Consider the following 57,671-nt stretch of genomic DNA (forward strand, 5'->3'; position numbering starts at 1 on the left):
TCGCTTATCCCTAAATCCGGCCGGAGATGGATCGTCATTCTACCAAATCGACGCAGGAGCTTTCTTCATGCTCGCAGCGCTAAAAGCCCGACCGGCAAGGAGAACATCATGGATTTCGACGCCGCCAAACAAAGGCGCGCTTTGCAGTCGCGCAGCTACATCAGCCTTGCACCCAATCTCATTCACCTCAAGACCGCCTACGGCCACCACGAAGCCGCATTCGAGGTCGAGGCCGGCATAGCGTCGGTGACCTTCTATCATGGGGATCCGGTGCAATCGCCGGAGCTTCTGATGGCGGCCGCCGAAGCGGTGACGGCACAAGATCGCTCGATTACATCAGTCGTCTTCGAAGGGCATCAGACAAGCCTTCCCAGACACATTGCCGGCACAGGCGGAAGGCTCGATTCGGCGATCCTATGGCAATGGCCATCGCTCTGGCTGCCGCAGCTGTCCTATCCGCTGCCGCCCGTGCAGGAGATGACCGCGGGCCGGTATCATCCGCGCCGACCTGCAAAGCCGAAGGGCACGGTCTACCAGCGTTTCATCCCCTGGCTGGAACGGGAAATAGCCTTCACCGTGGCCGATGCCGAGACCGATCTTGCAGCATTTCATCGCTGGATGAACGACGAACAGGTCAACACGATCTGGGAGGATGCAGGCTCGATCGGCAAACATCGGGAGATTCTGGAGGAGAGGATCGCCGATCCGCATGTCCTGCCGCTGATCGGCAGTTTCGCGGATATCCCTTTCGGCTATTTCGAAGTCTACTGGGCAAAGGAGAACCGTCTCGGTCCCTTTTACGACGCCGACGACTATGATCGTGGATGGCATGTGGCGATCGGCGAGCCCGATTATCGCGGCAAGAAATGGATCAGCGCATGGCTTCCTTCGCTGATGCATTTCATCTTCCTCGACGATCCGCGCACGAAGCGCATCGTCGGCGAGCCGCGCGCCAGTCACGAACAGCAGATCCGCAACCTCGACCGCTCGGGTTTTGCCAAGGTCAAGCATTTCGATTTTCCGCACAAGCGGGCGCTCCTCGTGATGCTCGGCCGCGAGCGCTTCTTCGGTGATCGTCTCTGGGTGCCCGCGTCATGAACGACATGAGCGACGCAAGCGGCAGCTTTCGGAGACGGCAGCGCCTCGCACCGGAGGACCTTGCCAGTCCCCAGCTTTTCAGACTGCTGCTTCGGCTTGGACTGCCGGCAATGTTCGGCCTGTCGATCAACGCCGCCCATCACACGATCAACATGATCTTCATCGGAATGATCGGTGAGGACCAGATCGCGGCGATCATGATCGTCCTGCCGGTCCTCATGCTCGTCGCCGCCTTCGGCGAAGGGATCGGCGTCGGTGTCGCAACCGAGGTCGGGCGGACGCTCGGAGCCGGCAACCGATCCCGGGCTGGCGCCATTGCCTCCGTTAGCCTTGCTGCCGGCGTCGCCTTCGGCGCGGCAAGCGCCATCGCAATCCTCGCATTTCCAGATTTGCTGCTGTTCGGCGCCACGCCTGCCCTTCAGCCGCTCGCGCAGCAATATCTGATGATCATTGCGGTCTCGGTGCCGCTGACGATGGCGCAGATCATTCTCGATTTCCTGGCGATCGCAGAGGGCAATGCCCGCTTCAGCATGTGGACGCTGGTCGCCTGCTTTGCGCTGAACATGATCCTCGATCCGATCATGATCTTTGGCTTCGGCCTCGGCCTGCAGGGCGTTGCGATCGCAACCATCCTGTCCCAACTCGTCGCACTTTGCATTTATGCTGCTTACCACGCCAGACGACTTGGGACGGTCCGGCTGGCGTTTGGCTGGCGGTGGAGAGATATCGGTTATCTCAGGCCTGTCCTTGCTGTGGGCGCGCCGACGACGCTGACCAGTCTCGCAACCGCAGGCGCGATTGCGGCAATGGTGTCGCTCGCCGGCACCTATCACGGAGAAGCCGGCATTGCCGGTGTCGGGATTGCCTTGCGGCTGCTTGCTATGGGAACACTCCCCGTCATCGGTATTTCACTCGGGGCCCAGTCCATCCTGAGCTTTGCCTGGGGTCGAGGCGATACAGTCCGAGTGCTGTCGGCAGCCCGCATCCTGACAGCGGTCACTACTGCGGTGAGTGGCACTTACGGGCTGGCCGCGCTCGCCTTCTCCGAACAGCTTGCCTCGTTTTTCACCGACGATGCGACGGTGATCGGGATCGCGGGGCAGGTGATCATAGCAACCCATCTTCCCCTTCTGCTGTTCGGCCTGCGGCAAACGGTGCTGATCCTCTTCCAGGCTCAGGGCAGACCGAAAGCGGCGGTTGCCATCGGCCTGGCGCAGAATGGCTATCTTCTCTTTCCGCTGCTGGCTCTCCTGCCGCCGTACTTCGGCTTTTCAGGCTTGCTGGCAGCAACGTTCCTGGCTTCTACCCTGACCGGCCTGCTGTCGGCCGTCTGCCTGATGAGGACGTTCAGCGCGCTCCGGCAGCGCGCTGCCGATCATCTGACCTCCATCCGTCCATATCCCAGCTTTTGTCCATGAGAGGATGACCATGAACCAGTCGATCAACCCGCACGACCTTGGCGCCCATGCGGCCGCTGACGATCTCTTTACGCCTGTCGATCCGGCGGCATTCAACGCCGTGTCTCCGCCGATCTTCCAGACGTCGCTCTTCACCTACGACAGTTACGAGGCGATGGAGGATGTCTTCGCCGGCCGCACTCGCAACTACATCTATTCGCGCGGCGACAATCCGACCGTCCGAGAATTCGAACTCCTGGTCGCCCGCCTCGAGGGCGCAGAGGATGGACGCGCTTTCTCGAGCGGAACGGCCGCCATTACTTCGACAATTCTCAGTCTCGTTGAGGCGGGAGACCGGGTCGTTGCGGTTCGCCATCTCTACAACGATGTCTACCGCCTTCTGGTGAAGCTGCTCGGCAGGCTCGGTGTCGCGGTGGACTTCGTCGATCCTGCCGACCACGACGAGGTCCGCAAGGCCCTGTCGGGCGCCAAGCTGCTCTACCTCGAAAACCCCACATCCTTCGTCTTCGAGCTTCAGGACATTGCGGCGCTGTCGGCCATGGCAAAGGAGGCCGGTGTTACCACAATCATCGACAATTCCTGGGCAACGCCGCTCTTTCAAAAACCGATCCAGCATGGCGTCGATATCGTCATTCACGCCGCCTCGAAATATCTCGGCGGTCACAGCGATACGGTCGCCGGCGTCGTCGTCGGCTCGAAGGAGGCCATCGCCAGGATCAATTCAATATCCTACCCCTATGTCGGCGCCAAACTGTCACCGTTCGAGGCCTGGCTGCTGCTGCGCGGCATGCGCACGCTTCGTGTCCGTCTCAAGGAGCACGAGCGCAGCGGGCTATTGTTGGCCGGGCGGCTGAAGGAACATTCTGCGATCGCACGCGTTCGTCACCCGGCATTCCAGGAGCATCCCGGACGGGCAACGCTCACGGGTTATGCCGGGCTGTTCGCCTTCGACCTCAATCCCGATATCGATGTCGCCCGTTTTGTGAATAGCCTTCGCGATATCCGCCTCGGTGTCAGCTGGGGGGGACCAGAAACGCTGGTGGTCCCCGCCAAGGTCGCGTTGCAGATCCCCGACCGGATGACCTCCTTCATCCGGTTCGGTGTGAGCGAGCAGACGGTTCGTTTCGCCGTTGGCCTGGAAGAGCCGGAACTGTTGTGGAGTGATTTGCAGCAGGCGCTGCACGCCGCGAAGCGGTAGGGTCCTGTCGGTGCGCATGGTCGGGGCGGGAAGCAGGCTCAGTAATTGCCAGATGGCAATGCTCCTCTGCCGCCTTGATCATGAAGTTGACGAGGGTCCTTGAGACGCCGAGTTCGGCTGCAATATCCTTCTGCGGCACGCCGTTGAGGCGATGGCGAATGAAGGCATCGTTGGTTCGCTTCGGCAGCGCCTCTAGCGAAGCAAGCACATTGCGCAAAGTCTCGGCGGCGACAAGCTGGTCGAGCACGGTGGGGATGGGAGCCGTGATCTCCTGAACCTGGTCGATCGACCTATAGTTGTTCATCTGCTGACGTCGCCGGCGGCTCTCGTCGAGTGCGAGATTATAGACCATCCGGAAGGCGTAACCGATCGGGCAACGAATGCCGTCGGTTTTGACTCCATAGGCTTTAATGACTCCATCCTGAAATATATCCTCGGAATATGACTTTGATTTGACAACGCTTTCAATCGTTTTGAGGAGTTTTTCCTTGTTTTCGATCATGGCGTTGACCACGGCATTTCCGTTCACATCACGATGCAATGTGTGCATTGTCCTGTACCCTTTTTACAAATGGAAAATCAGGCTCTGTCGGTGCTGGTCGATGCGGTCTTGGCGTTCCTTTTTCGAGGAAAGTACACGATTTGATTGCAGTGTCTATTTTAAGGTGATAACAAGAGTCAAGTTTAAATCGACCTGATGAAAGCGAGAAAAAATGGGAAGGACAGTGGAGATCCTGACGGGCAAGGCGGAGCTCTGCCGATCGATCATGGGGGCTTTGCCCGACTGGTTTTCAGAACCTGAGGTCATCGAAGCGAGCGCTCAGGCGATCGAAGACCTACCGGTGTTCGGCTATGTCGAAGCCGACGTCGTGACTGCGTTGATGGCCTTGAAGCCGCACCCGCCCGGCGCCGTCGAGATCGCGCTGATTGCGACACGACCCGAACATCACGGTCGCGGCGCCGGACGCCATCTCATCGATGCGGCCGAACGTTTCGGCCATGAATCGGGTGCCCGACTGCTGACCGTCAAGACTCTCGCCCCGCGCGACCGCGACGAACCGCAGTTCGAGGCGACGCGGCGCTTCTATGACCGGAACGGCTTTGTGCGGGCGGAGGTCTTTGCAAAGCTCTGGCACGAGGATCATCCATGCCTGTTCATGGTCAAGCCGCTCGCCGACGTTGAGGCAGGTGAAGCCGTGTTTTGAGGCGACAGGACTTTCTGCCTGGCGCGTTGGCAATGAGCAGCGCGGTACATCGGAGCGGCCCTTCTCGTCATCGCCGACTGCCATCCATCGTCTCTTCAGGACCTTGGCGAGCCGATAGGAGCTAATGGCGCCCTTCCGGCAGCGGACACGCTTCGCCGCAGCCACCCACGCCCGGCAGATTGTAGCGCAGGCAGCAGACCTTTCGGCGAGCGAACTCCAGTCCGCATTGCTGGCGCGCTATGCGGATCATGCCCAACATCGGATTACGCCCGCCGCATGGCCATGCAGCTTCTTCAAGCAGCGCCAGGCCGCCTTCGACGAGGCCGGGCTCGTGACGATGGGCGAGCTCCTTGAGAATCCAGGAGAGATACGCCGCGACATTGTTCCAGAGAAGCTTCGGAGCGACGCCGGCATTGGCGGCGATCGCCGCGATCACCGGTTCGGCGTGGCGGCGCATCAGCCGGTGAAGCTCGTCGGCGGGATCGGTGGTAACGTCTGGTCTTTCGGACATCACGAATGCTTCCGGCTCGCCCGTATGCTCGTTGCAGACGAGCGAAAGCCGGTCGATCTCCAACGGCAGCCCGATCCGGTGCACGAACATGTGGAGGCTGGGGGCGATCGTCAGCATGCTGAAATAGTAGAGCGTCCACATGGAGACGATCGCACGACGGTCGCTGCCTGGAAACTTTTGCGCATATCGGCCAATGATTTCGTCAAAGATTGCCCGGTCGCAAAGATCCCTGCAGGGAATGACGATGCCCGTCTGCGGTGGAGAACTGAGCAGCTTGCCGCGGCAATAGGAGAACGGGCCGTCGCCCACCAGGCCGTCGAGGTCGACGGCCTGGTGGGCGACGGGATGATCAGCGACCAACGTCGCGGGCTGGAGCGCTCGGGTCGTCTCCGGCGCCATCTATTACCACCGATACTTCAGGGTCGCCGTCATGTTGCGGCCTTGGCCGAGATAGCAGAAGCCCTCGTTGCACACGGTGTCGCGCTGATCGGCAATGTTGCGGATATTGAAGGCAGCCGTCAGGCCCTCGTAGTTCTTGTCGATCGCGCCGAAATCATAAGCGGCAGATGCATCGACATAGAAGCTCGACGGGTTCTTCGAGGTATTGGCGGTATCCGTCCAATTCTCGCTGACATAACGGACGCCCGCGCCGACCGACAGGCCGTTGAACGGATTGGTTTCCTGGAAAGTATAGTTGGCCCAGAGGCTTGCGACATGCGCGGGCGTGAAGGCCGGCGTGTTGCCCTCATTGTCGCCTGCGGTCACCTCGGAATGGTTGTAGGTGTAGGCCGCAATGATATCGAGGCCGTCGGCGATTGCCGCGCGCGCTTCAAGCTCGATGCCCTTTCCCGTCACTTCGCCAAGCGAGTCGTAGGCAAGGGTCAGCGGATTGACCAGCACCGGCTTGTTCTTTTCGACGATGTGATAGGCGACCGCCGACAGCAGGATGTCGGTGCCCGGCGGCTGGTACTTCACGCCGAGTTCGTACTGTTCGCCCTCGGTCGGCTCCAGGATCTTGCCGGATGCCGACCGGTTGGTGACCGGGTCGAACGAGGTCGCATAGGAGACGAAGGGTGCAATGCCGTTGTCGAAGAGGTAAAGCGCACCGGCTTGCCAGGAGAAGGCGTTCTTGTTGACGTCTTCCGAGTCGTTCAAGCCGAAGGAGGGATAGGTCGTGTCACGCGTCTGGTTCACCCAGGTCTGGCGACCGCCGAGGTTGAAACGCCAGTTTCCAGCCTCGATCTGGTCAAGGGCGTAAACGCCGACTTGGCGCATATCGGCATCGGCAACGATGAAGTTATAGTCCGGCGTGGCGCCCGAAACACCATAGGTCGGATTGGCGATATCGAAATCGAAGGCCGAGTTCACCGCCCCGATGCCGTAGCCCCAGTTCGACTGGAGATTGGTGTAATCGAGGCCGAACAGCATCGTATGGGCAAGCGGGCCCGTATCGAACTTCGCCTCGAGCTGGTTGTCGACCTGGAAGACGTTCATCTCGTCGCGGATCGAACTCGCGTTACGATGAGCGACAGTCCCGGTCCAGCTGGAAACGCCGAGGTAACGCGCCCTGAGATCGAGATGCGAATAGCGCAGGTTCTGGCGGAACGTCAGGCCGTTGTCGAATTCGTGCTCGAACTGATAGCCGATCTGCTGCTGCTTGACCTTCTGGTAGTCATAGTCGGGATCGCTCTGCCTTATGTCGAGAATTTTGCCGTCGACGGTCGTGATCGCGCCGACATTGGCATCGGTCTCGTCGGACTGCGCCAGGCCGTACAGCGTGAAGGACGTGCCTTCGTCGGGCTTCCAGGTGAAGGATGGTGCCAGGAAATAGCGATCGTCGGCAATATCGAAATTGTTGTCGCCGTGGCGCGCAAGGCCGACGATGCGATAAAGGAAGTCGTCGTTCCCCTCGCTGATCGGTCCGCCGAAATCGAACATCGCCTGAGCCCGATCCTTGGTGCTGTAGGAGATGCCGACTTCGTGGATCGGCTCTTCGGTCGGAAGCTTCGATATCTTGTTGACGAGGCCGCCCGGCGATCCCGAGCCGTAGAGAACGGATACCGGTCCCTTGATCACCTCGACGCGTTGCAGCTGATAGGGATCGGTGCGGAACATGCCGTAATTGATATAGGGCTGCCGCAGGCTGTCCCGATAGTCGCCGACCGTCGTGATGTTGAAGCCGCGAATGAAGATCTGATCGAAGCGCGGGTCGAAGCCGTTCGGTCCGGTCGTCACGCCGGCCGAATAGCGCACGGCCTCGATGATGCTCTGGGCGCCACGCTGCTCGATTTCCTTTTCGGTGGTGACAGAGATCGAACGTGGCGTCTCGACGAGCGGCGTGTTGATCTTGGTCGCAGCCGAGCTGTTCTTAGCGGCAACGGACGTCCGGTCAGCCTTGCTATCAGAGGCTGCGCCGCCTTGAATGACGATCGGCTCCAGCGCTGTCGCACTGGCATCGGTGGCGCTTTGGGCCGCAGCCGGCGATGCCGCAATGCCGATCAGGACGATCGCTGTCGTGACAAATAGGCTATCTCTATAAATTCGCGATACATTATTAGAAACATTCAAAAAAACACGTGCCATTGCTTGGTCCCTACGCCACGGATGCGGGCGGAACCTATGGAGCGAAATTGGCCTTGTCAACATAAGATGATTATTTTAGTCATCTTTAAATCTATAAATCCACGTCTTCAACACTCCCGAACAGGTTGCAGGTAGAATCGAGGCCTCGTAACGTTCTGTGCGGCTGCCAAACAGAGGCGGTTCTGCCGCGCGCGAGACCAAGTGCGCACCGAGACGACGGCCTACCTGCCGGTCTTGACGGGGATGGACCCGACGATCCCGTATTGCTGCTGATTTTGAACCACGCCCGCGGCCAGCAGTATCAACTGACTGAGTAGGAGGGGTATTTCGACCGCAGATGCCGCTGAAGTGTGGTATTTTGCTCAAGTCCGCCGGCCGACCTATCCGGCGCGCCACATCGCCCTCACTTGAGCAACTTCCACTCCCATTGGAGCCGCCGGCCAATTACGGGAAGAGATCTGTCGCTCGGTAAGCCCGGATCGTCCGGTCATAGATGCCGATGTCCTGGCAGCCCCGCGCGACCAGCTGGGCCCCCTCGATGGCTGCGAAGATCGCCATCGCGTGCTCCTGCAGGTCTTGGTCGCTTGCGGAAGGCTTGGCCCGCGAAAGCACCTTGGATAGCCACCCGACATTCATAGCGGCGAATTTATCGACCTCGGTCCGAACCTCCGTGGGAAGGTCGTCAAGTTCGGCACTCATGATTCCGCACAGGCACATGCGATTGTCGTTTGCCAGAGCTGAGCGAAAGATCTCAGTATATCTGTCCATGCACCAGGTCGCGTTTTCGGACGTCGCCAGCAGCTCCGTCAGATAGGCTGCTCCGTCCTCGGTGTAGCGGCGCGCCAATGCAGCGCCGAGGGCGCCCTTGGTCGGGAAGTGGTAGTGCACGCTGGCACTCTTGATCCCCACTTCTTTCGCGAGCTCACGAAAGCTAAGCGCATTATAGCCGTGCGCTTGCACCGTCGCTCTTGCGGCGCTCATGACCGCCTCGCGCATATCCGTTTTGGTTTTGGCCATCATCGATCCTTACCTATCACTCGATAGATAGTTGTTGACGCCGGAAAAGGGAAGGGATAAACGACGACTGTAATCTATCTATCGATAGACAGATAAAGGAGTCTCCCATGAAAATCTTCGATCGCCCCGGGTTTCCCAATCCGGCCCGCATCCGCATCGTGCTCGCCGAGAAGGATCTCGAACCGCAGGTCGAGTTTGTTTCCGTCGATCTTATCGGTGCCGAACACAAGCAACCCGCCTTCCTCCAAAAGAACCCCTCGGGCGTGCTGCCGGTGCTCCAGCTCGAGGACGGCACCTACATCGCGGAGGCCACTGCCATCACCGAATACCTCGACAATCTCGACGGCGATCCGCGGCTCACCGGCAAGACGCCAAAGGAAAAGGCCGTCATCCACATGATGCAGAAGCGGGCCGAGACCGAGCTGCTCGATGCGGTCGGCAACTATTTCCACCACGCGACGCCCGGCCTCGGCGCCGAGCTACAAGTGTTCAAGAGCCCGGAATGGGCTGGCCGCCAGGACTGGGGTAACCGCCAGCGCGACAAGGCGCTCGCCGGCATGACATATTTCGACAGATTGTTGCAGGACCAGTCGTTCGTCGCCGGCGATGCATTCTCGATGGCCGACATCACGGTGTTTGCCGGGCTGATGTTTGCCGACGCCGCCGGCATTGCCATCCCTGAAGATCATTCCGCGCTGAAGTCCTGGCGCGCAAAAGTCTCCGAGCTGCCGAGCGTCAAGAATCGCAGCGGCCAGATGTTCGTCGCGGAGGATCTGCGCAGGCTCGGCTTCTGATCCCCGCACCCGGCCTGAACATCGCGCCGATACGTCCAACCACATTACCCACTCGCGCCGCCCAGGCGGCATAATCTCACGGAGTTTCCTCATGTCTACGATCTCAACACCCGACAGCGCTTCCCGGCGCAACCTGCTGAAAGGGGCTGCCATCGCCGGCGTCGGACTGGCGGCGGCCGGTGCCAGTGCGAACTTGGCGGCAGCAAAAACGCCCGCGTCAGTCCATGCCGGGAAGCTCACAGGCGACCGCCTGGTCACGAAAGACGGCACCGACCTCTACTTCAAGGACTGGGGCACCGGTCCGGCCGTGGTATTTAGCCATGGCTATCCGCTCTCGTCCGACGCCTGGGAGGACCAGATGTTCTTCCTGTTGCAGAACGGCTATCGCGTCATCGCCCATGACCGTCGGGGCTTTGGCCGGTCGAGCCAGCCGTCCGGCGGTTACGACTACGACACCTTCGCCGACGACCTGGCGCAACTGGTCGAAGCGCTCGATCTGCGCGAGGCAACGTTCGTCGGCCACTCGATGGGCGGTGGCGAGGTCGCGCGTTATGTCGCGCGTCACGGCCAGAGCCGCGTCGCCAAGGTCGCCTTCGTCTCCTCGGTGACACCCTTCCTGCTCAAGACCGCGACCAATCCAAACGGAGCGCCAAAGGAGCTGTTCGATACGTTCCGCGCCGCTGTGCAGGCAAACCGGTCGCAGTGGAATCTCGACGTCACCATGCCGTACTACAGCTTCAACCGTCCGGGCTCGCACGTCTCGGAAGGTCTTAGGGAGAGCTACTGGCGTCAGGGACAGGCAACCGGGTTTCTTGCCGCCTATCACGCGCTTGGCGCCTTCTCCGAAACCGATTTCCGCGACGACCTCAAGAAGATCACCGTTCCCGCGCTGGTGGTCCACGGCAGCGACGACCAGATCGTCCCGCTGGAAATCTCCGCGAAACTGACCGCCGGGCTCGTTCCACATGCCAAGCTCATTGTCTACGAAGGCGGCTCCCATGGGCTGCTGCATGTCGACAAGGACCGATTGAACGCCGATCTGCTGGCGTTCCTTCGCGGCTGATGGCGTGGAAAAGGCCGGGGGCTGGCTGTAGCCCAGCCTCCGGCGCCATTGCGCGCGATCGTATGCGAGTCTGGCAATCAGGACGCCGTGATCTCGTTGACCGACGCGTCGTAAAAGAGATCGTCACCAAACTCCTCCCCGACAATGCCGCCCAGTCCTGCCGACAGCGACAGCGCAGCGTCCAAAGGCAAAAACGTCATCGTCACGCGCCGAACGAGCCCGGTCTCGTCGCGCTCGATGACACCTACCGCTTCCAGATCGAGGCCGGTGCGAAGTGTTGCCTTGTATTGCAGGAAATGGCGCTGATCGATCGCCCCATAGAAGGTCGGCGTCTGCGAGGCATAGAGCGTGCCGACGGCCTCGACCAGGCGCTTGATATTGTCACGGCCGGAAACCGGACGGCGCAGGACCGTCCCTCTCAGTTCGGCGTCATCGGCAAGATCATCGAGGAATGGGTGCTTTTCTCCGTTGCTGCCCGTCATGACGTTTCTCCGGAAGGCGTGATTTCTGGGGTGGCCGCGTGAGCGCGATCCAAACTCAACATCGACCTTGCGGGATATAGTGTGTAATTGCACGTCAAGCAATGAGCCTTGGAATCGGGATGTGGCGAGCATTCTACTTTGTCCGTCGAACGCCGAGATTCGCGCTTGACACTGTGCAATTGCACATTTAGATGTGCCCCATGCCGACACCCACTGGTCCCCATCTCTGTTACGCCCTCGCCGCCCGCCAGAACGCGCGCCATCTGAGCCGTCTTTACGACAATCATCTGGCGCCTGCCGGACTGTCGGTCTCGCAGTTCTCCATCCTGTCGCTGCTAGAAGCCTACCAGAGCCTCAAGATCACCAGTCTGGCCCATATGCTGAGCATGGAGCGTACGACGCTCGTCCGCGCGCTGAAGCCGCTGCAGGCAGCCGGATGGGTTGTCGCCGGGAGAGCCGACAGCGGCCGCGCCTTCGATGTCACCCTCTCCCCCTCCGGCGTCGCAAAGGTGGCGGAGGCTGTCCCCCTTTGGGAAAACGCCCAGGCCGCGTTTGAGCGGGAGGTCGGACAGGACCGCGCCGTGCGCATGCGCGATGAAATCCTGGAGCTGAACCTCGGCGGGTAGCTCCCCTTTTTACCCAAAACTGTGTAATTACACACTTTATGATGCAGCCAAACACAAGGAGATAGAAATGACTGACAAGTTCCTCGTTACCGGCGCAACCGGTGAGACCGGCCGCTACACCGTCCAACGCCTGCTCGAAAAAGGCCACTCCGTCCGCGCAATGGTCCACAGGCAAGACGAGCGCGCCGACGCGCTTCGCAGCGAAGGCGCCGAGGTCGTGGTTGGCGACCTCTTCGAGCATGACGACGTTATCCGCGCTGCCGCCGGCACCACTGCCGCCTATTTCTGCTATCCGGTCCGTCCCGGCATCATCCAGACGACGGCATATTTCGCCGATGCGGCCAGGCGCGCCGGGCTGAAGGCCGTAATCAACATGTCGCAGATCTCCGCGCGCGAGGACTCCAAGAGCCATGCGGCGCGCGATCACTGGATCGCCGAGCGGGTCTTCGACTGGTCGGGTGTTCCCACCATCCACCTGCGGCCGACCTTCTTCTCGCAATGGCTGCTCTACCCGTTTGCACGCAAGACGATCGTCGAGCAGAGCATCATTGATCTGCCCTACGGCGCTGGCCGTCATGCGCCGATCGCCGCCGAGGACCAGGCCCGCCTGATCGCCTCGCTGCTGGCCGATCCGGCCGCCCATATCGGCAAGACCTACACGCTTCATGGGTCGACCGAGCTTGACCAGCCGGGCATCGCCGCGGCCATCAGCGAGGTGCTCGGCCGCAAGATCAGCTACCAGCCGCTGACCATCCCCGCCTATCGCGATCGCCTGGAAAAGTTCGGCCTGCCGGAATTTCTGATCCAGCATTTCTGCGCGATCGCCCTCGATTACCAGAATGGCATCTTCTCGGGCGCCGACAAGATCATCGCCGAAGTGACAGGCGTGCCGCCGATGACCGTTCAGGACTTCGTCACCTCGCACCGGGCCGCCTTCAATACCCTGAACGCGGCGGCGTAAGCCGCTCCGGCGCGGCCCGACGAGCATCGGCATCACCGGGTCTGAAACGCCGGCTCCGTCCACAAGCTGATGGCGGCGCGATGAATGCGCCGCCCGGCCAACCTTCCAGGAGAAGCAAGTTGAACATCAACCTTTCAGGTAAAGTCGCCCTCGTTACAGGATCTACCGAAGGCATTTTCCAGAATTTGCTTCTTATTTGATCCATGGCCGGCGGAGATTAAGGTGGCCGTAAAACGTCCAAATTCCAAACTATTTTCTACGAAATCAGTAGAAAGAGAACGACCTGTCTTTCTTCGGCCCATTTACATGCCTATGTTTCAAACGTGGGCTTGTCGACCTTCTCGCTGACGCCACACGCTAGTCCGCCTTGGTCATAAATCAGATTTGGGAAGAGAGATGACACGATACGTTATCGTGGGGGCAGGCGCGGTTGGTGCGAGCCTCGCTGCGCAGTTCGAACTTTCCGGCATCACATATGCGCTCGTCGGACGTGGCGCACAGATCGGCCATATAAAGAGGTATGGTTTGAGCTACCAACGTCCCTCTGGCAAGCGACAGACCGGGCTTAACGCTTTCGACCTCAGCGACCCGCCCAAATTGACCCTCGATGATATCCTGATGTTGACGGTCAAAACTCAGGACGCGGCAAGCTCCCTGGCCTCCTGGTCATGGCGTCCTGTGTCGGATTCGGGAGGTGCAACGGCTGCCAGTCTCCCCGTCGTCACCTTTCAAAATGGCTTGGCGACAGAAGCGATTGCGCTCAGAACTTTCGCCAGGGTTTACGGAGCTAGTATTCTGACGCCAGCACGGTTTACCGAAACCGGCTCCGTTGCAGTGGCGGGTGATCCGCAGGTCGGCGTGGTCACCATAGGGCGTTTCCCGTCGGGTTCTGATGAAACAGCCGAGCAGATTGCGGCGGACCTCACCCGCGCTAATTATCTGGCGGAAACCAGCAATGATATCCGCCGTTGGAAATCAGCCAAACTTCTTCACAACGTCAGAAACGTCTTGGAATTGTTCGTTGGGGCCGAGGATCTCCGCGTCTCCATCGCCGAGGCGCTGGTCAATGAAGCTCGCCAGGCTCTCGAGGCTGCCGGTTATAACCTCGCCTCACCCTCTGAACGGACCACAGATCTTTCAGGGTGGCGTATAGCTCAGGACAGTGGCATCCATCCCGGTCAACAATCGACCTGGCAGAGTTTTACCAGAGGCGCTTCGAGTGAAGTCGATTTTCTCAACGGCGAAATCGTCTTGCTGGGTCGTTTGCACAATATTCCGACACCCTACAATGAGGTTGTCCAGAATCTTGCTGGCAGATTGGAGCATCAAGGCGGCTTCACCAAAGCACTGGCGCTTGACGCGATTCAATCACTTGTCGACAGGCCCTATCGGGCGAGCAACACCGATCTCGCCGCAACGAACTGATTGTCGCCGTCTAATTGTTCAACGATGCAACCACCAACCTGAAGCGATCCAATGAGAGAACCCATATCAGATCAGATCCTCGCCGCAGCCGGCGGGCTATTTTATAGCGAAGGTATTCGGGCTGTTGGGATAGATCGCATTATCGAAGAAGCGAAAGTTGCAAAGGCAACGCTATATCGACACTTCCCGTCCAAGGATCATCTTGTTGCGGCCTATCTCCAGGATCGCCACGAACGTGTTGTTCGCTCCTTGCAGGAGGCCCTGGACGCGACGGCTGCTCCGAGAGACCAGGTGAGAGTTATTTTCGAGCGCCTGTATGAAAAGGCCGACAGCCCGGAGTTCCGGGGCTGCGCATTTGCTCTTGCGGTGGCCGAGCATGGCGACTCAGAACGCGTCGTGTCCGTCGCCCGAACGCATAAGAAGGCCGTGAGCGACATCTTCCGTGCCATTATCTCCAAAGCCGAATTAGGGCCCGACCAGACGGCTGCTCATCTATCGCTTCTCTATGAAGGCGCGCTTGCGACGGTGGCAGTCGGACGTGATCCAACAGCGGTTCTCGTCGCCCGAGACTGCGCACTTTCTGTATTCGACGCCGCAATCCTACGCGACCGGACATCTTGAGAGCACTATAATATGACAAAGATCATCGACTATTTCTTCGGCATTGGCTCGCCATGGGCTTTCATCGGTCTGGACGCGTTCGCGGCACTGGCTTCCGAACAAAACGCTACGATCCGCCCCTATGTCATCCCCCTGATTGAGGATAACGGCGCCATCTATTCTCGTAACCGGCCGGAGGCCCGTCGAGCTTATTGGACGAAGGATCTCAAGCGTTGGGCGGCCGTCCGGGGCAAAACGCTGAACTTCGAAAATCGCGCGGCCTTGTCGGATCCAACGCCGGCGGGTTTCATGATCCTTGCCGCCATCGATGCGGGCAAAGACTGGCTCAAGCTGACGAAAGCGCTGCAGGAGGCCTTCTGGTTGCGCGGAGAAAATATCGGTGACGCACAGGTGCGTCGCGCAATCGCGGATGCCGCGGGCTTCGATGGCGCAGCGCTGGATGAGCGTGCCCAGAGCGACGCCGTGTTGTCGATATGGAAGGCCAATTACAAGACCGCCAAGGACGCCGGTGTGTTTGGGCTGCCGACATTCCGTTATGAGGACGAGCTTTACTGGGGGCAGGACAGCCTGCCCTTCCTCGAACGTCATCTCAAGGGCGCAAAACTGGTCGCCTGATCCTGTCGTAAAGTCGAGGTGCGCGCCCGCGCGAACGCAGCCGGGCCGCAAACCTCAGATCGCAATTCCGGGGTTTCTCATGTCTCTTTGCTCGCCGGGTTCCCTGGTCTTCACCGAATGGCTGGCGGCGCATCTCGATCATCCTGGCCACGTCATTCTTGACGGCTCTTTCACGACACCGATGTCGCGCGGAGCGGACAAGTGAGCGCGCTCTCCCCTGCTCTTATCGAGGCGCTATACGACCGTTTCGGTGACCGCTTCTCCACATCGCAGCCCTTGCGGGAGCAGCATGGCCGCGGTGAATCCCACCACATCGCCGCGATTCCGGATGCAATCGTCTTTGCGGAAAACACGGAGGACGTAGCGGAAACCGTGCGGCTCTGCGCGGCCGAAGGCGTGCCGGTCATCGCATTCGGCGCCGGTACCTCCCTCGAGGGCCATCTGAGCGCGGTACGGGGTGGTGTTTCCATCGATCTCTCCCGCATGTCGCAGATCGTCCGCATCAGCGCCGAGGATTTGGATTGCACGGTTGAGGCCGGCGTGACCCGCGAGCAGTTGAACGCTCATCTGCGTGACATGGGCCTGTTCTTCCCGATCGATCCGGGCGCCAATGCCTCGATCGGCGGTATGGCATCGACCCGCGCATCAGGCACGAATGCCGTGCGCTACGGAACCATGCGCGAAAACGTCTTGTCTCTAACCGTCGTTCTGCCGAGCGGTCAGATCATCCGAACCGGTGGGCGGGCACGAAAGTCGTCGGCCGGATACGATCTGACGCGGCTGTTCGTGGGCTCCGAAGGGACCCTCGGCATCATCACCGAGGTGACGCTTCGGCTTTATGGCATTCCGGAAACGACCTCGGCCGCGCTTTGCTCGTTCGAGAATGTCGAACAGGCGGTTGCTGCGGCCATCGCAGTCGTGCAGCTCGGCATTCCGGTCGCGCGGATGGAGTTGATGGACCGCGGTCTGATTGAAGCCGTCAACGCTTATTCGAACCTGTCCTTGAAGATCGAGGACACACTGGCCTTCGAGTTCCACGGCTCTCCGGCCAGCGTGCAGGAACAGGTCGAGATGGTCGCCGGCATCGTCGGGGACAACGGCGGCAAGGACTTCGAATGGGCCAATACGCCGGAAGAACGCAACCGCCTGTGGAAGGCGCGTCACAATGCGTTTTATGCCGTCGTTTCCCAGCGTGCGAATGCCAAGGGCTGGTCTTCCGACGTCTGCGTGCCGGTATCGCAGCTCAGTGCCTGCATTCTCGACACGCGCGACCTGCTGCGTAGCTGCAGCGTGCCGGCCGCCATTCTCGGCCATGTCGGCGACGGCAACTACCATGTTGTCTTCGCCGTCGATCCGACGAGCCAGGCAGAACTCGACGAGGTCGCCGCCATCAACAAGAAGATGGTGGAATACGCGATTTCGGTCGATGGCACATCGACGGGCGAACATGGGGTGGGCACAGGCAAGATCAAATATTTGCGTCAGGAACACGGAGATGCCGTGGATCTCATGGCGGTCATCAAAAATGCCATCGATCCGAAAGGCATCATGAATCCCGGCAAAGTCCTTCCAGACCATGTTTCGCCGGCTACTGCATAATTCCTTAAATCGGAATCGATTTAAGGAATTATGCAGCATTTCAAAGCGTTACAGCGTCCTTGGCGCGTCTTAAAAAGACGCGCGGCGCTGTACTCTGAAAACGGCTTGATCGCCGAGGATACTGTCAAATGAATAGCTTCAAGACCCACAGTTCCCATTGGGGGGCATTTTCAGGCCGATACGAAAACGGAGGTCTTGAGGTCCGGCCTCATCCGGGCGATCCGCATCCGTCGCCATTGCTGGGCAACATTCCGGCGATCGCCCATAGCCCTATGCGCATCAGGCGGCCGGCGATCAGGCGCGGCTGGCTCGAAGGCGCGCCGGATCACGCGCAGAATCGCGGGTCGGACGACTATGTCGAGGTCAGTTGGCCGCGCGCAGCCGACCTCGTCGCAAAAGAGCTGCAGCGCGTTTACGGAAACTTTGGCCCGGAAGCCGTGTTCGGGGGATCCTACGGCTGGTCGAGTGCCGGACGCTTCCACCATGCACAAAGCCAGATCCACCGGTTTCTCAACGTGCTGGGTGGTTACGTCGGTTCCGTCAACACCTACAGCTCCGGTGCGGCAATGGTCATCCTCCCGCACGTGTTGGGACCATACGATCATTTCGACCGCAAGAGCGTCACCTGGGATGCCATCGAACGGAGCAGCGAGCTGGTCGTCGCCTTCGGCGGGATGGCGATCAAGAACACCGATGTGCATGGCGGCGGCATCAGCGCGCATATCGTGCCCCGGACGCTGAACGGCGCGCACGCGCGAGGTGCGCGTTTTGTCCTCGTGAGCCCCCTGAAAGACGATTTTCCTGCTGAGGTGAATGCCGAATGGCTGCCCATCTTACCCGGCACCGACATCGCGCTGATGCTCGGCCTCGCGCATGTGCTCGTCAGCGAGGGATTGCACGATCGCCAATTTCTCGACCGATATACGGTCGGCTACGAACGTTTTGAAGACTACCTGCTTGGCCGGATCGATGGTGTCGAAAAGGGCCCGGATTGGGCGTCCCACATCTGCGGCATCGGCGTCGACACCATCAAGACCCTCGCGCTCTCCATGGCGCGCGCCAGGACGTTGATCACCGTCAGCCATTCCTTGCAGCGTGCCGACCATGGCGAGCAGCCGGTCTGGATGGGCATCGTGCTCGCCGCAATGCTCGGGCAGATTGGGCTGGATGGCGGCGGCTATTCCTATTCCCTTGGAGCGTTGGGCAACATCGGCAAACACCAGCTCGCCGTCCCGCTGCCGACGTTCAGCCAATTCAAGAATGCCGTGTCGGATTTCATTCCCGTCGCGCGCATCGCCGACATGCTCCTCAATCCGGGCCACGAGTACAACTACAACGGCCACGCGATGCGTTATCCCGATATCCGCCTCGTCTATTGGGCGGGAGGCAACCCGTTCCATCACCATCAGGATCTCAACAGGCTGCGGGCGGCATTCAAGAAACCGGAGACCATCATCGTGCATGAGACGGCCTGGACGTCGTCTGCGCGCCACGCCGATATCGTGCTGCCGGCGACGACCACGCTCGAGCGTGACGATATCGGTGCGGCGGACCGCGATCCGCTGATGGTCGCCATGAAGAAGCTGATCGAGCCGGTCGGCGAAGCACGGGACGATTATGAGATCTTCTCTGAGATCGCGCGCCGTCTCGGCAAATTCGAAGAGTTCACCGAAAACCGCACCAGCCGGGAATGGCTAACCTTCCTCTTCGAAACAACGCGCAAGGCGCTCGTAGCCGGTGGACACGAAGCTCCCGACTTCGAGACGTTCTGGGAACGTGGAGAGATACGCCTGCCGCTCAAACCCGACGATGGCGGACCGGCGCGTGCCTTTCGCCATGATCCGTTTGCATCTCCGCTGCAAACGCCATCCGGAAAAATCGAGATCTTTTCGCAGACGATCGAGAGCTTCGGCTACGACGACTGCCGCGGCCATCCGCGATGGTATCCGCCAAGGGCGGAGGCGGAGGACGATAAAAGCCGCTTCCCGCTCCATCTGGTCTGCAACCAGCCGCATCAGCGGCTGCACAGTCAGCTGGACTACGGCGATTTCAGCCGCTCCACCAAGATAAAGGGGCGGGAACCGGTTCGTATAAACCCGGCTGACGCGGCTGAACGCGGCATTTCCGATGGCGACATTGTGAGGCTGTTCAACGCCCGCGGCAGTTGCCTTGCAGCCGCGGTGATCAGCGAGGACGTCCGAAAGAGCGTGATGCAGCTTGCGACGGGTGCGTGGTTCGAACCCGACAATGCGGCCTCCGACAAAGCCATGTGCATCCACGGCAATCCGAACATCCTCACCCGCGATGTCGGAACCTCGCAATTGGCCCAGGGCTCGACCGGACAGCTTACCAGGGTGGAGGTAGAGCGGTTCGTCGGCGAACTGCCTCCGGTGCGGATATTCGAGGGGATGACGTTCTTAGACGAGGCTGAGAGGTCCAGCACGAAGGCCAGCAACCAGTAGATCGGCTTCATCAACCACGGCGAAGGATGCACTGCGCCCGGAAAAGCTGATCCTCACACACCCAGAAACCGAACAAAATAATCCATAAAATTAGTAGAAAAAGAACAACTGGTCTTTCTCCCTCCTGTTGCCCTGCTTAGGCTATGCGTCGTGATCTACTTGGCAAACAATACAGGACCGCATTATGATCGAACGCTCTTCCCCGTTCTCCCTTTCCCGGCGTCTGCTGATCGCCACCTCTGCGTTGGCAATCGCCGCCTTGGTGGTAACGGCTGAGTTCAATCCGGCTCTGAGTGCCGATAGCCCACACAACGGCGGTGACATCACCTTCCTGATTGACTCGCTGGGTGATACCTGGATCCCGAACAACAGCGCCATTTCCAGCTTCCAGGGCCACATCTGGGGCCATGTGACCGATAAGCTCCTTTACGTCGATGCTGACGGCAAGGTCAGCCCCTGGATCGCCGAACGCTGGGAGCAGAACGACAAGGCCACCGAGTTCACCCTGCACCTGAAGAGCGGCGTCACTTTCTCCGACGGCACGGCGCTCGATGCGTCGGCCGTCGTCGCCAACCTCGACATCTGGTACGCCGGCCGCAAGAGCGAAGGCATCAACCCGATTGGTCTCTTCCCGAAGACCTACGACCACGCCGAGGCGGTGAACGCGACCACAGTGAAGGTCTTCTTCAAGGCGCCGACGCTCGGTTTCATCCCGACCCTCGGCTATCACGGCTCGATCCTCATTTCCCCGAAGACCCTCGCTCAGCCCGCCGCCCAGCAGGCCGACCTCAGTAAGACCTCCGGCAGCGGCCCCTACGTGGTCGACTCCTGGAAGGAGGGCGACTTCGTCAAGCTGGTCAAGCGCAAGGACTACAACTGGGGGCCCGCGGCAGTCGGTCATACCGGTCCGGCCTATCTCGACACGATCACCTACAAGCTGGTGTCCGAGCCCTCGCTGCGCGTGGCCGCTGTCCAGTCCGGCCAGGCCGACGTAGCCTACAACGCCTCGCCGCAGGAGCTGGAGTCTTTGAAGGCAGAGGGATTCACCACCGCGACACCGCGCTACCTCGGCTTCGTGAACGGTTGGGCAATCAACACCAAGCTTGCACCATATGACGACGTGAAAGTCCGCCAGGCCCTGCAGGCCGGCATCAACCGCCAGGAGATCATCGACACCGTCTACACACCCGACTGGAAGCTCGCGACGTCCTTCATCCAGAGCAACGTGCCGGGAGCGACCGATCAAAGCGCGCTTTTGGCCTACAACCCCGACAAGGCCGAGAAGCTTCTCGACGAGGCGGGTTGGGTCAAGGGCGCAGACGGCATCCGCACCAAGAACGGCCAGCCGCTCGTGCTGACGCTGCATTCCAACCCCTACCTCGCAACCTCGAAATCGGTCGACGAACTCATCGCCCAGCAACTCGGCAAGATCGGCTGGAAAGTCGCTATCCGTGCCTACGATGTCGTCACCTTCGGCCAAAAGGTCAAATACGGCGGTCCGGCAGTGCCGGCCTATGAGGTGACGCGCAGCTTCATCGACGCCGGCACCGTCGCCAGTATCCTGACGAACGCCAACAACGGCGAGAACTGGTTCGCCCTCGACGAGAGCGACAAGACGCTCAACGAACTCCGCGACAAGATCGCCAGCGCCGGTTCCATCGAAGGCCGCAAGCCGCTCCTCGACGAACTGCAGAAGTACATTCTCGATCAGGGCTACTTCATCCCGCGCACGCAAATCGTCCAGCGGATCTACGTCCAATCCCCGAAGCTCAAGGGCGAAGTCTATAACGGCGTCGCCTATGCCAGCTACTACACGGCGGCGAAAAGCGAATAACCCGCAATTCAACCGAGCAACGTAAGAAGGTGACGGCATGAGCAAAGCCTACCTAAACTACGCCGCAAAACGCCTCGTACAGGCGATCGTCGTGATCCTATTGGCCTATGTCTTCACCTTCGTCGTCGTCAGCATCCTGCCCGGCGACCCGATCACCAATGTCCTGAACAACCCCCAGAATGGGTTCACACCGGATGAGATCAAGGAGATCATCGCTGCCCAGGGCCTGGATAAGCCGATCCCGGTCCAGTTGTGGACATCCTTTTCCGGCTTCGTGACCGGCGATCTCGGCCTGTCGATGCGGACCAACCGGCCCGTCACGACGCTGATCGCCGAGGTGCTCCCATCGACGTTGGTCCTTGCTTCTGCAGGCCTCGTCGTCGCGCTGCTGCTCGCGGCGGTGATCGCCTATGGCACGCAGTTTCTTCCAAAACACTTTGGCCAAGGCTTGCTGCGGGGCTTCCCGTCATTGTTCCTGTCGGTGCCCAACTTCGTGATCGGCCTGGTGCTGATCCACCTCTTCGGTTTCCAGCTCGGCGTCTTCCGCGTGATCGAGCCCGACAGCTTCTGGGCGACCCTTTTCGCGGCCATCGCGCTCGGCATCCCCATCTCCGCGCAAATCGCCGAAGTGCTCATCGCCAATCTCGATCATGAGTCCGGGCAGGAATACGCTGCCGTCGCGCGGGGCCGCGGCCTCGGGCAAATGCGCCTGTTCGCCAAGCACCTGCTCAAGCCGTCTTCGCTGCCGGTCATTACCGTCATTGCGCTTACCATCGGCGAACTGCTCGGCGGCTCGCTGATCACCGAGACGGTATTCGGACGCACCGGTCTCGGCAGCCTGGTACAGCGGTCGGTGAGCACTCAGGACCTGCCGGTGCTTCAGGCGGTCGTCTCTCTGGCAGCGGTGGTCTTCGTGGTCGTCAACCTGATCGCCGATCTTGCCTACCCGCTGCTCGACCCGCGCGTGAAGCTGCTTGGCACTCCCCAGCGTCGTCCAACTACAGCCGACGAAGGTTCCGTCGGCATTTCCAAGGTGGTGACCTCATGACCCTCGCCTCCACCTACTCTACCTCGCGCATCACCGCGATCGGGTGGCTGACGGCTCTGCGCGTGCCGCCAGTCGTCGCGCTCTCTTTCGCTATCGTCGCGCTGGCGATCGCCTGGTCGCTCGCCCCGAACCTGTTCACGAGCTATGACCCGGTCAACGGCGTTCCCGCTCAAAAGCTGCTGGGCCCCAGTGCGGCGCACTGGTTCGGCACCGATCACCTCGGCCGCGACCTTTATACCCGTGTCGTCTATGGCACATCTTCCTCGGTCGCCAGCGCGCTGATCGCCGTCGTCATCGGCGTTTTCGCCGGTGGCTTCATCGGCCTGCTGGCCGGCTTCTTCGGCGGGTGGGTGGATACCCTGTTTGCCCGCCTGGTCGACGTGCTGCTTGCAATTCCAAAATTCCTGCTGGCCGTCATCGTCGTCACCGCGATCGGCTTCGACACCACGAACGCCGCCATCGCAACCGGCGTCTCGGCGGTGGCCCTCTTCGCCCGGGTGATGCGCTCGGAGGTCATCAAGACCCGGCAAGCGACATTCGTCGAATCTTCCTTTCTACTGGGTGGATCGCGCTGGCACATCCTTTGGCGCCACGTGCTGCCGAACGCCTCGCGCTCGGTGCTGCCGCTTGCGGTGCTGCAGTTCGGCGACTCGATCCTGGTGATCGCCAGTCTCGCTTTTCTCGGCTACGGCGACCCTCCACCGGCCTCCGACTGGGGCCTGCTGATCTCGATCGGCAAGGACTACCTCAAATGGCCGTGGCTGGTTTACGCTCCCGCATTCGTCACGATCGCAACCGTCCTCTCCGTGAACAGGATCAGCCGATGGCTTCGCAAGACAGACTGACTGAGCTTTTCGCCCGTACTGACGTCACCGGGTCGGCGCTCCGGCGATCGTCCCCCCTGCTCCGGATCGACGGGCTGTCGGTTTCCTACGGACCGCAGCAAGTCGTCAGTGACGTTGGCTTTGAACTCGGCCGCGGTAAGAGCCTCGCCCTCATCGGAGAGTCGGGCTCGGGCAAGTCGACCATCGCTCGCGCGGTGTTGCGACTGCTCGCCACTGGTGGACGCGCTAACGGCCGCGTCGAGTTCGACGGCCAGGAGGTATTGGGCCTCTCGGAGCGTCGTTTCCGGCCCTTGCGGGGACGTGCGATCGGGTTTGTCCCGCAGGACCCCGGCAACTCGCTCAACCCGGTGCGGACGATCGGCGCCCAGGCGATGGAGGCGGCAGCACTCGTCGACGAGCCCAATAAGGCAATCCGCAAGGCGCTCATCCTGGAGACCTTCGCCCAGGTCGGCCTCGACAACCCCCAGCGGGTCTATGACTCTTACCCGCACCAGCTGTCCGGCGGCATGCTGCAGCGCGTGCTGATCGGCCTTGCTGTCCTCCCCCGGCCGTTGCTGCTGGTCGCAGACGAGCCGACGTCAGCGCTCGACGTCACGATCCAGAAGCGCATCCTCGACTTGCTTTCCAAGTTGCAGCACGAACTGGATATCAGCCTGCTCCTCATCACCCACGATCTGGCGATCGCCGCCGAGCGGGCGGACTCTCTGGTGGTGCTCAAGGACGGCATCGTCCAGGAAGCCGGCAGCACTACGGCTGTCTTCTCCGCGCCCGCTTCGGCATACGCTAGGAAGTTGCATGCCGACGTCCCAGCCCTCAACCCCGATCGTTACCGTAAGCTACGAGACCCCGCCTTCCGTCTCCTCGGGACCAAGACCGACAAGGCACCGAAGATCGAGGTTAGCGGCGTCACGAAGACTTTCACGGTCGACGGCAAGGTTCTGACGGCCGTCAACGACGTGTCGTTTGCCGTCCAGGCTGGCACCACACACGCGCTGGTCGGCGAATCCGGTTCGGGCAAGACGACGGCAATCCGGCTGCTGCTTGGGCTCGAACAACCCGACATCGGGAACATTGCGGTCGCCGGCGAGCAGCTCAACGGTCGCTCGCCCGAGTCGCTGCGCGCGGTATGGCGCCACCTGCAGCTCGTCTACCAGAACCCGTTCACGTCGCTGGACCCGACCTGGAAAGTCGAGCAGCTCGTACGAGAACCGCTCGACCGGTTCAAGATCGGAACCCGCGAGGAGCGCTCCGCGCGGGTCCGCGAAGCGCTGGCCAACGTCGGGCTCGGCGAGCACCTGCTCTTGCGTAAGCCGGAAGCCTTGTCAGGTGGACAGCGCCAGCGCGTGGCCATCGCTCGGTCTCTGGTCCTCAAGCCTGATGTGATCGTGCTCGACGAGCCGACTTCCGCGCTCGACGTCAGCGTTCAGGCCGACATCGTCGAGGTGCTGCTTTCGCTACAAGCCAGGCTTGGCCTGACCTATGTATTCGTCTCCCACGATCTGGCTCTGGTGCGCCAACTCGCGCACACCGTCTCGGTGATGCAGCGCGGGCGCATCGTCGAACATGGGAGCGTCACCGACATCTTCGGAAACCCCCAGCAGCCCTATACGCGGTCGCTGCTGGAATCGATCCCATCGGGCGGCGCTGGTATCGCCCGTGCACCACACCCGCAACCTCGGCGGATCTTCAACGAGGAAAAGATCGCATGACCATCGCTGCGCCTGTAAATCCTCAGCCCGCGTCGTTCCGACCAAAGCAGCGGCTTGGCTTCAACACCCGGGTATCGTTCAATGACGAGGCCGGACCGGCGCAAGGTCTGCGCGACGGGATCGAACTATTCAAGGAAGCCGAGCGGCTGGGTTACCAGTCGGGATGGGCCTATCAGCGACACTTCGACCATTACCTCTCCTCGCCGCTTCCGTTCTTTGCCGCGGCCGGTCAGCACACCAAGCGCATCAACCTGGGATCGGCGGTCATCCCAATGCGCTATCAGGACCCGATCCTGCTCGCCGAAGCGGCCGGTACGACAGACTTGCTCATCGATGGCCGGCTGGAGCTGGCCATCTCGACTGGTGCCAACGCGGCCTTCGACGCTGTGTTCGGTGCAGTCGACACCGACGCTCGCACGGAAGCGAAACGGCGCCAGGCGCGCTTCCTCTCAGCGATCGCAGGCGAAGTCCTCCATACGGTCGTTTCGCCGGGCCAGGGTGCACCGCAAGGCGCCGAATTGCGCGTAACGCCGCATAGCCCGACCCTGCGCTCGCGCATTCGACAAGGGTCAGCCAGCCTGAACTCGGCGGTGCAGGCGGCCGAGCTCGGGATCGGGCTTATCTCGGGAACCGTGCAGCACGACCATGCCGAGGGCGAGACTTTCGGGCAGTATCAGGCTCGCATTATCGAGGCGTTCCGCGCCACCTGGCGCACGACCTGGGGAACGGAGCCGCCATCGGTCGCAGTCGCCGCCTCCATCCTGGTCGGGACCACCGCCGAACTTCGAGAGAAATATGCTGCCTATGACCTCGAGCGTCGCACCATCGGAATTGCCGCGTCGCGTCCCAAAGGTGCCCTCGCGCCCGCCAGCCAACCAGCCGGCGCTCAGATTTCACCTGTCTTCCAAGGCACGCCCGATCAAGTGATTGAGGCAGTGCTCAACGACCCGGGCCTCGCAGCCGCAGACGAGGTCGTGCTCTTCCTGCCTCCCGCCTTCGGCCTCGCCGAGAATATACGGTTGCTGACCGATCTGGCCGAGACAGTCGCTCCAGGACTTGGCTGGTCACCTGCCTCGTAACCCATGCACAGGCTACACGGCTCGATGCCAGGACAGTTGAAGACATCAAGTGTCAACGCCATGGCCGGGAGCGGGTCCTACTCCATCCGCCGCGATAGCGAATATTTTCTATAAAATCGATAGAAAGAGAATGACCTGTCTTCCTCGCGGCGCTGCCGCGCCTTAACGTCAATGCAATGGTCTGCAACCTGAAGGAGCTCACATGTCCGCGGAATTCATTAGCGTAAGCTTTCCCAACGCGTCGAACGACCTCAACCCCATTCCCGACGCGCCTGTGGATCCTCGTTTCCTGGAGCGGTACGCACGCGCCCTCGATGACTATGGTTTCAACTACACGCTGATCCCCTACTCCTCCGCCTCCTTCGATCCCTTCACGCTCGGCGCCACGGTCCTGGCACACACGAAGCACATCAAGATCATCGTCGCCTTGCGCCCGAACACCGTCTATCCGACGGTCGCAGCCAAATCGCTTGCAACCCTCGATCAATTGAGCGGCGGGCGTGTTGTCGTTCACTTCATTGCAGGCGGCAGCGACGAAGAGCAGGCCCGCGAAGGCGACTTCCTCAACAAAGAGGAGCGCTACGAGCGCCAGGAAGAATATATCCGGATCCTTCGTCTGGCCTGGACGTCCAAGGAACCCTTCGACTTCGATGGGAAATACTACCAGTTCAAGCAATTCCGCAGCGCGGTGCGCCCAACCAGTGGCGTGATCCCGATTTCGGTCGGTGGTTCGTCGGATGCCGCGTATCGCATCGGGGGTTCGCTGGGCGACATTTTCGGGCTCTGGGGCGAGCCGCTTGCAGAAACAAAGCAGCAGATCGAACGGATCTACGCGGAAGCGGCAAGGGCAGGCCGGACGGATCGCCCTCGCATATGGGTTACCTTCCGGCCGATCGTGGCGGAAACTGACGAGTTGGCATGGGAAAAGGCGCATAGAGTTCTCGACCAGCTGAACGAAAACCGCCAGAAAGGCTTGGCCCGTGCGCCGCTCAATGCTGCACGCCCGGCCAATGTCGGCTCGCAGCGGCTTCTGGACATCGCAGCACGCGGCGATGTCCATGACCGCGCTCTATGGTATCCGACGGTGACCGCGACCAATGCTGGCGGCGCCACCACTGCGCTTGTCGGTTCGCCGCGCACCATTGCAGATTCCATCCTCGACTACATCGATCTCGGCTGCGATCTGATCTCGATCCGCGGCTATGACAATTACAATGATGCGGTCGACTACGGCCGCTACATCCTGCCGCTCGTGCGTGAAGGCATTCGCGAACGGGAAGAGGCGAACAAGAAGAAGAGTGCTGCGTGATGCGTGCAGTCTGGCCCGAGCGCCGGACTGCACGTCCCCTTTTTCTCAACGCAGCCGGATCTGCTCGTCCTTTGCCTAGGGATAGGACTGCCTTAACAGCCAGAAAGCGTCGACCCGCATGTCCCATGATACAATCGTTCCAGATGAAACCGTGCGCGTTATCGCGGACGCCGCACCGGATGCGGATCGAACCGGTCAATTTCCCTGGATCGGTATCCGGGCCGTTCATCAGAGCGGTCTCCTAGAGAGCACCGTTGCGACCCGCTATGGCGGTCAAGGCGCGACGCTCGCTGATGCGGCCCACATTCTGGCGGCGTTGGGGCGGGGTGATCCCTCGGTAGCGCTGATCAGCGCCATGACGATCTTCAATCATCTCGGCCAAGCCGCAAAGAACCATTGGCCTGATGATCTGTACCGGCGCCTGCTGGCAGAGGCTAAGCAGAGACCGCTATTGCTCAACGCCGCACGCGTCGAGCCGGAACTGGGGTCTCCGGCCCGCGGCGGCCTGCCCGCGACTGTCGCCCGCCGCACGGCAAGCGGCTGGTCGATCACCGGTCGCAAGCGCTTCGTGACCGGCGCATACGGTCTGACGCATTTCCTTGTCTGGGCGCATACCGACGAAACGCCCGCGCGCGTCGGAACGTTCGTCGTGCCGAATGGATTGCCCGGCATCCACGTGATCGAGAACTGGAACAGCCTGGGCATGCGCGCCACAGGTTCGCACGACGTCGAATATACCGACGTCGAGATCCCAACGGAAAACGTGTTGGAACTCGTTGATCCGTCGGTGGCTCAGCAGGACAATCGCGCCCATGCGGCGATCACGCTGGCGCTGACCGCGATCTATCTCGGCGCGGCTGAGGCTGCCCAGGCTGCCTTCATCCGCTTCGCCCATGAGCGCGTGCCCGCCAATCTGGGCCATCCCATCGCCCGCACGGAGCGGTTCGTGACGCTCTCAGGTGAGATCGACCTGCTTGTCTCCGGCGCCCGGCAGATCATTTTCGGCGCGCTCGAAGCCAACCATGGCGACGCGGAAAAGATGATAAGGGCTAGGCTGATCGCAGGCCGGCAACTGCGCGAAGCCGTGCAGATCGCGGTACGTGGCATCGGCAATCCGGGTCTTAGTGCCGACCTGGGACTTGAACGACATTTCAGGGATATCCAATCCGTGCTCGTCCACGCGCCGCAGGAAGATACTTCTATTTCGATATTGGGCCGCGCTGCCTTTGATCGATGGAATAGAGAGGAAAGTGTCCGCTCGAGCTATCCGGCTGGGCTGACGGTCCTCAAAACAGCATAGCAACAGAGCGCCTCGTCCGGTGGCCTCCCTCCTCCCTCGCATGATCGAGGCGAATTCGCGAAAGGAATTTAGATGAGCAACGATCTGATCGTCGGCTTTTCGGGCAATCTCTCCCGCCCGTCCAGCACCAGGCGCTTCGTGGAGAGCGTCACGGAATCGCTAGCGAAGCAGGCCGGCCTGCAGCACGCCGTCTTCGACATCGAAGACCTCGGTATCTCACTGGCGGCCGCAAGATCGGTCGCGGACCTCGATCCGGCAGCAAGGGCGGTGATCCAAACAATCATCGACGCAGAAGCGCTCGTCATCGGTTCGCCAACCTACAAGGGGAGCTACACGGGCCTGTTCAAGCACGTCTTCGATCTACTCGATCCGGCAGACTTGCGCGGCAAACCCGTCATCCTGACGGCAACCGGCGGGGGCGATCGACACTCCCTCGTTGTCGAGCATCAACTTCGCCCGCTATTTGCTTTTTTCGAGGCTTTTGTGCTGCCGACGGCAATCTATGCCTCGAGCCGCGATTTCACTGATGGCATTCCGTCAACGGCTATTCTCGGTCGGGTAAACCAGGCGCTGGCAGAGGCCTCCGTCTTAGTGAAGGCCCGTTCGACGGCAGACGCAATTGCCGCGGAATAATTAGTCGACTGGCAAAATGACAGCACAAAAGAAATATGTCGTCGGCATCACCGATCACATGTTCGTCACCCCTGATCTCGAGGCCGAGGTGCTCGGTGACGATGTCGAGATCGATTTCTTCGCCACCACTGACGAAACGCTTTTCTCCCCCGAGCGCTTGGCTCGGCTTGATGCCCTGATGGTCTGGGGCGCACGGCTCGGGCCGAAAAGTATCGCCCATCTTTCACGCTGCAGGGGCGTCGTGCGTTATGGTGTCGGCTACGAGAAGATCGATCTTTCGGCTCTGGCTGATGCAGGCATCCCGTTCGCCAACAATCCCGATTACGGCACGGAGGAAGTCGCCGACCATGCGCTCGCGATGATGCTGTCGCTGCACCGGCGACTCTGGGAGCATGATGCCCGCGCCCGTGGCTATACGACAGGATGGCAGGTCCATAGCCTCAAGCCACTTGCCCGCTCGAACCGGACCACGGTGGGCGTGATAGGTGTCGGACGGATTGGGACGGCTGTGGTCAACCGGCTGAAGCCCTTCGGCTTCCGCATCCTGGGCTATGATCCCGGCCAGCCGCGCGGCCATGAGAAGGCGGTCGGCTATGAACGCACCGACCGGCTAGATGACCTCTTCGCCCAGGCGGATATCGTCACCCTGCATTGCCCGGCAAACGACGAGACGCGCGGTATTCTTGGCGCGGATGGACTTTCCCGGCTGAAGCCCGGAGCCATCCTGGTCAATACCGCGCGCGGAGAATTGCTCGACGATCTCGATGCCCTCGAAGCCTCACTGCGACATGGCCATCTCGCGGCGGCGGCAATCGACACACTGGCGCAGGAACCGCCGCGCGATCATCCGCTGCTGACAGCATGGCGCGATAGGAGTGACTGGCTTGAGGGGCGGCTGGTGATAACGCCGCACAATGCCTTCTACTCCGATCATGCAGCCATCGAGATGCGCCACAACGCAGCGCAGACCATCAAGATCCTGCTCGAGGAGGGCCGACTGCGAAATCAGATCACGGCGTGAGCGGCGGTCATTCGGAAACGAGACGTCAAGTCGAGCGCTTGCTATCCCGCTCTGATCGGAAGGCAAATCACGTGTAGGTCTACCGACTGAAAGGTGATCGCCTTGACTGGAATCGAACCGCTGACTTCTCAGACTTTTGCGACAGAGAGCCTTGCATCTTCACCCCATCCTTCGGTCAAATCCGACGGCCATCCTGGAAACACCCCGACCATCCGCTTAGACGGTGGGCCCGCCTTCGAAAAACGGTCCCTGTGCCGCAGTCGCGGGAGATCATTCTGGCCGGCTGCTCAATGACCTCGTCAATCAATTGGCTTGAGAATAATCATCGAAGACGGCCCCATTTGCCAACCTTCTTTCGATTGCAAGTGCTCGGTAGCAGATGCTGAAGGCGGCTCTTCAGATGGAGAGCTCATACTCGCGGCTTGCGGACCAAAGACGAGCCGGCCTTGATGATGAAAGATGTGCAGATCATTGTAGAGAAATAGCAACCGCTGTTTTTTTGACAGCCCGCCGTTCGCTCGTCATGACTGTCGGCATATGCTGAATTGCGGCAACGGAGCCTTATGCCTGCCGACAGAGCTGAGTTTGTTATTGCGCTGCTCATCGGATGGTCGCTAAGTCATGCTGCCATAGCAGTGCGTCTTTGTGTCGGACGAGCTACTTCGGCCAGATAGAATTCGAGACTCCAAGGCAATTCAATGACCGAACAACTTTCTCTTCCTCGCGATCGAATTTCCGTGCTTCTGATGGAAGGGATCAGTCAGAGCGCGGTGGACTACTTCGCTTTATCCGGCTACGTCAACCTGACCCATTTGCCGAAGGCTCTGGATGACAAAGATCTCAAAAGTCATATAGCCGAGGCCCATATTGTCGGAATTCGTTCACGCACGCAGCTGACTGAGGAGATTTTCAGCTCCGCCAAGAAGCTGATGGCCGTCGGTTGTTTCTCTGTGGGGACAAATCAGGTCGACCTGGATGCGGCCCGTCGACGCGGGATCCCGGTATTCAACGCCCCTTATTCGAATACGCGCTCGGTCGCCGAGCTTGTGATCGGCGAGATCATAATGCTGACCAGGCGGATTTTCCCGCGTTCGGCTTCCGCTCATGACGGCGGATGGGACAAAACCGCCGAAGGTAGTCGTGAGGTGCGCGGGAAAACGCTGGGCATCGTGGGCTATGGCAATATCGGTTCGCAGCTAAGCGTTCTTGCCGAAAGCATGGGTATGAACGTTCGCTATTTTGATCCTTCGGACAAGCTTCGCCACGGCAATTCAGAATCGATGGCAACGCTTGGCGAGCTCCTCGAAATCTCAGATTTTGTGACGATGCATGTTCCAGAGACCAGCTCGACGCAAAACATGATAACCGAAACTGAACTGCGCAGGATGAAAAAGGGAGCCATTTTCATCAATAATGCCCGCGGAACCGTGGTGGATCTTGAAGCGCTCGCGAAGGTTTTGAAAGAAGGACATCTCGCAGGCGCGGCTGTGGACGTATTCCCGAGGGAACCGGCATCAAACAAAGAGCGTTTTGAAACACCGCTGCAAGGTTTGGATAATGTCATTCTGACCCCGCATATTGGAGGGTCGACCGAAGAAGCCCAGGAGCGTATTGGAAGAGAAGTCTCGAGGAAGCTTGTCGAATATTCGGACATCGGCTCGACGCTAGGCGCTGTCAACTTTCCCCAGGTTCAACTGCCGCCACGTCCAAACGGCACGCGTTTCATCCATGTTCATGAAAATCGCCCTGGCATTCTCAACAATCTGAATACGGTTTTTTCGTCTCGTGGACTTAATATTGTGGGCGAGTTCCTGCAGACGCACGGCGAAACGGGTTACGTGGTTATTGAAGTCGAAGGCGTTGGCCAAACTGCAAATGATATACTTGATGCACTCCGCCAGATTCAAGGAACAATACGGGCTCGATTGGTTTACTGACGCCGGTGGGAATGCCTTTTCCAGCGTGCTCGCCAGGCTCAGGACCCATTGTGCCGTGCCCCGTTAAACATTGTGCAGCAGCCGTAGCCATCGCGTTGAAAGGGTTCGAACCGTCGACCCGTAGATTATTATTGGATGTTCACGCGGTTGGGGGCAAAGGATCATTGCCTTCGCTAAGGATCGCGACGCGAGTATGGGTTTCGGCGGCTATTTAAGCAAGCGTGGCTTTATTTGAATAAGGAGAAAGCTAAGGTAAGCGCTCTTAAGTAAGCTTCGCCACGTTCGACCGCCTTGTACGGATGTGAACCAACAACCCGCCTATTTCCAGAACCTCAGTTTCTCGAAGATGCAAATATCGCCTTTCGTCGGATTTCAGCGGGCATCCTCCTCAATCTCGCTTCGGGCGAGCTTTGATCATTGGATGGCCTACCTCATCGAGGATGATTGGGGTCTTGAAAGGAGTCGAACCGTGAATTCGGCCCGGCACGCGTGAGACTTTGACCCGATATGACACGTTAACGACATACTGTCGTCCCCTGGTACAAAATCATTAGGGCAAGCATATCGTCTTTTGGGGCGGAATTTGCGGCTCGTCTTGCCTCCCGTCGTCTGCTCCCTAGATCCGACACATGGATACCGAGCGAACCACAGCTCCTATCAAACCGGTAAGGGCGTCGTCGCGGAAACCTCTCCAGAGGTTGAGCCCGGCCATTGTGGAGCAAGTCGAGCGCCTGCTCGGTGGACGCACGCGTGATATCCGCTTCAATGGGGAACTGGCTCAGCTTTTTCGCGAACGCTCCTGGCCGCGGACTGCCAAGATCATCCGCGCGTGGATGGTTTGGGTTATCGTGCTCGATGTTCTGACGTTGGGCCTCAACGCGATCTTGCTTCCGACCGAAACCGCAATGTCGATGCTTTGGCCAGCGTCTATCCTTCCCCCCGCAGCTCTTGTCGCCGCGATAGCCTTCCTGCGGCCGCACGCTTTGTGGGTGCAGGGAGTTTTCCTGCTTTCGGCTGTTTTTCTCATCCTCCTGTCCGTAGCCTTGGTGGGGGTTAACACCGGTGGCGAGTTTTACGAGCGGCATTTGACCATCATGCTTTTTGTGGCCGTCACTGCCATAATCATATTCCCCGTTCCACTCGGTTGGGCGATGACGATCGGTGCAGCTGCCCTCGGTATTTACCTTGTGTTTCAGCTGCGCAATCCGGGCATTGAAGTGGGGAGTGCTCTCGCCGGTACGCTGTTTTTCGCGAGCGGTGTGGCTGCAACCGTCGTTGCCCGACGCACCGCCACCATCTTTGCTCAGAAGACCTTCTTGCTTGAGTTACGAGATCGAAGCCGCCTCGCGGAGCTTACTGACGCCAATTCCCAGCTGGAGTTGCTGGCGCGGACCGATCCGCTGACCGGTGTCGCCAACCGGCGTTCGATGATGGAAACGCTCCATCATTTCTGGAACGAGGACCTTAAACGAACGAGCAGCGCGGCGATGCTGATGTGCGATGTCGATGACTTCAAGCGCCTCAACGATAATCGCGGGCATGCCGAGGGCGACCGTTGCCTGGTGAAAGTTGCCGGCATCATTCAGAGCAGTATGAGAGACGAGCGGGACCAGGTCGCCCGGTACGGAGGCGAAGAATTTCTCGTCTTTCTCCCAGGCGCCGATGAACAAGAGGCCCGGCTGGTTGCTGAGAGAATTCGAAGCCGAGTAGAAGCTGCGTCTCTTCCAAATCCTACCTCCCGCGTCGGTCCCTGGGTCACTGTCAGCATCGGAATAGCGATATTGATGGAAAACAGTGAATTCGTGTCCGCAGAGCACATGCAGCGACAGGCGGATGCGGCGCTCTACCTTGCCAAAAGGACCGGCCGCAACTGCGTGGTGGTCCATGCTGCAGAGGTCGGTCAAGCCTCCGGCTGAGGTCGTTCCAGGAAAACTGCGCTGTTTGCATCTTGTCGTTCTGGCCCCCAGGAACGACCGCCTCAACCAGATGCGAGCGGGGTTCGGTGTCAATCATTTTAAGCCTGACCATTTGACAGATATCCTACAAGTGGATATGTAATATCCATCTTATTGGCGATGCGAGAGAGTGGCCGGCATGACATTGAAATCGATGAAGCCGCTGACGCGCGCGCCGCTGCTGCATGTCTCCGTGCAGGAAAGTCTGCGCGCCTATATCGACGACAATGGCCTTGCGCCCGGAACCCTGCTTCCGGCGGAAGGAGAGCTTGCCACCCAGCTCGGCGTCAGCCGCAATTCGCTGAGGGAAGGCATCAAGGCGTTGGAATCGCTCGGCGTGCTGGAGACGCGGCGCGGCGTCGGTATCTTCGTGAAGGCCTTTTCCTTCGAGCCGCTTCTCGACAACCTCGCCTACGGCCTCGGCGGCGCCCTGCGACAGATCGAGGAAGTCCTCGAAATCCGACGCACGCTGGAAGTGGGATTGATCAGCAAGACGATCGACGTGATCGGGGAAGAGGACATCGCCGAACTGCGCGCCACCGTCAATCGAATGCGCGCCCATGCCGAACGCGGTGAAACCTTTGCGGAAGACGACCAGCTGTTCCACCGACTGCTGTTCCGCTGCCAGGACAATGAAACGCTCGTGCGGCTGATCGATGTCTTCTGGCTCGCCTTCTACAAGGCATCGGATTTCGTCAATCTTGAAAATACGGATCCGATGGCGACGTGGCGCGACCATGCCGCGATCGTCGATGCGATCGAGGCAAGGGATCTGGAGGAGGCGCGCAGACGCCTGGATCGTCACTACGAGGGCATCGCCCGGGTGATTGCCAACAACAAGACAAGTTCAAACGTGGGAGGAACACATGAAAAGACTGTCTAGATTATCCGCTATTGCGCTTGGCGCCCTGCTGTCGACGGCTGCCGTTCCGGCTCTTGTCGTTTCGGGCGTTGCAACCCAGGCTCAGGCAGCCACGCTGTCGGGCGGCTTCGATGTCGGCCCCGGCGGTTTCCAGGGCAACTTCAATCCGCTTGCCGCCACCGCCGGCTTCACCTGGCTCAGCGTCTACTACGAACCGCTGATCACCTATGACGAGAAGCTGCAGAAGGTCGTCGGCGCGCTGGCAAGCTCCTACGAGGTCAGCCCGGACCAGATGAGCTACACGTTCAAGCTGGCGGACGCCAAGTGGCATGACGGCAAACCGTTCACCGCCAATGACGCGAAGTTCACCATGACCCTTGCGATGGATGCGAAAACCGGCTCGGTACTCGCCGCCCGATTGAAGGGCATATCGTCCGTCGAGACGCCGGACGATCACACTGTTGTCATCAAGCTCAGCGCACCGAGCAGCAGTTTTCTCGATACGATGACCAAGGTGATGATGCTGCCCGAGCATGCGCTCGCCTCGATTCCGGCCGACCAACTGGCAAAGAACACGTGGTGGTCCACCGCGCCGATCGGCACCGGCCCGTTCAAATTCACCAAATACGTCTCGGATCAATATGTCGAACTTGCCGCAAACACCGATTATCGCGGTGGCAAGCCCGCACTGGAACGCGTCATCGATCGCTATTTCGCCAACCCGGCCGCGGCGATCGCGGCACTGAGATCCGGCGAAATCCAGTTCACCTATGTCGATTCCAACGACGTGCCGACCTTCAAGGACAACAAGGACTTCAAGGTCATCGAAGGCAACTCTTTCGTCGTCAACTATCTCGGCTTCAACCACGATTCTCCGCTCTGGAAGGATGTGCGCGTGCGCCAGGCGGTGATGTACGCGATCAATCGCGATGCCATCATCCAGAGCCTCTATGGCGGTGCGGCCAAGCCTGCCAATTGCGCCTATGTCGCCGAACAGCTGATACCGCCTGATATCGACACCTATGCCTACGATCCCGAGAAGGCCAAGCAGTTGCTGACTGAAGCCGGCTGGGACCAGATCAACGGCGGCAAGCCGATCACGCTTCTGACCTATTACACCACGCCGCTTGCCACCAACGTGCTTGCGGCAGTCCAGGCGATGCTGGCCCAGGTCGGCATCAACATCGTCCCGCGCGCCGTCGATGCGCCGACTTATAACAGCATCGTGCTCAATGCGACGCCGGATATTGCCCAGTTCCAGCTGGTTTACGCCGGGCTGCAGAACGGGCCGGATGCCGGAAGCATCAATGTCGGCCTCAACGAGAAGCAGATTCCTCCGGCCGGACCGAATGTCGCCAGGGTTCGCATGCCTGACCTCACCAAGGCGCTCGACAGCGCGCTGGCCGAGCCGGACAGTGCCAAGCGGGATGTGGCCTACCAGGACGTCTGCAAGGTGATGAACACGAACCTGCCCTGGGCGACGCTCTGGGTGGCAAACCGCTACGGCATCGTCTCGACCAAGGTGAAGGATTTCGTCTGGACGCCGGCGCCGGGCGGCGGCCCCTACCAGGCCAACCCGCAGAAGTGGTCGATCGCCGAATAGGCGTTTTCCGAAAAGCCTTGAGGGTGGCCTCGGCCACCCTGTCAAGACGGCCTGACAAGACGGATTGCCGATGCTCCAATATAGTCTGAGACGCCTGGTGATAGGAATAGGCATGCTCGTCGCCCTGAGCATGCTGATCTTCCTGCTGCTGCGCCTGACGCCCGGCGATCCGATCGATGCCTATATCGATCCGAACCTACCGATGTCGCCGTCAGATCTTGCCGATCTGCGTAGAAGTCTCGGGCTCGATCAACCCTTGCCGGTGCAGTATCTGGGCTGGCTGCAGCAGGCGCTGACGGGCAATCTCGGCTATTCGATCAAGCGTCTCGATCAACCGGTTCTCGGTCTGGTGCTGTCACGGATTGGCCCGACAGTGCTCTTGATGGGCACCGCACTTGCCTTTGCCATCGTCGCAGGCATCACCTTCGGGGTGATCGGCGCCGTCCGCCGCAATTCGCTTGCCGATCTCTCCTTGTCGGTGATTGCGCTTGCCGGCATTTCGAGCCCAGCATTCCTCAGCGCGCTCATCGGCCTTTATGTCTTCTCCGTCCGCCTGCACTGGATGCCGTCCGGCGGCATGCTGACGCCGGGCGAGGAATTCTCGGTGGGCGATCTCCTCCACCATCTGATCCTGCCGGCTGCACTTCTGTCTGTCGCGCAAGCCGCATTGATCATGCGCTACATGCGCGCTTCGCTGCTCGAAGTCCTGAACCAGGATTACGTGCGCACGGCCCGGGCCAAGGGTGTTCGTGAATTCTGGGTCATCAGCAAACATGCCTTGCGCAATGCGCTTCTGCCGATCGTGACGCTGATCGGCTCCACCATCGGGCTTGCAATCGGCGGCGCCATCTTCATCGAGAGCGTCTTCAACTGGCCGGGCATGGGGCTCCTGCTCGTCGATGCCGTGCAGACCCGTGACTACCCCGTCATCATGGGGGCGACGCTCGTCATCGGCACTTGCGTTATCGTCGTCAATCTTCTGACCGACATCACCTATGCGGTCGTCGACCCGCGCATCAAGGTGGGTTGATATGCTGGCACGCTCTCCCGAACGCCGCAGCCCGGGGCCACTTGCCCGCGCCTTCAGTCGGTTTCTGCTCAATCGCGCAGCCGTTGCCGGCGTCTGCATCGCCACGCCAATGCTGCTGTTGATCCTCTCCTATCCGCTGTGGTGGGCTTTCCGGCCGAACGACATCGATCTCCTGGCGATGAATAGCGGCCCGACGCCAACGCACTGGTTCGGAGCCGACGGCGTCGGACGCGACGTCTTCGCCCGCGTGCTCGAAGGTGGCCGGATTTCGCTCCTGGTCGCCGTCGCATCGACCGCGCTTTCTGCAGTCATCGGGTTTCTCTTCGGGGCCATCTCGGCGCTTGCGGGACGTTGGACGGACGCCGTCTCGATGCGCTTCGTCGACCTGGTGATGACCCTGCCGCCCGTCATCTTCCTGCTTGTGCTCGCCTCGATCGCTGGTACCGGCATCTGGCCGACCGTGATCGTCATCTCGCTACTTTCCTGGCCGCTGCTTGCGCGCATGATCCGCTCGCGGCTGCTGGAATTGCGTGAACGCGACTTCGTCCTGGCCGCCCGCGGCATGGGCGCCGGCATCGGACATCTGCTGTTTCGCCACGGCCTGCCGAACTCGATCGATATCCTCGTGGTCTATGCGACGCTGCAGATCGCCAATGCCATCCTGCTCGAGGCCGGCCTGTCCTTCCTCGGTCTCGGCATCGCCCCGCCGGCGGCCAGCTGGGGCAACATGCTGAACGCGGCCCGCTCGACCGCCGTGCTCGAACAATATCCGTGGCAATGGCTCTTCCCCGGCGCCGCGCTCATCCTTGCCGTCCTGGCAATCAATTTCATTGGCGATGGCCTCAGAGATGCCTTCGACCCGCGTGCCGAACTGAACTGACAATCGAAAGAAGCGAAAATGACCAAATTCAAGGGTGTCGTCCCTCCCGTCGTAACCCCGCTCAATCCGGATTTCACCGTCGACTATCCTTCGTATACGCGTGTGCTCGAGCACCTGATCGATGCCGGTTGCCATGGCGTATTCGTCCTCGGCTCGACAAGCGAGGTGATCTTCCATGACGAGAAGACCCGGCGGGAAATCATCGAACATTCGGCCAAGGTAGTGAATGGCCGCGTGCCGTTGATCGTCGGCGTCATCGATCCGACCACGGATCGCGTCATCGCCCACGCAAAGGTTGCAAAGTCCGCCGGTGCCGACGCGGTCGTCGTGACGGCGCCATTTTACACAGTCACCAGCCAGTCCGAGATCCTCGATCACTTCCGTTATATCCGCGACGCGGTGGACATTCCGCTGATCGCCTACGACATTCCCGTTTGCGTTCACGTCAAGCTGCAGCGCCAGACGGTCGTCACGCTTGCTGGGGAAGGCGCGATTATCGGCCTCAAGGATTCCAGCGGCGACGACGGCAACTTCCGCTATGCGCTCCTCGACCTTGCCGAACACAAGGACGTCTTCCTGATGACCGGCTCCGAGATCGTCGTCGACACCGCCTTGTTGATGGGGGCCGACGGCGTTGTCCCCGGTATCGCCAATGTCGATCCGCACGGCTATGTCCGCCTTTGGGATGCTGCGCAGCGCGGCGACTGGGTCGCCGCGAGGAAGGAACAGGAGCGCCTCTGCCGCCTCTTCGAAATCGTTTGGGTCGCGCAGGGCCGCGTCAGCGGCGGCGCAGCGGGGATCGGCGCTTTCAAGACCGCCATGCGTAGCCTCGGCATCATCGATTCTGCCGTCATGCCGCGGCCGCGTGCCAGCCTGAACGAGACGGAAACGGCACGGATCGACGAGATCCTGCGTGCAACCGGCCTGCTGAACTGAGACGACTGATGGAACAAACCGCCGAACCCGTTCTCGACATCAAGGGATTGCGAACGATCTTCCGTACCCGCGGCGGCGAGATCACGGCGGTCAACGATATCGACCTGACCGTTGCCGCCGGCGAGACGCTTGCGCTCGTCGGCGAATCCGGCTCCGGCAAGTCGGTCACCAGCCTGTCGGTCATGCGGTTGCTCACCCGCAATATCGGCGTGATCGCCGCAGGCAGCATCCGCCTCGCGACCAGCGGCGGCGCGGTCAGAGATCTCGTTTCCCTCGACGAAGAGAGCATGCGCAGGATCAGGGGCGACGACATCGGCATGATATTCCAGGAGCCGATGTCGAGCCTCAATCCCGTCTTCACTATCGGCGACCAGATTGGCGAGCCGATTCGCATCCATCGCGGCGCCGACCGCAAGGCGGCGATGGACGCAGCCGTCGCGTTGCTTGAAAGCGTCGGCATACCGGACGCTCGACGCCGTGCCGGCCAATATCCGCACGAACTGTCGGGCGGCATGCGGCAGCGTGCGACGATCGCCATGGCGCTCGCCTGCGATCCGGCGCTGCTGATCGCCGACGAGCCGACCACGGCGCTCGACGTGACGATCCAGGCGCAGATTCTCGACCTGCTTCTCAAACTGCAGCGTGAGCGTGGCATGGCCATGCTCTTCGTCACACACAATCTCGGTGTCGTCGCCGAAATCGCCCACCGCGTTGCGGTGATGTATGCCGGCCGAATCGTCGAAGAAGGGCCGGTCGGCGAGGTTTTCCGCAATCCCAAGCATCCCTACACGATGGGCCTTCTCGCCTCCATGCCGCGCCTTGGCGATGCAGCGCGGATGAAACAGGCCGGCGAAAAGCTCGCCGCCATTCCCGGCATGGTCCCGAGCCTGATGAACATCCCGAGCGGCTGCGCCTTTTCCCCGCGCTGCAAATTCGCGATCGATGCCTGTCGCGTCGCGGTTCCCGCGCTCGAACAGGTCAATTCGCAGCACCGCAGCCGCTGCATCAGATGGAAGGAGATCTAGATGAGGACCCCCCTGCTCTCCGTCCGCGACCTTTCGAAACACTATACTTCCCGTGGCACGCGGCTGAACATTCTCCAGGGCATCTCCTTCGATCTCGGCAAGGGTGAAGTCGTGGGGCTTGTCGGCGAATCCGGCAGCGGAAAGACCACGATCGGGCGTACCGTCCTTCGCCTCGTCGAGCCGTCGTCTGGCAGCGTCCGCTTCGACGGCAAGGAACTCACAGCGCTTTCCGCCTCCGCGCTCAGACGACAACGGCCGCGCATGCAGTATATTTTCCAGGACCCCTTCGCCAGCCTGTCGCCGCGCATGACGATCGGCGAGATCCTGACAGAAGGCCTGAAGATCCAGGGGATCGGCACCGCCCGTGACAGGCTCGAACGGGCGCGGTCGGCACTGGCCCAGGTCGACCTGCCCGCCGACGCGATCAATCGCTACGCGCATGAATTTTCCGGCGGCCAGCGCCAGCGCATCGGGATCGCCCGTGCGTTGACGTTGTCACCCGAATTCATCGTCGCCGACGAGCCGGTTTCGGCGCTCGACGTGTCGATCCAGGCGCAGGTGATCAACCTGCTGCGCGAACTGCAGCAGCGGCTTGGCCTGACCATGCTGTTCATCTCGCATGACCTCGCCGTCGTCGAATATATCTGCGACCGGGTGATCGTGCTCTATCTCGGCCGCATCATGGAAGTCGCGCCGAGTGCCGATCTCTATGCGAGACCACAGCATCCCTATACGCGCGCCCTGCTCTCGGCGATTCCGTCGCCCGATCCGGATGCCCGCCGCAACAGGCAGATCCTGAAAGGCGATATTCCAAGCCCGGCCAATCCGCCGAGCGGATGTGTCTTCCGCACGCGCTGTCCAAGCGCGCTCGATGCCTGCGCCGGTACGATCCCGCAATTGCGGGAAGTCGCTCCCGGCCACCTCAAGGCCTGCATCCGCGACGACCTCAACTGATCCGCCATCCACCGGAGACAATAGATGAACGCGACGACGCCACATCCCGCCATCGGCGGAAACTGGGCGAGCCTGCTTCTACCGATCGCAGCCGATGACAGCATCGAATTCGACAAGCTCGGTGAAGAGATCGATATCCTCATCGATGCCGGCGTCGATGGTATTTATTCGAACGGCACTGCCGGCGAATTCCACAATCAGACGGAGGAGGAGTTCGACAGTATCCAGGCAATGCTGGCCGAACGCTGCAAGGCTTCCTCTATGCCATTCGTCATCGGCGCCTGCCAGCCCGATCCGCTGATCATGCTCAATCGGGTCCGCCGCGCCGCCGCGCTCGATCCCCGCGCCATTCAAGTCATATTGCCGGACTGGTGGCCGCTCAACGATGACGAAGCGGTCGACTTCCTGAAACGAGCAGCCGACGCTGCCGACGGAATTCCGCTCATCCTTTATAATCCGCCGCATGCAAAACGGGTGCTGGCGCCAAAGGCGCTGGGCATGGTCTGCGCGGCGGTGCCTGAGGTGATCGGCATCAAGCTCGCCGACGGCGACGACTCTTGGTATGCGGAGGCACGTGAACGTCTTTCCGGTCTGTCGCTCTTCGTTCCCGGTCATCATCTCGCAACCGGCATCAAACAGGGCGTCGCGGCAGGGTCCTTTTCCAATGTGGCCTGCCTTAGCCCCCGCGGCGCTCAGACCTGGACGGTCTCCATGCGAAACGATATCGACGCCGCACTCGATCTGGAACGACGCGTCTGCGCGTTCATGGACGCGCATATCGTCCCCTTCCGCCACGACCTTGGTTATTCGAACGCCGCTCTCGACAAACTCTTAAGTGCGATCGGCAATTGGGGACCCGTCGGCACCCGTTTGCGGTTTCCCTATCGTTCGATAGACACGGCAGAAGCGGTCAGGTTGCGACCTATCGCACGCTCCGAACTCCCCGATCTTTTCCCCTGAATTTGCCTAAAGAGCGGGCATGGCACGAAACAACCTGCGTTGGCTCGCCTTGATGGGCGTCGAACCGAAGAGACAAGGTCCGATATGGCGCAGGACGAAAAGTTCTACCATCCCAGCCGGGCCGATATCTTGCTGGAGGCCTCCTTCAGCAGAACGATGAAGCGGTCGACGTCGCTTTTTTGCGTGCGGAAGGCCGGGGCGCCGACATTCACCGCGGCGATCACGGATCCGTCGAATGCCAGAACCGGTACTGAGACGGAGACGAGTTGATCGCTGACTTCACCATAACTCACACAAAAACCCTGGCGGCGGATTTTATCCAATTCAGCAACCAACTTGCCACGATCCGTGATCGTGCGCTTGGTCAGCCGCGGCAAGGTCTCAGGGATCATTTGCAACTGCACCTGGGGCTGGAGATAGGCGAGAAGCACCTTGTACGAGCCCGCCGTGAGCGGCCGTCTTCGACCGATCATCGCCTGCACCCGCAAGTCGCGCATCGGTTCGAACTTTGCAATGCACAGGGATTCCCCATTGTCGATGATCCTGAGCTGGGTCGTTTCGTTCGCCTTCTGACCGACTTCTTCAAGGATAGGATTGGCTATTCGCACCAGGTCAACCTGTGTCGATGCAGCGGTCCCGAGAATGATCGCAGTCGTCCCCAGCCGGTAAGTGCCTGTCTCGCTCTTCCGCACCAGGCCGCGCCGTTCCAGTGTGCGTAACATGCGCAAAATTCTCGGCTTGGTTTCCCCGAGGTTCTGCGCCACCTCAGTCAGTCTGATATCCGGGTTTTTGGCGACATTCAGCAATACCTCGATGCAGACATCAACCGATTGCACGATATCGCTTTTTGATGGTTGTCTTTTGTCCATGGGACAAGAATTTTCTCCGCGACCAGAGCCGAAGGATTGGCATAATTTCAGGTTACGCCTATCGTAACGCACTTGTTTTCCGTTTGACAGTCCCCTTGAGGGCCCCTTACCAATTTGTGTCAAGAGTGGACGGGAACCTGCTCGTACCGACCAGCAGGGTCGGCCTAAAAACGCTAAACCGGGATGGAAGAAATGGCCGCAAAAACATTAACGCGGGCAGCGATCGGGCTGCTTGGAACGATTGCTATTCCTGCAATGGTCGTCGCACAGGAAACCCCGCTGACGATCGGGATGTCGACGACGCCGACGACGCTCGATCCCCATGAAGACAGTTCGGCTCCCAACAATGCGACCTCGCGCCATATCTGGGACAGCCTGATAAACCTCACGGGAACGTCGGCAAATGCGCCGGAACTCGCCACCGAATGGAAGGTCATCGACCCGACCCACTGGGAATTCAAACTGCGGAAGGGCGTGAAATTCCATGACGGCAGCGAGTTCAACGCCGATGACGTCATCGCTTCGCTTCTGCGTGCCCGCGACAAGCCCAGCCAGAGCTTTGCTTCTTACACCCGCAATATTGTCAATGTCACGGCCGCGGATCCCTATACCGTCGTCGTCGAGACCAAGGTTCCGGATCCGATCCTGTTGAATTCCGTCAGCCGAATTCGCATTATCAGCGCCGATTGCAAGGAGGCACCTGTCCAGGATTTCGACAACGGCAAGTGTGCAATCGGAACCGGGGCATATTCCTTCGTCTCCTATTCGCCAGGCAGCAACCTGACCTTGAAGCGCAATGACAGCTATTTCGCTGGCCCCTCGCACTGGTCGAACGTCACGCTGCGCTTCCCGCCCGATGACGGCGCCCGTCTGGCATCGCTTCTTTCCAACGAGATCGACATTGTCGAAACCCTTCCTGCCGATGGAATGGCACGCGTGGAAGCGAGCGACAATCTGCAGATCATCAATGGCCGGTCTTCCCGCTTTGTTTATCTTGGCCTTGATGTGAGCCGCGATGTTTCGCCTTTCGTGAAGGCTGCGGATGGCTCCGATCTCGACAAGAACCCGCTCAAGGATGAACGGGTGCGTCGCGCAATGCTGATGTCGATCAACCGGCCGGCAATCGTCGACCGCGTCATGCAGAAGAACGGCACGGTGGCCGACCAATTCGTCGCCCAAGGCTATGCGGGCTATTCCGAAAAAGTCGAGAAGGTGGGCTATGATCCCGCTGCCGCCAAGGCGCTTCTGGCCGAGGCCGGTTATCCCGACGGCTTCAGCCTGACCCTGCATGGCCCCTCTGGCCGTTACGTCAAGGATGCCGAAGTTCTGCAGGCGGTCGGCCAGATGTTCACGCGCATCGGCATCAAATCGAAAGTCGAGGTCCTGCCTTGGTCGATGTATTCGGAAGCCTATTCAAAGGGCACCTACAGCACCTATTTCGGCTCCTGGGGTGTGAACACCGGTGAAACCACCAATCCGACTGTTGCGCTGGTCGCAACGCGCGACGAGAAAAAGGGGACCGGCAGATATAACGGCGGCGGCGTGTCCGATCCGAAGATCGACGAGGTGCTGGCCAAGGCCAGTTCGACGCTCGATGAAGCTGCACGCGCGCCCCTTCTCGAGGAACTGTCGACCGAGACCTTCAACAACCTCTGGCTCCTCCCGATGCACTACGAAAACGTCGTGCTGGGCGCAAAGAAGACCGTGTCCTACACCCCGCGCGGCGATAAATATACGCTCGCTTACGACGTAAAGCCGGCGGACTAATGCATGCCGTCCAAAAGCGTGCCGCGGTTTTGGGACAAATAAAGATTTGAAGTGCGTCGCGTCGATCCATTCGATGCGACGCGGTTTAAAACAGCAGCATGGGGCCGCACCAAGGCCGTCCCTTTCTTCATCTCCCAGGAGACATTCATGCAGGAACTTGGAACGGGCGAAGCCGTCGCCCGGGCGAAGGCCATCTATGACTATGGCCAGACGGCCATCTTCGCCTCTCAGGCCGATCCCCGCCTCCATATGGTGCTTTATGTGCCACCGACGGCGGCAGACGGCCGCAAGCTCGACCTCCTGGTCGCGGTCCACGGCACCGGGCGCACGTCGGCCATCGACTTCCGCGACGGTTTTGCCGAATTCGGGCTCTACAACGACTGTGCCATCCTTTGCCCGATCTTCCCGGTCGGCGTTCTCGGCGACGGTGCGCGTTCCGGCTACAAGTTTCTTGAGGAAGGCGACATCCGCTACGATCAGGTCGTCCTTGCCATGGTCGCGGAGATGGCCGACAAATACCGCCAGGACTGGTCCAAATTCGCCATGTTCGGCTTCTCCGGCGGCGGGCATTTCGTGCACCGTTTCGCAATCCTGCATCCGGAAAGGCTCTGGGCGGCATCGATCGGCGCACCTGGTTCCGTCACCCTTCTGGATCCGACGCGTGACTGGTGGGTCGGCATTCGGGATCTGGAGGCGCGCTTCGGCAAGGCCTTCCAGCCCGAATATCTCGCCATGGTGCCGGTGCATATGATCGTCGGCGACGCCGATCTGGAAACCTGGGAAATCACCCATAAGCCGGGTGGCAAATACTACATGGATGGCGCCAACGACGCCGGCAAAACGCGGCCGGAGCGCCTTGCCGCCCTGGCGGGCTCATTCCGCGAAGCGGGTGTCGATGTGACGTTCGATCGTGTTCCAGGCGTCTCTCACGACCGGATGAAAGTTCTCGGCCACGTCAAGGCCTTCCTGGCAAAGGTGCTGGAGGGGCGGCGCGCGAAATGAGAAATGCAACGATCGTAGCGCCTCAGCCGGAGGCAGTCGAAGCCGGTGCGGAAGTTCTGGAACGCGGCGGCAATGCCATCGACGCAGCACTCGCCTGTGCCTTCGTCCAAGGTGTGGTCGACCCGCAGATGGCCGGCATCGGCGGCTTCGGCTCCATGCATGTCTACATGCCGAAAAAGGGCGTGCACGAGATCCTCGAATTTTATGCGCGGGCGCCGTTGAAGGCTGCGCCGGACATGTGGCTCGACAAGATCAAGCACCAGAGCCGCGACGGTTTCGGCTATGTGCTTGAAGGCAATATTTCCGATATCGGCTATCTTGCCGTCTGCACCCCCGGCTCGCTCAAGGGCTATGAGACCGCGCTGCGCGACTACGGCACCTTCGATTGGGCCGATCTCATCAAGCCGGCTATCCGCCTTGCCCGTAACGGTTTCATGATCCGAAACCATATGCACTGGTATTGGGCCAAGGACCAGTCGAATGACGGTTTTGCCAACACGCTCGACAAGCTGCGCTTTTCTGCAACGGGCCGGAGAACCTATTTCCACGACGACGGTATGCTCAAGAACGTCGGTGACCTGCTCGTCAACAAGGACATGGCAGAGACCCTCGAACGCATCGCGCGAAGCGGTGGCTCGGACATCTTCTATCACGGCGAACTGGCCGAACAGATCGCCGGCGATTTCAAGGCAAATGGCGGCTTGATCGATCGGGAGGATCTGGCGCGTTACGAATTGTCGAAGGTAGAACCGGTTTGGGGCGACTACCGCGACAACCGCATCGCCACCTCGCCTCCGCCAGGCTCGGGCTTTCCGATGCTGGAACTCCTCCATATCATGGAGCAGTTCGACGTCGGCTCGCTGCAGCATGGCAGCGCAGAACATGTCCGCATCCTGTTCGAGGCCATGAAGCGGATGACGATCGACAAGGACGCGCATATGGGCGATCCCGCCTATGTCGACGTGCCCTATGAAAAGCTGCTGTCGAAAGAACATGCAAAGGCGCATGCTGGCGCGATCAAGGCAGGTGAGATCGCCAGCGTATCGCGCCTTGATGGATCGCAGCGCGACACCACGCATATCTCGGTGATCGACAAGGACGGCAATGCCGTCGCGATGACCCACACCCTCGGCAGTCCCTCGGGCGCGATCACCGACGGCCTCGGCTTCATGTACAATGGCACGATGAGCCGCTTTAACCCGGTTCCCGGTAAGCCCGGCTCCATCGCGCCCGGCAAGCGGCGTCCAAGTTCGGCTGCGCCGACGATCGTCTTCAAGGACGGCGAGCCCAGCATCGTCATCGGAGCGCCAGGCGGCAGCTATATCGCGCCCGCCGTTGCGCAATGCCTGATGAACATGATCGATTTCGACATGTCCGTGCTCGAAGCCGTCTCGGCGCCGAGGATCGTAGGGGTGTCAAACACGATCGACATCTGCAATCGCATTCGACACTCTGTCGAAGACGAGCTTCGGGCGCAAGGCTATCAGGTGGCGCGGTCGCCGCAGACATATGCGTTCGCCGCAGTCCACGCGATCAAGATTGAAGGCGGCATCTCGAAAGGCGCGGCCGATCCGCAGCGCGACGGGATGGCCATCTCCGTCGCCTAGATTCAAAGTGTTACAGCGTCCTTTGCGGTTCTCGAAAAGACGCGCGGCGCTGTAGGGAGAGGTTCAATGGTCACATCCATTATCAGGCGGTTGATACAGGCGCTCTTCGTCATTGTCGCGATGACGATCATTGTCTTCATCGGCGTCAATGTGATCGGCAACCCGGTCGACATCCTCATCAACCCGGACGCCAATCAGGCGGAGCGGGCACTCGTCATCGCGCATTACGGTCTGGATCAGCCGCTGTGGAAACAGTATCTGCTGTTTCTCCAAGGACTTCTGCACGGGGATTTCGGCAACAGCTTCGTTTATGGGCGGTCTGCACGGGGATTTCGGCAACAGCTTCGTTTATGGGCGGCCGGCGCTGGGTCTGATCCTCGAACGTCTCCCAGCGACGCTCGAACTGGCGATCACGGCTCTCGGCATCGCGCTGCTGTTCGGCTTGCCGCTTGGGCTGTATGCAGGGCTCTACCCCAATCGGATTTCCTCCAAGCTCATCATGAGCGGCTCGATTCTGGGCTTCTCGCTTCCGACCTTCTGGGTCGGTCTCATGCTGATCATGGTGTTTTCCGTCGAGCTCGGCTGGTTGCCGACGAATGGCCGCGGCCCGACGCAGGAGCTGCTCGGCGCACAATGGTCGTTTCTGACCGCAGACGGCATCCGGCACCTTTTATTGCCGGCCTTCAACCTGGCTCTGTTCAAGACGTCGCTCATTCTTCGGCTGACCCGTGCCGGCGTGCAGGAGGTCCTTCCCCAGGACTATGTGAAGTTTGCCCGCGCCAAGGGATTGCGAGAGCGGCGGATCATTTCCGTGCACGTTCTCAAGAACCTGATGATCCCGGTGGTGACGATTATCGGTCTCGAGTTCGGCTCACTCATCGCCTTTTCGGTCGTCACCGAAAGCATCTTTGCGTGGCCGGGCATGGGCAAGCTCATCATCGACTCGATCAACCTTCTCGATCGCCCCGTCATCGTCGCCTACCTGATGATGATGGTGCTGCTCTTCGTCGTCCTCAACTTCATCATCGACATCTGTTATACCCTTCTGGATCCGCGGGTCCGGCTGGAAGGAAAGGCTTGACCCCATGGCCGAACCACACACGCAAGATACAAGCGCTCCAACGCCCGAACCCAGTCGTCTGTCGAAAGGGATCGCGGATTTCTTCAGCTCTCCGGCAGCTGCGATCGCCTTCCTCACGCTGGTGATCATCTGTTGCCTGGCGCTGTTTGCGCCATGGATCTCTCCGCAAAATCCCTATGATTTGATGCAGCTCGACATCATGGATGGACGACTGCCGCCGGGGTCCGAATCCATGACCGGGCTCGTCTATCACCTCGGTACCGACAGCCAGGGCCGCGATATCCTGTCCGGCATCCTCTATGGGCTGCGCACCTCTTTGCTGGTGGGTGTTCTGTCGGCTTTCGCCGCTGCCATCATCGGAACCTCAGCCGGCTTGTTCGCCGCTTACATGGGAGGGCGCATGGAAACCGCGATGATGCGGCTCGTCGACCTGCAGCTGTCGTTTCCCACAATATTGATGGCGCTCATGATGCTCGCCGTGCTCGGCAAGGGTGTGCCCAATGTCGTGATCGCACTGATCATCGCCGAGTGGGCGACCTATGCCCGCACGGTCCGCGGCACCGCTCTGGTCGAGCGCGAGAAGGAATATATCGAGGCGGCCCGGATGCTGCGCCTGCCCGGATGGCGCATCCTCTTCAGGCACCTGCTGCCGAACTGTCTTGCGCCGGTCATCGTCATCGCCACGATGCAGATAGCGAGGGCAATCGGCCTCGAAGCAACCTTGTCCTTCCTCGGTCTCGGTGCATCTGTGACCGAACCCTCGCTCGGCATGCTGATCTCGACGGGCTACCAGTATCTTCTGACGGGCCTCTACTGGATCAGCTTCTTTCCCGGCATTGCCCTTCTGGTCACGATCGCGGCGATCAATCTCGTCGGTGACCGGCTGCGCGATGTGCTCAACCCGAGGAACATGTCATGACCCCGTTGCTGCAAGTGAGCAATCTTGTCACCGAATTCGGCGGCGGCAGGGGACGCCCCAGCCTTTGCGCCGTCAATGATGTGTCGTTCACGGTGGAGCGCGGCAAGGTCCTTGGTCTTGTGGGAGAATCCGGATCCGGAAAGTCGGTGACCGGCTTCTCGATCATGCGGCTCCTCGATAAACCCGGCCGGGTTGCCGGCGGCCGGATCATCTTCGACGGCGCCGACATCGCGAAATATTCGGACGAAGAGATGCGGCAGCTGCGCGGCAAGCGGATCGCCATGGTATTCCAGGATCCGACGATGACGCTCAACCCGGTCCTGACGGTCGGGACGCAGATGGTGGAAGCCGTTCAGGCACACGAGCGAGTCCCGAAGGATACCGCCCGGCAGCGGGCGCGTGATGCTTTGGCGCTGGTTGGAATACCAAGCCCTGAAGAAAGGCTTGCCGCCTATCCGCATCAGTTTTCCGGCGGAATGCGCCAGCGTGTGGCGATTGCCATCGCGCTTCTTCACAAGCCGGACCTTATCATCGCCGATGAACCGACAACGGCGCTTGATGTGACGATCCAGAGCCAGATCATTTCTGAATTCCAGAAACTCACCGAAGAGGGAAATACGGCGGTGATCTGGATCACGCACGATCTGGCGATCGTTTCAAGATTGGCCGACGAGATCGCCGTCATGTATGCCGGCCGCCTCGTCGAGACCGGACCGGTGGGCAAGGTTCTGACTGATCCTCACCATCCCTACACTGCCGGTCTGATCGCGTCGGTGCCTTCGCAAAACAGACGCGGAGAGCCCCTTCACCAGATCCGCGGCATGACACCGGCCATCAACCGCCTCCCACAGGGATGTAGTTTTCGTACGCGTTGTGATCGGGCAACCGACGGCTGCCTGGTCATGCCGGCGCTTATGCCGGAAGGCGATCGCTCCTTCCGCTGCATTCATCCCGTAACGAAAGAATTAGCATGATGACCGCGACCGCCGCGCCCCTGATCGAAGTGAGGAACGTGTCGCAGCGCTTCGGAGCCAAGCCCGATTTGGCCGCCAAGATCGCGCTCAAGCTCAAGCTGGCCAAACCCGCGCCTGTCGTTCACGCGCTTGACAACGTCAGCCTCAGCATTCGGGCCGGAGAGGTTGTCGGCCTTGTCGGCGAAAGCGGCTGCGGGAAGTCGACGCTCGGCCGCGCCATTGCAGGGATCACCTCGCCGAGCCAGGGCCACATTCTCTGGAAGGGGATGGATCGAAGCGCCATGTCGAAAGGCGAGCAGCATCAGTTTGGTCTCGCCAGCCAGATGATTTTCCAGAACCCGATGGCGGCTCTCAATCCGCGCATGACCGTCGAGGAGCTTATCTGGGAGGCGCCTCGAACGCATGGGCTTGCCCGCTCGGCGGAGCGCGACGCCTATGTCGACAGATATTTGATGCTGGCCGGTTTCGACCCGGCCATGAAAAAGCGATACCCGCACCAGTTTTCCGGTGGCCAGCGGCAGCGCGTCAATATTGCGCGCGCGCTCGCCGTGCAGCCGAAATTCCTCGTCTGTGACGAAAGCGTCGCGGCGCTCGACGTTTCTATCCAGGCTCAGGTCATCAACCTGTTCATGGAACTTCGTGACAAGCTTGACCTGACCTACTTGTTCGTCAGTCATGATCTCGGCGTTGTGGAACATATTTCCGACCGCGTTGCGATCATGTATCTCGGCCGCATCGTCGAAGAGGCGCCCGTCGAGGAGGTTTTCAGGCGGCCCAATCATCCGTACACGAAAGCGCTCTTGGCCGAGGTGCCGCGCATCGAACCCGGCAAGCGACAGTTCAAACCCGTCGATGGCGAACTCCCCAGCCCGATAAACCCGCCGAAAGGCTGTCACTTTCATCCGAGATGCCCGTTCGCGATGGACCGCTGTCATATGGAAGTGCCGGTGAAAAAGGAAATTGCACCGGGGCATTTGTCGGCTTGCCATCTCAATGATGAATGATCTCAAACGACAGGATCCTGATTTCTTCAGGCCTAAAATCATCCTCCTCTAATGTGCATGAGCGCCGCCCGGTCGGGAAACTTTTTTCAACCCGGCTCCCGCTGCAGCGGTGTCCGCCAGGGACGCATCGCCGAGCGAGATGACGCCGGTAAGGCGTTTGTCACGATTGACGACGGGAAGGCGGCGAACCTGGACCTGCCCCATATTGCGGGTCACGTCGTCGACATCTTCGTCTTCGAAACAATATTTGACATCGCGTGACATGACTTCGCGCACCTTTGCATCGCCCCCGAGTCCATCGGCAAGCCCACGCACGACGAGATCGCGATCCGTGATCGTTCCGACGAGCCGGTCGTTGTCGCCGACCGGCAGGAAGCCGATCTGCCTGTCGGCCATGCATCTCGCGATTTCGGCTATCGTCTGATTAGGGTTGGCGATTTCTACATCGCGAGACATGATCTCTGACACTTTCATGGTCTTTCCTCCTGCCTTTTACGGTTAGTGGACGTCGAATGTTCCGGTGAGAGTCGCTTCCGAAACGACGTGGTTGCGGCTCCTGCCACCCTCTCGATGGGGACTGAGTGTCGCTATCCGGATCCGGCCAGAGCGCCTGGACTTCTGCCGGCAGTCCGTGGCGCACGTTCCGCACCTCGCCCGGGCGTCGATGAAAGCTCGTCGTTCACCGCAGACTAGCTGCCGATCAGGTCCCTGCTCGGCCATCAGATCGTCGTGCCGCATATTTGTAGTTTGCAGCGTCTTATCGAAGACGGCGACACCCGGAGCGCTCATGGCTCCACCCCCATGATGATGGTTCGAATCTATGAAACCGGTCAGGGAGACGAAAGTTCCGGAAGCCATCGGTAAATGCTCCGGTCGCATCGTCAGGAATCCGACGTGCCCTCCTCCTCCACGAATATCCCCCAAGCGGCGATGAAGAGAGCGGCGATCAGCGGCCCGATCACGAAACCATTGATGCCTAGTAGAGAAATGCCGCCAATGGTGGAAATGAGGACAACATAGTCGGGAAGCTTGGTCTCTCTGCCGACCAGGGACGGCCGCAGCAGATTATCGACAAGACCGATGACGAGGGCGCCTACCGCAACCAGCACAATCGCCTTCACCCAAAAGCCGGCCAGAGCCAGGTAAATGGCCGTGGGGACCCAGATCAATGCGGCGCCGACCGCAGGCAGCAGCGACAGGAAACTCATCAGCACGCCCCACAGAAGGGCTGGCTCGACGCCAAGGGCCCAGAAGGCGATTCCGCCGATCGAACCCTGGATGATGGCGATGATAATATTGCCTCGCACGGTCGCGTGAACGACCGAAGTGAATTTGGAGGTGAAGCGAAGTGTATGGGCATCGCTGAGAGGCAGCGCTCTTCTGATGGCGCGGGCAAGGGCGCGCCCATCCCGGAACATGAAGAATAGGAGATAGAGCATCACGCCGAAGGTGACGAAGAACCGCACGGTGTTCTGACCGAGGCTCAAGGCGCGTCCGGCAAAAAAAACCGCCGCCCTGCATCAATGCCGAGTAAACGCGGTCCTGAAGCGTATCGACGCCGTTCAGCTCGATGCTCCGGAGCCAGTCGCGGAGGAACAAGGGCAATGCTTCCTGCAGATTATGAATAAAGCTCCGGACGTCGATCTCGCCGGTGTCCATACGTTGGTAGAGATGGTTGCCCTGCTGGACGAGTGAACTGAGGACGATCAGCCCGGGAATGATAACGACGCAGAGGCAGATCAACACAGACAGCGCTGCAGCGAGGTTTCCCCGCCCACCCAGCCGCGCCTCGATACGGGCGTGAAGCGGGAAGAAGATGATAGCGAGGACGACTGCCCAGAATATCGCCGAATAGAACGGTAGCACGACGGCGACGAACGCAATGGTCACGAGGACCAGAAGCACATAGAAACTGACACGCTGTAGGAGCATTCGATCTTTCCGCTTCGGGACCGCGATGATGGTAGCACAGATAAGGCGGCAGCGCTGAGCCGCCCTTCCATCCTACTCTAGCGGCTCAAAGCCGTAGGCGCCGTCCCGACGGGAACTTCTTCTTCCGATTTAGTTATGCGCCTCATGTTAGTGAAGCCTGTCCAGCCGACGTTCGGAATAACAATTCACGTCGCAGATCAGGACGTTCACATCCTTGGCGGTGGCAACTCACATGGCATTCAAGTCGTCCTCCTGCATGGCTGCGGCAGTCTTGCGCAGGAAATTTTGCTTCCCTTCGACAACAGCGATTTCCGGATCATTGCTCCCGACCGGCCCGGCTATGGACTGAGCACGCCGGCTGCACCGGCTGAGCGTGGACCTGAGGGACAGTCCTTCTGGCTTGAACGCCTTCTCACGTCTCTTGACCTGTCGGAGGTGAGGATCGTTGCGCACTCGATCGGCAGCGCAGCGGCGTTACACCTTGCTGCAAGAAGACCAGAAGTGTCGGGCATTTGCCCCATCATGTGGTCCCAGGCGTTGCGCGAGAGATGCTTTGTGATCTTGTGGAGGCATTCGCACAAGAAAAGGAACTGCCGCGTGTGAAGAGCATCGGCTCGCAGGCGGTTGCGGAAAGAGTACATGCCGATTTCAAAGGTGATGAATGCCCGGCCCTTTAACTCGAAGCGCCGCGGCATTCCAGAGTAACAATGGGGCAATACCAGACACAGGAGGCCCGTGAACCGATCTCCGCCTTTAGGGAGGATATGATTTTTCTGTTGTGGCAAATGAAAAATCTGATTTACTGACACTTCGCTGCTTGGCTTTAAGGGGGATATTGCCGATGCCGTGGACACGCAGAAATATTGTGCTTGGTGGATTGGCGTTACTTGGCGCCGGTGCGGTCCAGAAACCGGCATTCGCCGCCGCATCTTCCAATTTTGCCGGCACCGCCGTCGACAATGGCGTGACGTTCCAAAAGACCAACTTCGCCAAGATCGACAAGAAGTGGCACCGCCAGGTTGTCAAATATTTCAGCAGCGAGCCGATCGGCACCGTCGTCGTCGATACAAGGCACCATTTTCTCTACGTGATCATGGAGAACAAGACGGCCATCCGCTATGGCGTCGGCGTCGGCCGCGAGGGCTTCAAATGGTTTGGCCGCGCCACGATCGACGCTAAATCGCTTTGGCCGCGCTGGACGCCGCCGCCGGAGATGCGCAAGCGCCATCCTGAACTGCCCGAATTCGTGGCCGGAGGTTCACCGAAAAATCCACTTGGTCCCCGCGCCATGTATCTGCATCGCGACGGCGTCGACACCGGTTATCGCTTCCACGGCACGCTTGAGCCGTGGAGCATCGGCAAGGATGCCTCCAGCGGCTGTATCCGCATGTTCAACGAAGACGCCATCGATCTTTACCAGCGTTGCCCCATCGGCACCGCGGTGCAGGTTCTGCCGCACATTGCCGACCAGGCTGAACGTGCCGCGCAGGTCAGCCAAATAACTCCGGTCGAATGAGGAATATCCGCTGATGTCTGCTCCGACCGGATACATGAGGCAGCTTATGGCCGCGGCCGTGCTCCTGGCGCTTACCGCCTGCACCACAACCAAGGTCGCGTCTCTGGAAGAACCCGCTGCGGCGCCGATGACCGGCCAGACCAACGATCCGGCGCCCGGTTTCGAAACCGTCGCGGCTGGCAGTGAAGAGGATTTCATCCTCAATGTCGGCCGAAGGATCTACTTCAAGCAGGACTCCGCCACGCTCGATTCCGTCGCCATGGCAACATTGGACAACCAGGCCATCTGGCTAAACAAGAACCCGACTTGGCTGCTCAAGCTGCAGGGATTTGCCGACGATTCCGGTTCCGCATCCCAAATGGAGACGCTGTCGCAGAAGCGCGCCGATGCGGCGATGGCCTATCTTGTCTCGAAGGGCGTGGACGCCAGGCGCATGTGGGCCAAGGGCTACGGCAACGACCGCGAAGTGCGCGACTGCACGGAGCGCTCCTGCAAGGTGCAGAACCGGCGCGTCGTCACCAATCTCCGCTCTCAGCCCGACGCGGCCTGATCCAGCTCGAACCAACGCTTGGTGCAGACGCGCCAAGCGCGATCGGCCGGGCTCAGCTCGAATACGATATGGATCTCGCCAGCCTGCCTTTAATTCGAAGATGGCAGTACATATTCGAGTGGTGACGGCAGATCGATGATGAACCTGATATCCGCGGCATTCGCAGCCACCACCAGCTGGTAGTCGCCGGCTTCGGCGCGGAAGGCGCCGGCCTCGACGTCGTAATAGGCGAGGTCGCGCGGCATGATCTTCATTTCGGCCGTTCCTGTCTCACCGGGCAACAGCGAAAGCTTTGCGAAGGCGCGCAGTTCCTTGTCCGGCCGTTCTACCTTTGACCTCGGCGAACGCACATAGAGCTGTACCAGTTCCGATCCGGCCCGATCGCCGATATTTGTCAGATCGATGCTGACCGTCACGCCTTCGGCACCCATTTCGCTCGCCGACAGGCGCGGCTCGCTCCAGCTGAAGCGCGTATAGCCAAGGCCGAAACCGAAGGGGAAGAGCGGTTCGACAGCGCGCGTATCGTGATGACGATAGCCGACGAAGACGCCTTCGGCATAGCGTACATGCCCATCCTTACCCGGATAGACGGCCGGATCGCCTGTGATGGCGGAATTGTCGGCAAGCGCCTTCGGGAATGTCTGCGGCAGACGTCCGCCGGGCTCGACATCGCCGAATAGGACATCGGCGACGGCATTGCCCAGCTCCTGCCCAGGATACCAGATCTGCAGCACGGCGCGAACCTTGCCGAGCCATGGCATTTCCACCGGACCGCCGGTCTGCAGCACGACCACGGTGTTGGCGTTGGCGGCCGCAACCCGCTCGATCAGCTCTTCCTGCCGCCCCGGAAGCCGCATGTCGGGCAGGTCCAAGCCCTCGGTATCCCATTCGCCGTCGCGGCCGACGAAGAGAAGCGCCACATCGGCATTCAGCGCCGTCTCGACGGCACCCACGATATCGGCCTCGCCCAAGGGCTTTTCGACGCCGAACCGAATGGCCGTGAGGTTGATCCCCTCTTCGTTCGCCACCGGCGGGTCATATTCGACGGTGACGGCATGGGCTTTGCCCGCATCGAGCGCTACCGTGCCGCGCTGTTCGTCATTGGCCGTGCCGAAATAGTTTTCGCCGCGTGCCCAGCCGTCATGGCCGTCAACCGTCAGCCTGCCATCGACGAAGAGCCGCGCCAGTCCGGCATTGGTCATGCCGAAGACATGATCGCCGCTCTCCTCCGGCACGAATTGCATCGTCATCCGTGCCGAGAAATCGGTGGGGTCGAGCTCGGCCGCCGGCAGTTCGAACCAAAAGAACTCACCCTTGTCGACGGTCTCGACATGAAGCGGAGTGCCCCGGCAGCCGCGTCCCTTGAAATATTCGACGGTGATCTTTCCCTTGGCCACCTCGATCAGACGGTTATGGCGGCAGCCGACGGCGTGGCTGACGCTATTGGCATTGGAAAGGGCGGCTCGAATCCCTTCGAGCGGACTGACCACGTAATGCGCCGCGATCTGCGCGCTGCCACCGCCCATGACGCGCGCGCTCGCGGCGTTGGGTCCGATGACGGCGATCCGGTCGAGCGACGTCTTGGCAAGCGGCAGTATGCCGTCGTTCTTCAAAAGGACTGCGCCCTCTGCGCCGAGACGCCGGATCAGCGCCCGGTCTTCCGGCAGGTCGACCGCCTGCTCCGTAAGGTCGGGCTTCTTCTCGAACGCGCCGACCCGCTCGAGTAGAAGCAGGATCCGCTGCGCCGCCGCCCGCACGGTGGCGGCTTCGACCCTGCCCTCGCGCACGGCCGCAACCAGCTTCTCGCCGCGATCGCGCGCCGGGCCGGGCATCTCGAGATCAAGCCCGGCAT

The 57,671-nt window shown here is 60.4% G+C and carries 50 protein-coding genes and 2 pseudogenes (1 of these 52 running past the window's edge); 43 read left to right on the plus strand and 9 right to left on the minus strand.

The features are described 5' to 3' along the window. The first annotated feature begins 108 nt into the window (after positions 1-108). The 3 genes from MOV76_RS01065 to MOV76_RS01075 are packed head-to-tail and all read left to right on the plus strand — an operon-like array spanning position 109 to position 3,714. Positions 109-1,098, plus strand: a complete 990-nt coding sequence (locus MOV76_RS01065) for a GNAT family N-acetyltransferase (protein ID WP_018245558.1) — start codon at positions 109-111, stop codon at positions 1,096-1,098. Further along, positions 1,095-2,516 (plus strand): MATE family efflux transporter, encoded by a 1,422-nt coding sequence (locus tag MOV76_RS01070; protein ID WP_193444903.1) that lies wholly within the window; start codon positions 1,095-1,097, stop codon positions 2,514-2,516. The genes MOV76_RS01065 and MOV76_RS01070 overlap by 4 nt, the downstream gene beginning before the upstream one ends. A gap of 10 nt (positions 2,517-2,526) precedes the next feature. Beyond that, positions 2,527-3,714 (plus strand): PLP-dependent transferase, encoded by a 1,188-nt coding sequence (locus tag MOV76_RS01075; RefSeq protein WP_247263597.1) that lies wholly within the window; start codon positions 2,527-2,529, stop codon positions 3,712-3,714. Here MOV76_RS01075 and MOV76_RS01080 read toward each other — a convergent pair. Beyond that, a complete protein-coding gene (locus tag MOV76_RS01080) occupies positions 3,605-4,264 on the minus strand; it encodes a sigma-70 family RNA polymerase sigma factor (RefSeq protein ID WP_131714460.1) in 660 nt (219 codons plus the stop codon). The two genes, MOV76_RS01075 and MOV76_RS01080, sit on opposite strands and share 110 nt — an antisense overlap. A gap of 163 nt (positions 4,265-4,427) precedes the next feature. Between MOV76_RS01080 and MOV76_RS01085 the strand changes: the two genes are divergently transcribed. Then, a complete protein-coding gene (locus MOV76_RS01085) occupies positions 4,428-4,919 on the plus strand; it encodes a GNAT family N-acetyltransferase (protein WP_018444677.1) in 492 nt (163 codons plus the stop codon). Positions 4,920-5,040: 121 nt separating this feature from the next. Here MOV76_RS01085 and fhuF read toward each other — a convergent pair whose 3' ends face one another. The 3 genes from fhuF to MOV76_RS01100 form a co-directional block, all read right to left on the minus strand. Continuing rightward, entirely contained in the window at positions 5,041-5,829 is a 789-nt protein-coding gene (gene fhuF, locus MOV76_RS01090; protein ID WP_247263598.1) for a siderophore-iron reductase FhuF, read from the minus strand. A 3-nt stretch (positions 5,830-5,832) separates the two neighbouring features. Beyond that, a complete protein-coding gene (locus MOV76_RS01095; RefSeq protein WP_193444906.1) occupies positions 5,833-8,013 on the minus strand; it encodes a TonB-dependent siderophore receptor in 2,181 nt (726 codons plus the stop codon). Between the two features lie 444 nt (positions 8,014-8,457). Then, entirely contained in the window at positions 8,458-9,033 is a 576-nt protein-coding gene (locus MOV76_RS01100) for a TetR/AcrR family transcriptional regulator (protein WP_182565187.1), read from the minus strand. 104 nt (positions 9,034-9,137) lie between these two features. Between MOV76_RS01100 and MOV76_RS01105 the strand changes: the two genes are divergently transcribed. Beyond that, positions 9,138-9,824 (plus strand): glutathione S-transferase family protein, encoded by a 687-nt coding sequence (locus MOV76_RS01105; protein ID WP_018245550.1) that lies wholly within the window; start codon positions 9,138-9,140, stop codon positions 9,822-9,824. Between the two features lie 91 nt (positions 9,825-9,915). After that, positions 9,916-10,887, plus strand: coding sequence for an alpha/beta fold hydrolase (locus MOV76_RS01110; RefSeq protein ID WP_018245549.1), 972 nt, complete (start codon positions 9,916-9,918; stop codon positions 10,885-10,887). Between the two features lie 77 nt (positions 10,888-10,964). Here the strand turns inward: MOV76_RS01110 and MOV76_RS01115 are convergent, their stop codons facing one another. Further along, a complete protein-coding gene (locus tag MOV76_RS01115) occupies positions 10,965-11,369 on the minus strand; it encodes a hypothetical protein (protein WP_018516831.1) in 405 nt (134 codons plus the stop codon). Between the two features lie 200 nt (positions 11,370-11,569). On the opposite strand from MOV76_RS01115, the gene MOV76_RS01120 reads away from it, so the two are divergent. The 27 genes from MOV76_RS01120 to MOV76_RS01245 all read left to right on the plus strand — a co-directional run bounded on the left by MOV76_RS01120 (position 11,570) and on the right by MOV76_RS01245 (position 42,598). Further along, positions 11,570-11,995 carry a MarR family winged helix-turn-helix transcriptional regulator gene (locus tag MOV76_RS01120; RefSeq protein WP_018516832.1) on the plus strand — a complete coding sequence of 142 codons (426 nt, stop codon included), beginning with the start codon at positions 11,570-11,572 and terminating at the stop codon, positions 11,993-11,995. A gap of 67 nt (positions 11,996-12,062) precedes the next feature. Beyond that, positions 12,063-12,956 carry an NmrA family NAD(P)-binding protein gene (locus MOV76_RS01125; RefSeq protein ID WP_247263599.1) on the plus strand — a complete coding sequence of 298 codons (894 nt, stop codon included), beginning with the start codon at positions 12,063-12,065 and terminating at the stop codon, positions 12,954-12,956. Between the two features lie 396 nt (positions 12,957-13,352). Beyond that, on the plus strand, positions 13,353-14,381 hold the full coding sequence (locus MOV76_RS01130) for a ketopantoate reductase family protein (protein ID WP_018516834.1): 1,029 nt from the start codon (positions 13,353-13,355) through the stop codon (positions 14,379-14,381). Between the two features lie 51 nt (positions 14,382-14,432). Then, positions 14,433-15,002, plus strand: a complete 570-nt coding sequence (locus MOV76_RS01135) for a TetR/AcrR family transcriptional regulator (protein WP_182565194.1) — start codon at positions 14,433-14,435, stop codon at positions 15,000-15,002. Between the two features lie 12 nt (positions 15,003-15,014). Beyond that, positions 15,015-15,617, plus strand: coding sequence for a 2-hydroxychromene-2-carboxylate isomerase (locus MOV76_RS01140; protein WP_018245543.1), 603 nt, complete (start codon positions 15,015-15,017; stop codon positions 15,615-15,617). Between the two features lie 79 nt (positions 15,618-15,696). Then, positions 15,697-15,822 (plus strand): hypothetical protein, encoded by a 126-nt coding sequence (locus MOV76_RS39790; RefSeq protein ID WP_018245542.1) that lies wholly within the window; start codon positions 15,697-15,699, stop codon positions 15,820-15,822. Continuing rightward, a complete protein-coding gene (locus MOV76_RS01145; RefSeq protein ID WP_247263600.1) occupies positions 15,819-17,216 on the plus strand; it encodes an FAD-binding oxidoreductase in 1,398 nt (465 codons plus the stop codon). Before MOV76_RS39790 ends, MOV76_RS01145 begins: the two co-directional genes overlap by 4 nt. A gap of 128 nt (positions 17,217-17,344) precedes the next feature. Further along, on the plus strand, positions 17,345-19,678 hold the full coding sequence (locus tag MOV76_RS01150) for a molybdopterin guanine dinucleotide-containing S/N-oxide reductase (protein WP_247263601.1): 2,334 nt from the start codon (positions 17,345-17,347) through the stop codon (positions 19,676-19,678). A gap of 184 nt (positions 19,679-19,862) precedes the next feature. Further along, the gene (locus MOV76_RS01155) at positions 19,863-21,512 is read left to right on the plus strand and encodes an ABC transporter substrate-binding protein (protein WP_247263602.1); all 1,650 of its coding nucleotides are present in this window, start codon (positions 19,863-19,865) and stop codon (positions 21,510-21,512) included. 37 nt (positions 21,513-21,549) lie between these two features. Further along, complete coding sequence (locus tag MOV76_RS01160; RefSeq protein ID WP_018516840.1) at positions 21,550-22,560, plus strand: ABC transporter permease; 1,011 nt, start codon at positions 21,550-21,552, stop codon at positions 22,558-22,560. Beyond that, positions 22,557-23,405, plus strand: a complete 849-nt coding sequence (locus tag MOV76_RS01165) for an ABC transporter permease (protein WP_018444660.1) — start codon at positions 22,557-22,559, stop codon at positions 23,403-23,405. The genes MOV76_RS01160 and MOV76_RS01165 overlap by 4 nt, the downstream gene beginning before the upstream one ends. Next, on the plus strand, positions 23,384-25,114 hold the full coding sequence (locus tag MOV76_RS01170; RefSeq protein ID WP_018444659.1) for an ABC transporter ATP-binding protein: 1,731 nt from the start codon (positions 23,384-23,386) through the stop codon (positions 25,112-25,114). Before MOV76_RS01165 ends, MOV76_RS01170 begins: the two co-directional genes overlap by 22 nt. Next, entirely contained in the window at positions 25,111-26,193 is a 1,083-nt protein-coding gene (locus MOV76_RS01175; protein WP_018516843.1) for an LLM class flavin-dependent oxidoreductase, read from the plus strand. The genes MOV76_RS01170 and MOV76_RS01175 overlap by 4 nt, the downstream gene beginning before the upstream one ends. 202 nt (positions 26,194-26,395) lie before the next feature. Then, positions 26,396-27,502, plus strand: a complete 1,107-nt coding sequence (locus MOV76_RS01180) for an LLM class flavin-dependent oxidoreductase (RefSeq protein WP_018245534.1) — start codon at positions 26,396-26,398, stop codon at positions 27,500-27,502. 118 nt (positions 27,503-27,620) lie between these two features. Then, positions 27,621-28,802 carry an acyl-CoA dehydrogenase family protein gene (locus MOV76_RS01185; protein ID WP_112906789.1) on the plus strand — a complete coding sequence of 394 codons (1,182 nt, stop codon included), beginning with the start codon at positions 27,621-27,623 and terminating at the stop codon, positions 28,800-28,802. A gap of 72 nt (positions 28,803-28,874) precedes the next feature. Continuing rightward, positions 28,875-29,435, plus strand: a complete 561-nt coding sequence (gene msuE / locus MOV76_RS01190; protein ID WP_112906788.1) for an FMN reductase — start codon at positions 28,875-28,877, stop codon at positions 29,433-29,435. Between the two features lie 16 nt (positions 29,436-29,451). Further along, positions 29,452-30,456: a C-terminal binding protein gene (locus tag MOV76_RS01195; RefSeq protein WP_112906787.1), complete on the plus strand. Its 1,005-nt coding sequence runs from the start codon at positions 29,452-29,454 to the stop codon at positions 30,454-30,456. Positions 30,457-31,154: 698 nt separating this feature from the next. After that, positions 31,155-32,393 carry a phosphoglycerate dehydrogenase gene (gene serA / locus MOV76_RS01200; protein ID WP_112906786.1) on the plus strand — a complete coding sequence of 413 codons (1,239 nt, stop codon included), beginning with the start codon at positions 31,155-31,157 and terminating at the stop codon, positions 32,391-32,393. A 629-nt stretch (positions 32,394-33,022) separates the two neighbouring features. Next, a complete protein-coding gene (locus MOV76_RS01205; RefSeq protein ID WP_052215266.1) occupies positions 33,023-34,309 on the plus strand; it encodes a GGDEF domain-containing protein in 1,287 nt (428 codons plus the stop codon). A 178-nt stretch (positions 34,310-34,487) separates the two neighbouring features. Continuing rightward, entirely contained in the window at positions 34,488-35,231 is a 744-nt protein-coding gene (locus MOV76_RS01210; RefSeq protein ID WP_026230402.1) for a FadR/GntR family transcriptional regulator, read from the plus strand. Next, complete coding sequence (locus tag MOV76_RS01215) at positions 35,215-36,813, plus strand: ABC transporter substrate-binding protein (protein WP_247263603.1); 1,599 nt, start codon at positions 35,215-35,217, stop codon at positions 36,811-36,813. Before MOV76_RS01210 ends, MOV76_RS01215 begins: the two co-directional genes overlap by 17 nt. Positions 36,814-36,883: 70 nt before the next feature. Further along, positions 36,884-37,843, plus strand: coding sequence for an ABC transporter permease (locus MOV76_RS01220; RefSeq protein ID WP_210069256.1), 960 nt, complete (start codon positions 36,884-36,886; stop codon positions 37,841-37,843). 1 nt (position 37,844) lies between these two features. Continuing rightward, positions 37,845-38,723: an ABC transporter permease gene (locus MOV76_RS01225; RefSeq protein ID WP_168278741.1), complete on the plus strand. Its 879-nt coding sequence runs from the start codon at positions 37,845-37,847 to the stop codon at positions 38,721-38,723. 18 nt (positions 38,724-38,741) lie between these two features. After that, a complete protein-coding gene (locus tag MOV76_RS01230; RefSeq protein ID WP_018516881.1) occupies positions 38,742-39,659 on the plus strand; it encodes a dihydrodipicolinate synthase family protein in 918 nt (305 codons plus the stop codon). 8 nt (positions 39,660-39,667) lie between these two features. Continuing rightward, a complete protein-coding gene (locus MOV76_RS01235; RefSeq protein WP_018245518.1) occupies positions 39,668-40,684 on the plus strand; it encodes an ABC transporter ATP-binding protein in 1,017 nt (338 codons plus the stop codon). After that, on the plus strand, positions 40,685-41,638 hold the full coding sequence (locus MOV76_RS01240) for an ABC transporter ATP-binding protein (RefSeq protein ID WP_247263604.1): 954 nt from the start codon (positions 40,685-40,687) through the stop codon (positions 41,636-41,638). 24 nt (positions 41,639-41,662) lie between these two features. Continuing rightward, positions 41,663-42,598, plus strand: a complete 936-nt coding sequence (locus MOV76_RS01245) for a dihydrodipicolinate synthase family protein (RefSeq protein WP_018245516.1) — start codon at positions 41,663-41,665, stop codon at positions 42,596-42,598. 104 nt (positions 42,599-42,702) lie between these two features. On the opposite strand, the gene MOV76_RS01250 is transcribed toward MOV76_RS01245, so the two are convergent. Then, on the minus strand, positions 42,703-43,467 hold the full coding sequence (locus tag MOV76_RS01250; RefSeq protein ID WP_018444637.1) for an IclR family transcriptional regulator: 765 nt from the start codon (positions 43,465-43,467) through the stop codon (positions 42,703-42,705). Between the two features lie 192 nt (positions 43,468-43,659). Here MOV76_RS01250 and MOV76_RS01255 point away from each other — a divergent pair, with 192 nt between their 5' ends. The 7 genes and pseudogenes from MOV76_RS01255 (at position 43,660) to MOV76_RS01285 (ending at position 51,821) form a co-directional block, all read left to right on the plus strand. Next, entirely contained in the window at positions 43,660-45,234 is a 1,575-nt protein-coding gene (locus MOV76_RS01255; RefSeq protein WP_247263605.1) for an ABC transporter substrate-binding protein, read from the plus strand. Positions 45,235-45,381: 147 nt separating this feature from the next. After that, complete coding sequence (locus MOV76_RS01260) at positions 45,382-46,236, plus strand: alpha/beta hydrolase (RefSeq protein ID WP_168278751.1); 855 nt, start codon at positions 45,382-45,384, stop codon at positions 46,234-46,236. Continuing rightward, positions 46,233-47,843 (plus strand): gamma-glutamyltransferase, encoded by a 1,611-nt coding sequence (gene ggt / locus MOV76_RS01265; RefSeq protein WP_247263606.1) that lies wholly within the window; start codon positions 46,233-46,235, stop codon positions 47,841-47,843. Before MOV76_RS01260 ends, ggt begins: the two co-directional genes overlap by 4 nt. Before the next feature lie 66 nt (positions 47,844-47,909). Then, positions 47,910-48,924 (plus strand): annotated as a pseudogene (locus MOV76_RS01270) (ABC transporter permease). A 4-nt stretch (positions 48,925-48,928) separates the two neighbouring features. After that, on the plus strand, positions 48,929-49,843 hold the full coding sequence (locus tag MOV76_RS01275; protein ID WP_210069248.1) for an ABC transporter permease: 915 nt from the start codon (positions 48,929-48,931) through the stop codon (positions 49,841-49,843). After that, a complete protein-coding gene (locus MOV76_RS01280; protein ID WP_247263607.1) occupies positions 49,840-50,817 on the plus strand; it encodes an ABC transporter ATP-binding protein in 978 nt (325 codons plus the stop codon). Before MOV76_RS01275 ends, MOV76_RS01280 begins: the two co-directional genes overlap by 4 nt. After that, positions 50,817-51,821: an ABC transporter ATP-binding protein gene (locus MOV76_RS01285; RefSeq protein ID WP_247263626.1), complete on the plus strand. Its 1,005-nt coding sequence runs from the start codon at positions 50,817-50,819 to the stop codon at positions 51,819-51,821. The genes MOV76_RS01280 and MOV76_RS01285 overlap by 1 nt, the downstream gene beginning before the upstream one ends. Before the next feature lie 48 nt (positions 51,822-51,869). Here the strand turns inward: MOV76_RS01285 and MOV76_RS01290 are convergent, their stop codons facing one another. Both MOV76_RS01290 and MOV76_RS01295 read right to left on the minus strand, forming a co-directional pair. Continuing rightward, on the minus strand, positions 51,870-52,295 hold the full coding sequence (locus tag MOV76_RS01290) for a CBS domain-containing protein (protein ID WP_017957358.1): 426 nt from the start codon (positions 52,293-52,295) through the stop codon (positions 51,870-51,872). A 407-nt stretch (positions 52,296-52,702) separates the two neighbouring features. Next, positions 52,703-53,753 (minus strand): annotated as a pseudogene (locus tag MOV76_RS01295) (AI-2E family transporter). Positions 53,754-53,897: 144 nt separating this feature from the next. On the opposite strand from MOV76_RS01295, the gene MOV76_RS01300 reads away from it, so the two are divergent. From MOV76_RS01300 to MOV76_RS01310, 3 genes are all read left to right on the plus strand, one after another. Beyond that, on the plus strand, positions 53,898-54,356 hold the full coding sequence (locus MOV76_RS01300; RefSeq protein WP_247263627.1) for an alpha/beta fold hydrolase: 459 nt from the start codon (positions 53,898-53,900) through the stop codon (positions 54,354-54,356). Positions 54,357-54,594: 238 nt separating this feature from the next. Further along, the gene (locus MOV76_RS01305; RefSeq protein ID WP_026242340.1) at positions 54,595-55,269 is read left to right on the plus strand and encodes a L,D-transpeptidase; all 675 of its coding nucleotides are present in this window, start codon (positions 54,595-54,597) and stop codon (positions 55,267-55,269) included. A gap of 13 nt (positions 55,270-55,282) precedes the next feature. Further along, a complete protein-coding gene (locus MOV76_RS01310) occupies positions 55,283-55,819 on the plus strand; it encodes an OmpA family protein (RefSeq protein ID WP_112907780.1) in 537 nt (178 codons plus the stop codon). 89 nt (positions 55,820-55,908) lie between these two features. On the opposite strand, the gene MOV76_RS01315 is transcribed toward MOV76_RS01310, so the two are convergent. Then, positions 55,909-57,671: the 3' portion of a glycoside hydrolase family 3 C-terminal domain-containing protein gene (locus tag MOV76_RS01315; protein WP_247263608.1), read on the minus strand. Its footprint extends 700 nt past the window's final position; the window shows 1,763 of its 2,463 coding nt (coding positions 701-2,463); its start codon lies off the right edge, out of view; its stop codon occupies positions 55,909-55,911.

It is taken from the genome of Rhizobium sp. PRIMUS64 (assembly GCF_023006465.1).
Taxonomy (GTDB): domain Bacteria; phylum Pseudomonadota; class Alphaproteobacteria; order Rhizobiales; family Rhizobiaceae; genus Rhizobium; species Rhizobium leguminosarum.

Bases quoted from the DNA above. Each gene is read 5' to 3' on its own strand.
- MOV76_RS01165 (WP_018444660.1), top strand. From the start codon at position 22,557: ATGACCCTCGCCTCCACCTACTCTACCTCGCGCATCACCGCGATCGGG.
- MOV76_RS01255 (WP_247263605.1), top strand. From the start codon at position 43,660: ATGGCCGCAAAAACATTAACGCGGGCAGCGATCGGGCTGCTTGGAACG.
- MOV76_RS01275 (WP_210069248.1), top strand. From the start codon at position 48,929: ATGGCCGAACCACACACGCAAGATACAAGCGCTCCAACGCCCGAACCC.
- msuE (WP_112906788.1), top strand. From the start codon at position 28,875: ATGAGCAACGATCTGATCGTCGGCTTTTCGGGCAATCTCTCCCGCCCG.
- MOV76_RS01215 (WP_247263603.1), top strand. From the start codon at position 35,215: ATGAAAAGACTGTCTAGATTATCCGCTATTGCGCTTGGCGCCCTGCTG.
- MOV76_RS01300 (WP_247263627.1), top strand. From the start codon at position 53,898: ATGTTAGTGAAGCCTGTCCAGCCGACGTTCGGAATAACAATTCACGTC.
- MOV76_RS01125 (WP_247263599.1), top strand. From the start codon at position 12,063: ATGACTGACAAGTTCCTCGTTACCGGCGCAACCGGTGAGACCGGCCGC.
- MOV76_RS39790 (WP_018245542.1), top strand. From the start codon at position 15,697: ATGTCTCTTTGCTCGCCGGGTTCCCTGGTCTTCACCGAATGGCTGGCG.
- serA (WP_112906786.1), top strand. From the start codon at position 31,155: ATGACCGAACAACTTTCTCTTCCTCGCGATCGAATTTCCGTGCTTCTG.
- MOV76_RS01080 (WP_131714460.1), bottom strand. From the start codon at position 4,264: ATGCACACATTGCATCGTGATGTGAACGGAAATGCCGTGGTCAACGCC.
- MOV76_RS01285 (WP_247263626.1), top strand. From the start codon at position 50,817: ATGACCGCGACCGCCGCGCCCCTGATCGAAGTGAGGAACGTGTCGCAG.
- MOV76_RS01095 (WP_193444906.1), bottom strand. From the start codon at position 8,013: ATGGCACGTGTTTTTTTGAATGTTTCTAATAATGTATCGCGAATTTAT.
- MOV76_RS01130 (WP_018516834.1), top strand. From the start codon at position 13,353: ATGACACGATACGTTATCGTGGGGGCAGGCGCGGTTGGTGCGAGCCTC.
- MOV76_RS01220 (WP_210069256.1), top strand. From the start codon at position 36,884: ATGCTCCAATATAGTCTGAGACGCCTGGTGATAGGAATAGGCATGCTC.
- MOV76_RS01120 (WP_018516832.1), top strand. From the start codon at position 11,570: ATGCCGACACCCACTGGTCCCCATCTCTGTTACGCCCTCGCCGCCCGC.
- ggt (WP_247263606.1), top strand. From the start codon at position 46,233: ATGAGAAATGCAACGATCGTAGCGCCTCAGCCGGAGGCAGTCGAAGCC.
- MOV76_RS01185 (WP_112906789.1), top strand. From the start codon at position 27,621: ATGTCCCATGATACAATCGTTCCAGATGAAACCGTGCGCGTTATCGCG.
- MOV76_RS01170 (WP_018444659.1), top strand. From the start codon at position 23,384: ATGGCTTCGCAAGACAGACTGACTGAGCTTTTCGCCCGTACTGACGTC.
- MOV76_RS01305 (WP_026242340.1), top strand. From the start codon at position 54,595: ATGCCGTGGACACGCAGAAATATTGTGCTTGGTGGATTGGCGTTACTT.
- MOV76_RS01115 (WP_018516831.1), bottom strand. From the start codon at position 11,369: ATGACGGGCAGCAACGGAGAAAAGCACCCATTCCTCGATGATCTTGCC.
- MOV76_RS01135 (WP_182565194.1), top strand. From the start codon at position 14,433: ATGAGAGAACCCATATCAGATCAGATCCTCGCCGCAGCCGGCGGGCTA.
- MOV76_RS01070 (WP_193444903.1), top strand. From the start codon at position 1,095: ATGAACGACATGAGCGACGCAAGCGGCAGCTTTCGGAGACGGCAGCGC.
- MOV76_RS01260 (WP_168278751.1), top strand. From the start codon at position 45,382: ATGCAGGAACTTGGAACGGGCGAAGCCGTCGCCCGGGCGAAGGCCATC.
- MOV76_RS01195 (WP_112906787.1), top strand. From the start codon at position 29,452: ATGACAGCACAAAAGAAATATGTCGTCGGCATCACCGATCACATGTTC.
- MOV76_RS01230 (WP_018516881.1), top strand. From the start codon at position 38,742: ATGACCAAATTCAAGGGTGTCGTCCCTCCCGTCGTAACCCCGCTCAAT.
- MOV76_RS01065 (WP_018245558.1), top strand. From the start codon at position 109: ATGGATTTCGACGCCGCCAAACAAAGGCGCGCTTTGCAGTCGCGCAGC.
- MOV76_RS01240 (WP_247263604.1), top strand. From the start codon at position 40,685: ATGAGGACCCCCCTGCTCTCCGTCCGCGACCTTTCGAAACACTATACT.
- MOV76_RS01085 (WP_018444677.1), top strand. From the start codon at position 4,428: ATGGGAAGGACAGTGGAGATCCTGACGGGCAAGGCGGAGCTCTGCCGA.
- MOV76_RS01105 (WP_018245550.1), top strand. From the start codon at position 9,138: ATGAAAATCTTCGATCGCCCCGGGTTTCCCAATCCGGCCCGCATCCGC.
- MOV76_RS01235 (WP_018245518.1), top strand. From the start codon at position 39,668: ATGGAACAAACCGCCGAACCCGTTCTCGACATCAAGGGATTGCGAACG.
- MOV76_RS01175 (WP_018516843.1), top strand. From the start codon at position 25,111: ATGACCATCGCTGCGCCTGTAAATCCTCAGCCCGCGTCGTTCCGACCA.
- MOV76_RS01210 (WP_026230402.1), top strand. From the start codon at position 34,488: ATGACATTGAAATCGATGAAGCCGCTGACGCGCGCGCCGCTGCTGCAT.
- MOV76_RS01155 (WP_247263602.1), top strand. From the start codon at position 19,863: ATGATCGAACGCTCTTCCCCGTTCTCCCTTTCCCGGCGTCTGCTGATC.
- MOV76_RS01180 (WP_018245534.1), top strand. From the start codon at position 26,396: ATGTCCGCGGAATTCATTAGCGTAAGCTTTCCCAACGCGTCGAACGAC.
- MOV76_RS01075 (WP_247263597.1), top strand. From the start codon at position 2,527: ATGAACCAGTCGATCAACCCGCACGACCTTGGCGCCCATGCGGCCGCT.
- MOV76_RS01245 (WP_018245516.1), top strand. From the start codon at position 41,663: ATGAACGCGACGACGCCACATCCCGCCATCGGCGGAAACTGGGCGAGC.
- MOV76_RS01280 (WP_247263607.1), top strand. From the start codon at position 49,840: ATGACCCCGTTGCTGCAAGTGAGCAATCTTGTCACCGAATTCGGCGGC.
- MOV76_RS01100 (WP_182565187.1), bottom strand. From the start codon at position 9,033: ATGATGGCCAAAACCAAAACGGATATGCGCGAGGCGGTCATGAGCGCC.
- MOV76_RS01110 (WP_018245549.1), top strand. From the start codon at position 9,916: ATGTCTACGATCTCAACACCCGACAGCGCTTCCCGGCGCAACCTGCTG.
- MOV76_RS01250 (WP_018444637.1), bottom strand. From the start codon at position 43,467: ATGGACAAAAGACAACCATCAAAAAGCGATATCGTGCAATCGGTTGAT.
- MOV76_RS01160 (WP_018516840.1), top strand. From the start codon at position 21,550: ATGAGCAAAGCCTACCTAAACTACGCCGCAAAACGCCTCGTACAGGCG.
- fhuF (WP_247263598.1), bottom strand. From the start codon at position 5,829: ATGGCGCCGGAGACGACCCGAGCGCTCCAGCCCGCGACGTTGGTCGCT.
- MOV76_RS01205 (WP_052215266.1), top strand. From the start codon at position 33,023: ATGGATACCGAGCGAACCACAGCTCCTATCAAACCGGTAAGGGCGTCG.
- MOV76_RS01310 (WP_112907780.1), top strand. From the start codon at position 55,283: ATGTCTGCTCCGACCGGATACATGAGGCAGCTTATGGCCGCGGCCGTG.
- MOV76_RS01290 (WP_017957358.1), bottom strand. From the start codon at position 52,295: ATGAAAGTGTCAGAGATCATGTCTCGCGATGTAGAAATCGCCAACCCT.
- MOV76_RS01150 (WP_247263601.1), top strand. From the start codon at position 17,345: ATGAATAGCTTCAAGACCCACAGTTCCCATTGGGGGGCATTTTCAGGC.
- MOV76_RS01140 (WP_018245543.1), top strand. From the start codon at position 15,015: ATGACAAAGATCATCGACTATTTCTTCGGCATTGGCTCGCCATGGGCT.
- MOV76_RS01225 (WP_168278741.1), top strand. From the start codon at position 37,845: ATGCTGGCACGCTCTCCCGAACGCCGCAGCCCGGGGCCACTTGCCCGC.